This window comes from Kitasatospora sp. NPDC054795 (assembly GCF_053611565.1).
Genome location: NZ_JBSHAP010000046.1, coordinates 1 through 57,332, shown reverse-complemented (window position 1 = coordinate 57,332; position 57,332 = coordinate 1). Strand labels below are relative to the sequence as shown.

The 57,332-nt window shown below is 72.0% G+C and carries 48 protein-coding genes, 1 tRNA gene and 2 pseudogenes (1 of these 51 running past the window's edge); 19 read left to right on the top strand and 32 right to left on the bottom strand.

Going from position 1 to position 57,332, the window contains the following annotated elements:
- A protein-coding gene (locus ACWGJO_RS18560; RefSeq protein WP_452185015.1) for a sensor histidine kinase crosses the window boundary here: on the top strand, window positions 1-257 show its end. The gene continues 988 nt to the left of window position 1, outside the view; the window shows 257 of its 1,245 coding nt (coding positions 989-1,245); the start codon falls outside the window, past its left edge; the stop codon is at window positions 255-257.
- A gap of 36 nt (window positions 258-293) precedes the next feature.
- Here the strand turns inward: ACWGJO_RS18560 and coaE are convergent, their stop codons facing one another.
- Both coaE and ACWGJO_RS18550 read right to left on the bottom strand, forming a co-directional pair.
- Complete coding sequence (gene coaE, locus ACWGJO_RS18555; RefSeq protein WP_452185013.1) at window positions 294-893, bottom strand: dephospho-CoA kinase; 600 nt, start codon at window positions 891-893, stop codon at window positions 294-296.
- Between the two features lie 104 nt (window positions 894-997).
- Entirely contained in the window at window positions 998-1,639 is a 642-nt protein-coding gene (locus tag ACWGJO_RS18550; protein WP_452185012.1) for an MBL fold metallo-hydrolase, read from the bottom strand.
- 62 nt (window positions 1,640-1,701) lie between these two features.
- On the opposite strand from ACWGJO_RS18550, the gene ACWGJO_RS18545 reads away from it, so the two are divergent.
- A complete protein-coding gene (locus ACWGJO_RS18545; RefSeq protein ID WP_452185010.1) occupies window positions 1,702-2,133 on the top strand; it encodes a MarR family winged helix-turn-helix transcriptional regulator in 432 nt (143 codons plus the stop codon).
- Here ACWGJO_RS18545 and ACWGJO_RS18540 read toward each other — a convergent pair.
- On the bottom strand, window positions 2,116-4,473 hold the full coding sequence (locus ACWGJO_RS18540) for an MMPL family transporter (RefSeq protein WP_452185008.1): 2,358 nt from the start codon (window positions 4,471-4,473) through the stop codon (window positions 2,116-2,118). The genes ACWGJO_RS18545 and ACWGJO_RS18540 overlap by 18 nt on opposite strands.
- A gap of 209 nt (window positions 4,474-4,682) precedes the next feature.
- On the bottom strand, window positions 4,683-6,173 hold the full coding sequence (rpsA, locus tag ACWGJO_RS18535) for a 30S ribosomal protein S1 (RefSeq protein ID WP_316520647.1): 1,491 nt from the start codon (window positions 6,171-6,173) through the stop codon (window positions 4,683-4,685).
- A gap of 413 nt (window positions 6,174-6,586) precedes the next feature.
- Here rpsA and ACWGJO_RS18530 point away from each other — a divergent pair, with 413 nt between their 5' ends.
- From ACWGJO_RS18530 to ACWGJO_RS18520, 3 genes and pseudogenes are all read left to right on the top strand, one after another.
- Complete coding sequence (locus ACWGJO_RS18530) at window positions 6,587-7,465, top strand: class I SAM-dependent methyltransferase (protein WP_452185006.1); 879 nt, start codon at window positions 6,587-6,589, stop codon at window positions 7,463-7,465.
- An 8-nt stretch (window positions 7,466-7,473) separates the two neighbouring features.
- Entirely contained in the window at window positions 7,474-10,002 is a 2,529-nt protein-coding gene (gene hrpB / locus ACWGJO_RS18525) for an ATP-dependent helicase HrpB (RefSeq protein WP_452185004.1), read from the top strand.
- Window positions 10,003-10,093: 91 nt separating this feature from the next.
- Window positions 10,094-10,326: pseudogene (locus ACWGJO_RS18520) on the top strand (IS630 family transposase); the annotation flags it as partial.
- A gap of 94 nt (window positions 10,327-10,420) precedes the next feature.
- On the opposite strand, the gene ACWGJO_RS18515 reads toward ACWGJO_RS18520, so the two are convergent.
- Entirely contained in the window at window positions 10,421-10,798 is a 378-nt protein-coding gene (locus ACWGJO_RS18515) for a nuclear transport factor 2 family protein (RefSeq protein WP_224280924.1), read from the bottom strand.
- A 54-nt stretch (window positions 10,799-10,852) separates the two neighbouring features.
- Window positions 10,853-11,056, bottom strand: a complete 204-nt coding sequence (locus tag ACWGJO_RS18510) for a hypothetical protein (RefSeq protein WP_452185002.1) — start codon at window positions 11,054-11,056, stop codon at window positions 10,853-10,855.
- A gap of 306 nt (window positions 11,057-11,362) precedes the next feature.
- Between ACWGJO_RS18510 and ACWGJO_RS18505 the strand changes: the two genes are divergently transcribed.
- The gene (locus tag ACWGJO_RS18505; RefSeq protein WP_452185000.1) at window positions 11,363-12,445 is read left to right on the top strand and encodes a HEAT repeat domain-containing protein; all 1,083 of its coding nucleotides are present in this window, start codon (window positions 11,363-11,365) and stop codon (window positions 12,443-12,445) included.
- Window positions 12,446-12,556: 111 nt separating this feature from the next.
- On the opposite strand, the pseudogene ACWGJO_RS18500 reads toward ACWGJO_RS18505, so the two are convergent.
- The 4 genes and pseudogenes from ACWGJO_RS18500 to polA all read right to left on the bottom strand — a co-directional run.
- A pseudogene (locus ACWGJO_RS18500) lies at window positions 12,557-12,937 on the bottom strand (transposase); the annotation flags it as partial.
- A gap of 559 nt (window positions 12,938-13,496) precedes the next feature.
- Entirely contained in the window at window positions 13,497-14,162 is a 666-nt protein-coding gene (locus tag ACWGJO_RS18495; protein ID WP_452184998.1) for a hypothetical protein, read from the bottom strand.
- Window positions 14,163-14,775: 613 nt separating this feature from the next.
- Window positions 14,776-15,549, bottom strand: a complete 774-nt coding sequence (locus ACWGJO_RS18490; protein WP_452184996.1) for a GNAT family N-acetyltransferase — start codon at window positions 15,547-15,549, stop codon at window positions 14,776-14,778.
- A gap of 532 nt (window positions 15,550-16,081) precedes the next feature.
- Window positions 16,082-18,769 (bottom strand): DNA polymerase I, encoded by a 2,688-nt coding sequence (gene polA, locus ACWGJO_RS18485; RefSeq protein ID WP_452185031.1) that lies wholly within the window; start codon window positions 18,767-18,769, stop codon window positions 16,082-16,084.
- A 234-nt stretch (window positions 18,770-19,003) separates the two neighbouring features.
- On the opposite strand from polA, the gene ACWGJO_RS18480 reads away from it, so the two are divergent.
- The 6 genes from ACWGJO_RS18480 (at window position 19,004) to ACWGJO_RS18455 (ending at window position 25,884) form a co-directional block, all read left to right on the top strand.
- Entirely contained in the window at window positions 19,004-19,504 is a 501-nt protein-coding gene (locus ACWGJO_RS18480) for a PaaI family thioesterase (RefSeq protein WP_452184994.1), read from the top strand.
- Between the two features lie 612 nt (window positions 19,505-20,116).
- Window positions 20,117-21,343, top strand: coding sequence for a branched-chain amino acid ABC transporter substrate-binding protein (locus ACWGJO_RS18475; protein WP_452184992.1), 1,227 nt, complete (start codon window positions 20,117-20,119; stop codon window positions 21,341-21,343).
- A 131-nt stretch (window positions 21,344-21,474) separates the two neighbouring features.
- A complete protein-coding gene (locus ACWGJO_RS18470) occupies window positions 21,475-22,404 on the top strand; it encodes a branched-chain amino acid ABC transporter permease (RefSeq protein ID WP_359819021.1) in 930 nt (309 codons plus the stop codon).
- Between the two features lie 5 nt (window positions 22,405-22,409).
- Window positions 22,410-24,341: a branched-chain amino acid ABC transporter permease gene (locus ACWGJO_RS18465; protein ID WP_452185029.1), complete on the top strand. Its 1,932-nt coding sequence runs from the start codon at window positions 22,410-22,412 to the stop codon at window positions 24,339-24,341.
- An 8-nt stretch (window positions 24,342-24,349) separates the two neighbouring features.
- Window positions 24,350-25,171 (top strand): ABC transporter ATP-binding protein, encoded by an 822-nt coding sequence (locus ACWGJO_RS18460; RefSeq protein WP_452185028.1) that lies wholly within the window; start codon window positions 24,350-24,352, stop codon window positions 25,169-25,171.
- The gene (locus ACWGJO_RS18455; RefSeq protein ID WP_359914214.1) at window positions 25,168-25,884 is read left to right on the top strand and encodes an ABC transporter ATP-binding protein; all 717 of its coding nucleotides are present in this window, start codon (window positions 25,168-25,170) and stop codon (window positions 25,882-25,884) included. The genes ACWGJO_RS18460 and ACWGJO_RS18455 overlap by 4 nt, the downstream gene beginning before the upstream one ends.
- Window positions 25,885-25,943: 59 nt before the next feature.
- On the opposite strand, the gene ACWGJO_RS18450 is transcribed toward ACWGJO_RS18455, so the two are convergent.
- Window positions 25,944-26,558, bottom strand: coding sequence for an ANTAR domain-containing response regulator (locus tag ACWGJO_RS18450; protein ID WP_359914233.1), 615 nt, complete (start codon window positions 26,556-26,558; stop codon window positions 25,944-25,946).
- A gap of 142 nt (window positions 26,559-26,700) precedes the next feature.
- Here ACWGJO_RS18450 and ACWGJO_RS18445 point away from each other — a divergent pair.
- Both ACWGJO_RS18445 and ACWGJO_RS18440 read left to right on the top strand, forming a co-directional pair.
- Window positions 26,701-26,773 (top strand) — tRNA-Leu (locus tag ACWGJO_RS18445).
- A 119-nt stretch (window positions 26,774-26,892) separates the two neighbouring features.
- A complete protein-coding gene (locus ACWGJO_RS18440) occupies window positions 26,893-27,666 on the top strand; it encodes a transcriptional regulator (protein ID WP_452184990.1) in 774 nt (257 codons plus the stop codon).
- A 44-nt stretch (window positions 27,667-27,710) separates the two neighbouring features.
- On the opposite strand, the gene pyk is transcribed toward ACWGJO_RS18440, so the two are convergent.
- Entirely contained in the window at window positions 27,711-29,141 is a 1,431-nt protein-coding gene (gene pyk, locus ACWGJO_RS18435; RefSeq protein ID WP_452184988.1) for a pyruvate kinase, read from the bottom strand.
- 333 nt (window positions 29,142-29,474) lie between these two features.
- On the opposite strand from pyk, the gene ACWGJO_RS18430 reads away from it, so the two are divergent.
- The 5 genes from ACWGJO_RS18430 to ACWGJO_RS18410 all read left to right on the top strand — a co-directional run bounded on the left by ACWGJO_RS18430 (window position 29,475) and on the right by ACWGJO_RS18410 (window position 35,649).
- Entirely contained in the window at window positions 29,475-30,569 is a 1,095-nt protein-coding gene (locus tag ACWGJO_RS18430) for a hypothetical protein (RefSeq protein ID WP_452184986.1), read from the top strand.
- A gap of 8 nt (window positions 30,570-30,577) precedes the next feature.
- Complete coding sequence (locus ACWGJO_RS18425; protein WP_452185026.1) at window positions 30,578-32,224, top strand: VWA domain-containing protein; 1,647 nt, start codon at window positions 30,578-30,580, stop codon at window positions 32,222-32,224.
- Window positions 32,211-32,906, top strand: coding sequence for a hypothetical protein (locus tag ACWGJO_RS18420; RefSeq protein ID WP_452184984.1), 696 nt, complete (start codon window positions 32,211-32,213; stop codon window positions 32,904-32,906). The genes ACWGJO_RS18425 and ACWGJO_RS18420 overlap by 14 nt, the downstream gene beginning before the upstream one ends.
- A 264-nt stretch (window positions 32,907-33,170) precedes the next feature.
- On the top strand, window positions 33,171-35,006 hold the full coding sequence (locus ACWGJO_RS18415; RefSeq protein WP_452184982.1) for a bifunctional metallophosphatase/5'-nucleotidase: 1,836 nt from the start codon (window positions 33,171-33,173) through the stop codon (window positions 35,004-35,006).
- 73 nt (window positions 35,007-35,079) lie between these two features.
- A complete protein-coding gene (locus ACWGJO_RS18410; RefSeq protein WP_452184980.1) occupies window positions 35,080-35,649 on the top strand; it encodes a Uma2 family endonuclease in 570 nt (189 codons plus the stop codon).
- 58 nt (window positions 35,650-35,707) lie between these two features.
- On the opposite strand, the gene ACWGJO_RS18405 is transcribed toward ACWGJO_RS18410, so the two are convergent.
- The 20 genes from ACWGJO_RS18405 to ACWGJO_RS18310 all read right to left on the bottom strand — a co-directional run bounded on the left by ACWGJO_RS18405 (window position 35,708) and on the right by ACWGJO_RS18310 (window position 57,140).
- Window positions 35,708-37,165: an aldehyde dehydrogenase family protein gene (locus ACWGJO_RS18405; RefSeq protein WP_359910239.1), complete on the bottom strand. Its 1,458-nt coding sequence runs from the start codon at window positions 37,163-37,165 to the stop codon at window positions 35,708-35,710.
- 49 nt (window positions 37,166-37,214) lie between these two features.
- Window positions 37,215-38,081 carry a helix-turn-helix domain-containing protein gene (locus ACWGJO_RS18400; protein ID WP_359910170.1) on the bottom strand — a complete coding sequence of 289 codons (867 nt, stop codon included), beginning with the start codon at window positions 38,079-38,081 and terminating at the stop codon, window positions 37,215-37,217.
- Window positions 38,082-38,452: 371 nt separating this feature from the next.
- Window positions 38,453-39,913, bottom strand: coding sequence for a glutamate synthase subunit beta (locus ACWGJO_RS18395; protein WP_452184978.1), 1,461 nt, complete (start codon window positions 39,911-39,913; stop codon window positions 38,453-38,455).
- Entirely contained in the window at window positions 39,906-44,507 is a 4,602-nt protein-coding gene (gltB, locus tag ACWGJO_RS18390; RefSeq protein ID WP_452185024.1) for a glutamate synthase large subunit, read from the bottom strand. The genes ACWGJO_RS18395 and gltB overlap by 8 nt, the downstream gene beginning before the upstream one ends.
- Window positions 44,508-44,924: 417 nt before the next feature.
- A complete protein-coding gene (locus tag ACWGJO_RS18385) occupies window positions 44,925-45,647 on the bottom strand; it encodes a VIT1/CCC1 transporter family protein (protein ID WP_452185022.1) in 723 nt (240 codons plus the stop codon).
- A 162-nt stretch (window positions 45,648-45,809) separates the two neighbouring features.
- On the bottom strand, window positions 45,810-46,838 hold the full coding sequence (gene lgt / locus ACWGJO_RS18380) for a prolipoprotein diacylglyceryl transferase (protein ID WP_452184976.1): 1,029 nt from the start codon (window positions 46,836-46,838) through the stop codon (window positions 45,810-45,812).
- 119 nt (window positions 46,839-46,957) lie between these two features.
- Window positions 46,958-47,821 (bottom strand): DsbA family protein, encoded by an 864-nt coding sequence (locus ACWGJO_RS18375; protein WP_452184974.1) that lies wholly within the window; start codon window positions 47,819-47,821, stop codon window positions 46,958-46,960.
- A gap of 81 nt (window positions 47,822-47,902) precedes the next feature.
- Complete coding sequence (locus ACWGJO_RS18370; protein WP_452184972.1) at window positions 47,903-48,412, bottom strand: MauE/DoxX family redox-associated membrane protein; 510 nt, start codon at window positions 48,410-48,412, stop codon at window positions 47,903-47,905.
- Between the two features lie 128 nt (window positions 48,413-48,540).
- Complete coding sequence (locus ACWGJO_RS18365; RefSeq protein WP_452184970.1) at window positions 48,541-48,744, bottom strand: hypothetical protein; 204 nt, start codon at window positions 48,742-48,744, stop codon at window positions 48,541-48,543.
- A gap of 229 nt (window positions 48,745-48,973) precedes the next feature.
- Window positions 48,974-49,798 carry a tryptophan synthase subunit alpha gene (gene trpA, locus ACWGJO_RS18360; protein ID WP_452178436.1) on the bottom strand — a complete coding sequence of 275 codons (825 nt, stop codon included), beginning with the start codon at window positions 49,796-49,798 and terminating at the stop codon, window positions 48,974-48,976.
- Window positions 49,799-49,800: 2 nt separating this feature from the next.
- Window positions 49,801-51,063 (bottom strand): tryptophan synthase subunit beta, encoded by a 1,263-nt coding sequence (trpB, locus tag ACWGJO_RS18355; RefSeq protein WP_380546877.1) that lies wholly within the window; start codon window positions 51,061-51,063, stop codon window positions 49,801-49,803.
- 68 nt (window positions 51,064-51,131) lie between these two features.
- On the bottom strand, window positions 51,132-51,281 hold the full coding sequence (gene trpM / locus ACWGJO_RS18350) for a tryptophan biosynthesis modulator TrpM (protein ID WP_188296911.1): 150 nt from the start codon (window positions 51,279-51,281) through the stop codon (window positions 51,132-51,134).
- A 10-nt stretch (window positions 51,282-51,291) separates the two neighbouring features.
- A complete protein-coding gene (gene trpC, locus ACWGJO_RS18345) occupies window positions 51,292-52,098 on the bottom strand; it encodes an indole-3-glycerol phosphate synthase TrpC (protein WP_359910194.1) in 807 nt (268 codons plus the stop codon).
- A 329-nt stretch (window positions 52,099-52,427) separates the two neighbouring features.
- Complete coding sequence (locus ACWGJO_RS18340; protein ID WP_452184968.1) at window positions 52,428-52,868, bottom strand: DUF2752 domain-containing protein; 441 nt, start codon at window positions 52,866-52,868, stop codon at window positions 52,428-52,430.
- A gap of 102 nt (window positions 52,869-52,970) precedes the next feature.
- Complete coding sequence (locus ACWGJO_RS18335; RefSeq protein ID WP_380546879.1) at window positions 52,971-53,234, bottom strand: HGxxPAAW family protein; 264 nt, start codon at window positions 53,232-53,234, stop codon at window positions 52,971-52,973.
- Between the two features lie 136 nt (window positions 53,235-53,370).
- A complete protein-coding gene (locus ACWGJO_RS18330; protein ID WP_452184966.1) occupies window positions 53,371-53,955 on the bottom strand; it encodes a TIGR02234 family membrane protein in 585 nt (194 codons plus the stop codon).
- Window positions 53,956-54,037: 82 nt separating this feature from the next.
- Entirely contained in the window at window positions 54,038-54,577 is a 540-nt protein-coding gene (locus tag ACWGJO_RS18325; protein ID WP_452184964.1) for a Uma2 family endonuclease, read from the bottom strand.
- Window positions 54,578-54,597: 20 nt separating this feature from the next.
- Complete coding sequence (locus ACWGJO_RS18320; RefSeq protein ID WP_452184962.1) at window positions 54,598-56,121, bottom strand: anthranilate synthase component I; 1,524 nt, start codon at window positions 56,119-56,121, stop codon at window positions 54,598-54,600.
- A 38-nt stretch (window positions 56,122-56,159) separates the two neighbouring features.
- Window positions 56,160-56,531 (bottom strand): phosphoribosyl-AMP cyclohydrolase, encoded by a 372-nt coding sequence (gene hisI, locus ACWGJO_RS18315; protein ID WP_387730629.1) that lies wholly within the window; start codon window positions 56,529-56,531, stop codon window positions 56,160-56,162.
- Between the two features lie 39 nt (window positions 56,532-56,570).
- The gene (locus tag ACWGJO_RS18310; protein ID WP_452184960.1) at window positions 56,571-57,140 is read right to left on the bottom strand and encodes a hypothetical protein; all 570 of its coding nucleotides are present in this window, start codon (window positions 57,138-57,140) and stop codon (window positions 56,571-56,573) included.
- Window positions 57,141-57,332 lie beyond the last annotated feature (192 nt).

Sequence of the window (57,332 nt, the reverse complement as noted above, 5' to 3'; positions counted from 1 at the left end):
AGGTGGCCGTCACCGTCGAGGTCGCACCGGACGGGCTGCGCCTGACGGTGGTCAACTCCCCCGCCTCCGACGGGGACGCCGACAGGGACGCCGAAGCCGCCGGCGGGCGGACCGATCACCCGGAACTGCCCTCCGGCGGCCACGGACTGCGCAGCATGCACACCCGGGCCGGCGACCTCGGCGGCACCCTGCAGGCCGGGCCGACGCCCGAGGGCGGCTTCGCCGTCCGGGCCCGGCTGCCGCTCGGCGCCGCCTGAACGGAGCGGCGCCGTCCGAACCGGGCCTGCCCGGTGTCAGGCCGTCGCGCGCCCCGCCAGCTCCGCCCAGACCTCGTCCACCCGCGCCGCCAGCTCCGCCAGGCCGCCGCCGTTGTCGACCACCAGGTCCGCGATCGCCAGCCGGTCCTCCCGCGAGGCCTGCGCGGCCATCCGGGCCCGGGCCTCCTCCTCGGCCATCCCGCGCAACCGCACCAGCCGGTCCAGCCGCACCTCGTCCGCCGCGTCCACCACCACGACCAGGTCGTACAGTGGCGCCAGGCCGTTCTCGGCCAGCAGCGGCACGTCGTGCACCACGACGGCGTCCGGCGCGGCCGCCGCCTCCAGCTCGGCGGAGCGGGCCCGCACCAGCGGGTGGACGATCGCGTTCAGCGCCCTCAGCCGCTCCGGGTCGGCGAACACGACCGCCCCGAGCGCCGGACGGTCCAGCGCGCCGTCCTCCCGCAGCACCTGCGGTCCGAACTCGGCGACCACGGCCGCCAGACCGTCCGTTCCGGGGGCGACCACCTCGCGGGCGATCACGTCCGAGTCCACGATCACCGCGCCGCGCGCGGCGAACAGCCGGGACACCTCGCTCTTGCCCGCGCCGATGCCACCCGTCAGTCCGATCTTCAGCATGGCGTCAGGCTACCGGCGCGGCACCGGGCCCGTCAGTACGGGTCCACGGACGAGGAGCACCGTCGGCACGGGTCGTCGGCACGGGCCACCGACGGGCGACGCCGTCAGCCCAGCTCCAGGCTCTCGCCCTCCCCCAGCACCGTCAGCTCCGCGCCCGTGCCCGGCCCCTGCGGCCCGACCAGCCGGGTCTGCACCGCGAACCCGATCGGGCTGAGCACCGCCTCGTGCACCGGCACCGCCTGGCGCGGCCCGGCCTCCCGGACGTAGTCGATCACCTCGGAGGCCTTGCTCCAGGGCGCCGCGAGCGGCAGCAGCAGGGTGTCCACGGCGTGCGGCGGCACGGTGAACGCGTCACCGGGGTGGAACAGCCGGCCCTCGAAGAGGAAGCCGATGTTCTGCACCCGCGGGATGTCCGGGTGGATCTCCGCGTGCCACTCGCCGTGCACCGAGACGCCCAGCCCGCCGATCTCGAAGGCGTCGCCCTCGCCGACCGCCTCGATCCGCTGCGCCACGCCGTCCAGCTGGGCGGCGACGGCCCGGTTGGTCCACACCCGCAGGGCCGGATCGGCCTCCAGCGCGGCGCGCAGCCGGGACTCCTCGAAGTGGTCCATGTGCTCGTGGGTGATCAGGACGGCGTCCGCCCCGGCCAGTGCGGCGGGGTCGGTGAAGGATCCCGGATCGACGACGACGGTGGTGCCGCCGTGCTCGACGCGTACGCAGGCGTGTCCGAACTTGGTGATTCGCATGACAAAAACCATACAGCAATGCTGTACAGCCTTGCTGTATGAATTGCCGATAGACTTCTCCCATGCCCAGCGAAGCCCCCCACCCGGACACCCTGGAACTCGCCGCCGACCTGCGCGCCGCCCTCGGCACCCTGGTTCGCTCCCTGCGCACCGACGACGAACTGCCGCAGAACCAGGCCGCGGTCCTCGGCCTGCTGGTCCGCGACGAGCTCTCCTGTACCGTCGCCGAACTCGCCGCGCTCCAGCGGGTCCGCCATCAGTCGATGGCCCGCACCGTCGCGCTGATGACCGACGCCGGGCTGGTCACCCAGCAGCCCCACCCCACCGACGGCCGCAAACTGCTGGTCGCCGCCACCGACGCCGGCCGCGACGCGCTGCTCGACCAGCGCGCGCGCCGCGAGCACCTGATCGCCACCGCCATCGAGTCCCGCCTCGACCCCGCCGAACAGGACCGGCTCCGCTCGGCGGTCGACCTGCTACGCCGGCTGGGCTGAACCCACCAGGCCCTTGGCCGCACCGCCCCCGGCCGCGCCGCCCCCGGACCCGACAACCTCGGATCCGGCACCCTCCGACCCGGCCCCGACCCCGACGTCCTCCGACCCGACGCCCTCCGACCCGGTCCCGGCACGCGGCACCGGGAGCACCGCCGGCTCGATCTCCGGCAGGTCGACGTGCTCGCTCAGCCCGAACCGCCGGTGCAGCCGCCGCAGCGGGCCGGGCGCCCACCAGTTGAACTCGCCGAACAGGCTCATCGCGGCGGGCACCAGCAGGCAGCGCACCAGGGTGGCGTCCACCGCGACGGCGACGGCCAGCGCGATGCCCATCTGCTTGACCATCAGCATGTCCCCGAGCGCGAACCCGGCGAAGACGATCACCATCAGCAACGCCGCCGAGGTGATGATCCGACCGCTGCGCTGCACGCCCAGCTCCACCGCCCGGACGCAGTCGTGCCCGCGCAGGGTCAGCTCCCTGATCCGGGCGAGCAGGAACACCTCGTAGTCCATCGACAGCCCGAAGGCGAAGGCGAAGACCAGGACCGGGATGAAGGTCTCCAGCCCGCCGGTCGGGCTGAACCCGAGCAGCCCGCTGAACCAGCCGTCCTGGAACACCAGGGTGAGCGCGCCGAGCGAGGCACCCAGCGAGAGCAGGTTCATCAGCAGCGCCTTGACCGGCATCACCACCGAGCCGGTCATCAGGAAGAGCAGCACCATGGTCCCGACCGCGACCAGCCCGAGCGCCCACGGTCCGCGCGAGAGCAGCTCGTCCTGGAAGTCCACCACCGAGGCCGCGCCGCCGGTGACGTAGGTGGTCAGCCCGCCGCGGTCGGCCCGCAGCTCCTCCACCACCTGCTTGGCCTGCCCGCCCTGCGGGTCCCCGTGCACCAGCACGTCGATCGTGGAGACCGCGTCGCCCACCGGCGACACCGCCCGCACCCCGCTCACCCCGGGCAGCTTGGCGACCACGTCGTCCGCGTACGCCTGCGCCACCGACGCCCCGCCCTCGACCACCACGGTGATCGGCGCGGCCGAGGCCTGCGGGAAGCGCTGGTCGATCGTCTCGGCGACCTGCCGCCCGGCCGAGGAGGCGGGCAGCACCGCGGCGCCGGAGCTGCGCATGTCGGCGTGGAGGAACGGCGCGCCGGCCGCCATCAGCAGCGCCACCGAGGCGAGGGTGACCGCCACCGCCCGCTTGCGCACCCGGCGGACGGTCCGGCTGAAGAACCCCTCGTCCGCCACGGGCGCGACGGGTGTCTTGATCCGCGCGCCGGCGAAGCCGAGCAGCGCGGGGATCAGGGTCAGCGCGGCGGCGACGGCGATCACCACCACGCTCACCCCGGCGGCCGCCACCGCGCCGAGCACCGGGCTGGTGAAGACGAACAGCCCGGAGAGCGCGACGGCGACGGTCAGCCCGGAGAAGGCCACGGTGCGTCCGGCGGTCGCCGCGGTCCGTTCGACGGCGGCGGCGATGTCCGCGCCGTGGCCGCGTTCCTCGCGGAAACGATTCACCATGAGCAGCGCGTAGTCGATCGAGAGCCCGAGCCCCAGCACCGTGGCGATCGGCAGCACGCTGGTGTCGATGTCCATGATCCGGCTGAAACCGAACATGGCCAGCAGCGCGCCGCCCACCGAGGCGACCGCCCCGATCACCGGCAGCGAGGCCGCCGCCAGCCCGCCGAAGACCAGCACCATGACGATCAGCGTGAGCGGCAGCGTCACTATCTCGCCGAACCGGGTGTCCTTCTCGGTCTGCTGCTTGACCTCCTGCTGGAGCACCAGGTCCCCGCCGACCGTGACGTGGGCGCCGCCCGCCCCGTTCAGCGCGCCGAGCCGCTCGGTGACGGCGTCGGTCTGGGCGGTGCTCGCGGTGTCGGCCATCCGCACGGTGACCAGGCTCGCCGTCCCGTCGGCGGAGCGCAGCGCGGCGGGCGCCGGGCCGGAGCCGTACGCGTCGAGCGCGGAGGAGACCCCGGGCAGGGCGGCGATCTCGGCGGTGGCCTTCTCGACGGCGGCCTTCACCGCCGGATCGTCCACCGGCCTGCCGTCCACCACGGCGGTCACGGTGCCCTTGGCCGGGTCGGCAGCGGCGACCACCGCACTGCCCCGGTCGGCCTCGGCGCTGGCGGAGGAGGCCCCGGCCACCGAGCCCTCGAAGACGCGTCCCCCGATCAGGACCCCGACCACCAGGACGACGGCCCACAGGCCGAGCACCCAGCGACGGTGGCGGAAGCAGAACCGGCCGAGGGCCGCGAGCCGGCCGCCGACCACGGCGGTGGGGGCGGAGGCAGAGGCGGGGGTGGGGGCGGGGGCGGGGGCGGCGAAAAAGGGGTTTCGCATGAAGGAGCCTTTCGGGCAGCTCCCCTCAATCTAGGTGCAACCCGAACTCCGGCCTATAGATGGGCAATGAGCCTCATCTCACACTTTCCTTCACATAAAACACACATAAGTCAAAGCGTGATAAGTCATGGCGAAAAACGAAATGGGCCCCACCCGGAAATCCGGGTGGGGCCCACCGTCTAGCTATCGGCTAGCGGGAAGCGAGAGCCTCAGCTCTGGCCACCGGCCAGCTTCTCGCGCAGAGCGGCCAGGGCCTCGTCGGAGGCCAGGGCGCCCGAGCCCTCGTCGCTGCTGGACGAGTAGGAACCACCGGCGGCAGCGGCGACGGCGTCGCCACCCTCCTCGGCGGCCTGGGCATCGGCCTCGCGGCTCTTGATGACCTGGGCCTGGTGCTGCTCGAAGCGGGTCTGCGCCTCGGCGTACTGGCGCTCCCACTCCTCGCGCTGCTTCTCGAAGCCGGGCAGCCAGTCGTTCGCCTCGGGGTCGAAGCCCTCCGGGTAGATGTAGTTGCCCTGGTCGTCGTACGAGGCGGCCATGCCGTACAGGGTCGGGTCGAACTCGACCTCGGCCGGGTTGGCACCCAGGGCCTCGTTGGCCTGCTTCAGCGACAGGCTGATGCGGCGACGCTCGAGGTCGATGTCGATGACCTTGACGAAGATCTCGTCGCCGACCTGGACGACCTGCTCCGGGATCTCGACGTGGCGCTCGGCCAGCTCGGAGATGTGGACCAGACCCTCGATGCCCTCGTCCACGCGGACGAACGCACCGAACGGAACCAGCTTGGTGACCTTACCCGGGACGACCTGACCGATCTGGTGGGTCCGGGCGAACTGCTGCCACGGGTCCTCCTGGGTCGCCTTCAGCGACAGGGAGACGCGCTCGCGGTCCATGTCAACGTCGAGAACCTCGACGGTGACCTCCTGGCCGACCTCGACAACCTCGGACGGGTGGTCGATGTGCTTCCAGGACAGCTCGGAGACGTGCACCAGGCCGTCGACGCCACCCAGGTCCACGAAGGCACCGAAGTTGACGATCGAGGAGACGACGCCGGAGCGCACCTGGCCCTTCTGCAGGGTGGTGAGGAAGGTCTGGCGGACCTCGCTCTGGGTCTGCTCCAGCCAGGCACGGCGGGACAGGACCACGTTGTTGCGGTTCTTGTCCAGCTCGATGATCTTGGCCTCGAGCTCCTTGCCCACGTAGGGCTGGAGGTCGCGGACGCGACGCATCTCGACCAGCGAGGCGGGGAGGAAGCCCCGGAGGCCGATGTCGAGGATGAGACCACCCTTGACGACCTCGATGACGGTACCGGTGACGATGCCGTCCTCTTCCTTGATCTTCTCGATCGTGCCCCAGGCACGCTCGTACTGAGCGCGCTTCTTGGACAGGATGAGACGACCCTCCTTGTCCTCCTTCTGGAGAACCAGGGCCTCGATGTTGTCACCGACGGCGACGACCTCGTGCGGGTCAACGTCGTGCTTGATCGAGAGCTCGCGGGACGGGATGACGCCCTCGGTCTTGTAACCGATGTCGAGGAGAACCTCGTCACGGTCGACCTTCACGATGACGCCCTCGACGATGTCGCCATCGTTGAAGTACTTGATGGTCTCGTCGATGGCGGCGAGGAAGGCCTCCGCGTCGCCGATGTCGTTGACCGCGACCTGCGGGGTGGTGCTGAGGGAGGAGTCGGTGGGGCTCGTCATTAGGAAAAGGGCTCCGGTACGGACATGAAAGTCGTAGGTAATGCCACGCGGAGGGCCCGTATCGCTCCCACCGAAAGCCGGACAGCCAAGAACACGGCACACCGGGATTCCCGTACAACGAGAACCGGCGTCCGTCTTGCGACCGTGGGGTCTTCGACAGATGCGAGCGCGACCTGCTCCGTCCGAGGCGCGCAGGCCCGCAGCGCAACTTGTAGCATACGGGGACGGCCGGGCACGGTCAATGCCGAAGGACGGCAAGACGGTGGAGCCCGGTACGGATCAGGCCATATCCTCCGAATGCGCGCCTTGCGGCGACACCCGAAGGGGCCACGTCCCCGGATGCCACCGCCAGGATCCGGACCCTGACGGGCCGGTTCGCGGCAGCGGCGCTTCCGCATTCCATACCCTACGCGATGGGCATTGTCACCGTGGCCACCACCCCCCAGTCGGACCTGCACGATCTTGACACCTCCCCCGCGCGGGCCGAGGAGGAGGACGGCGACGACGCGATCCGCCGCGAGGCCGGCACCGGGGAGAGCAGCCGCGCCAGCCGGCACTGGTGGGACCGCAACGCCGACGAGTACCAGGACGAACACGGCGAGTTCCTCGGCGACGACCGCTTCACCTGGTGCCCCGAGGGCCTGGACGAGGCCGACGCCCGCCTGCTCGGCGAGGTGGCCGGCCGGGACGTCCTGGAGATCGGCGCCGGCGCCGCCCAGTGCTCCCGCTGGCTCGCCGCCCGGGGCGCCCGGCCGGTCGCCCTGGACATCTCCTACCGCCAGCTCCAGCACTCCCGCCGGATCGACCTCGGCCGCGGCACCGACCCCGTCGCCGTCGTCCAGGCCGACGCCGCCGTCCTGCCCTTCGCCGACGCCTCCTTCGACCTCGCCTGCTCCGCCTACGGCGCCGTCCCGTTCAGCGCCGACACCACCGCGCTGATGCGCGAGGTCCACCGGGTGCTGCGGCCCGGCGGGCGCTGGGTGTTCTCGGTGACCCACCCGATCCGCTGGGCCTTCCCGGACGAGCCCGGCGTCGAGGGCCTCACCGCGGCGTCCTCCTACTTCGACCGCACCCCCTACGTCGAGCAGGACGAACAGGGCCGCGCCACCTACGTCGAACACCACCGCACCCTCGGCGACCGGGTCCGCGAACTCGTCACCGCCGGCTTCCGACTGGTGGACCTGGTCGAGCCCGAGTGGCCGGCCGGACTGGAACAGGAGTGGGGCGGCTGGTCCCCGCTGCGCGGACGGCTGATCCCCGGCACGGCGATCTTCGTCACCGAGCGGGGCTGAGCCTCTCCATGAACCCGGCCTGGCGCGAACTGCCCGTCCGCACCGCCCTGCCCGCCCTGCACCGCGCGTTGGACGAACACGGCACCGCCGTCCTCGCCGCACCGCCCGGCACCGGCAAGACCACCCTGGTGCCGCTCGCCCTGGCCGGACTGCTCGATCCGGGCGGTCCGGGCGATCCGGGCGGTACGGTGCGCCGGGTGCTGGTCGCCGAACCCCGCAGGCTCGCGGTACGGGCGGCCGCCCGGCGGATGGCCTGGCTGCTCGGCGAACCGGTCGGCGGCCGGATCGGCCACACCGTGCGCGGCGAACGCACGGCGGGCCCGGACACCGTGGTCGAGGTGGTCACCACCGGCGTGCTGCTGCAACGGCTCCAGCGCGACCAGGAACTGCCCGGCGTGGACGTGGTGGTGCTCGACGAATGCCACGAACGGCACCTGGACGCCGACACCGCGCTCGCCTTCCTGCTCGACGTCCGGGCGGCGCTGCGGCCCGAACTGCGGCTGGTCTGCGCCTCGGCCACCTCCGACACCGAGGCCTGGGCCGAACTGCTCGGCGGCGCGCCCGTGGTGGAGGCACACGGGACGTCCCACCCGGTCGAGGTGGTCTGGTCGCCGCCGCCGCGCGCCGTCCGGCCCGCCCACGGCACCCGGGTGGACCCGGCCCTGCTCGACCACGTCGCCTCGACCGTCCGGCGGGCCCTGCACGAGCGCGACGGCGACGTGCTCTGCTTCCTGCCCGGCGTCGGCGAGATCGCCCGGGTCGCCGGGCAACTGGGCGGCGTCACCGCCGAGGTGCTGCAACTGCACGGCCGCGCCCCGCAGGCCGTACAGGACGCCGCCCTCACCCCGTCCCCCTCACGGCGGGTCGTCCTCACCACCGCCGTCGCCGAGTCCAGCCTCACCGTGCCGGGCGTACGGGTCGTGGTGGACGCCGGACTGGCCCGCGAACCCCGCACCGACCACGCCCGCGGCCTGGCCGGACTGGTCACCGTCCGGGCCTCCCTCGCCGCCGCCCGCCAGCGCGCCGGCCGCGCCGGACGCGAGGCCCCCGGCACCGTCTACCGCTGCTGGAACGAGGCCGAGGACGCCCTCGCCGCCCGCTTCCCCACCCCCGAGATCGCGCTCGCCGACCTCACCCCCTTCGCCCTCCAGGCCGCCTGCTGGGGCGACCCGGACGCCACCGGCCTCGCCCTGCCCGACGCCCCGCCCGCCGGGGCGATGGCCGCCGCCCGACAGACCCTCCAGGCCCTCGGCGCCGTCTCCTCGGACGGGCGGGCCACGGCCCGCGGCGTCCGCCTCGCCCGCACCGGACTGCACCCCCGGCTCGGCCGCGCCCTGGTCGACGGCGCGGCGGCGGTCGGTGCGCGGCGGGCCGCCGAGGTGGTCGCGCTGCTCTCCGAGGAACCGCCACGCGCGCTCGGCGACGACCTCGGCGCGGTCTGGCGCACCGTCCGGTCCTCCCGGGACCCCTACGCGGGCCGCTGGCGCGACGAGGTCCGCCGCCTCCTGCGCGGTACCGGCTCCGAGCCCGCCACCCAGCTCTCCGACGGCGCCGCCGCCGGCCTCGTCGTCGCCCTCGCCTTCCCCGAACGCATCGCCCGCGCCCGGGTCGACAAGCCCGCCCCCGGCGAGCGCAGCCCGTACCTGATGGCCTCCGGCACGGCCGCCGAACTCGCCCCCGGCACCACGCTCGGCGCCGTGCCCTGGCTCGCCGTCGCGGTCGCCGACCGCCCGGCAGGCTCCCACTCCGCCCGGGTGCTGCACGCCGCGACGCTGGACGAGGACACTGCCCTGGTCGCGGGTGCGGCGCTGCTGACCGCTCGTGAGGAGGTCCACTGGGACATCCGGCGCGGTGAGGTGGTCTCCCGCCGGGTCGAGTCGCTGGGCGCCATCGAGCTCGCGGAGAAGCCCCTCAACCGCCCCGACTCTTCACTCGTCCGGTCAGCCCTCCTCGAAGGCCTCACGCGCGAGGGCATCAGCACCCTGCTGAGCTTCCCGTCCAACCTCCGCGAGCGCTTGGCGTTCCTCCACACCGCCATCGGAGACCCTTGGCCCGACGTCAGCGACGAGGCGCTGCTGGAACGCGCGGAGGAGTGGCTGGAGCCCGAACTCTCCCGCGCCCGCCGCCGCTCCGACCTCGCGAGGATCGACACCACCGCGGCCCTGCAACGCCTACTCCCCTGGGCCACCGGCGAGGCCGGCCGCCTCGACGAACTCGCCCCCGAACGCATCACCGTGCCGTCCGGCTCGAAGATACGAGTCGACTACACCACCGAACGCCCGGTGCTGGCAGTCAAGTTGCAGGAACTCTTCGGCTGGACAGCGGCCCCCGCCCTGGCCGGCGGCCGCATACCGTTGACCATCCACCTGCTCTCCCCCGCCGGCCGCCCCGCCGCCGTCACCGGTGATCTGGAGAGCTTCTGGCGCGAGGGCTACCGCGCCGTCCGCGCCGACCTCAGGGGCCGCTACCCCCGCCACCCCTGGCCCGAGGACCCGACCACGGCCGAACCCACCCGCCGCCTCAACGCCCGGAAGTAGCATCGAGCAAGACCTCGACCCACGGACCCCGAACACCTGCCGACGCCCGAGCACCTCCCGATCCACGGGGAGCCTCCCTGGGTACCGGTGATCGCCCGGCTACGCATCCTGGGACAACCCGATCGAGGCCCACTTCGGCCCGCTGCGGCAGTTCACCCCCGCCAACTCCCACCACCGCAGCCACCCCACGCAAACCGGGCACTGCACCGCTACTCGCACTGGCGCAACGCCAACGCCAACGCCCGCCACCCCGACGTGCTTGCCGCCCAACGCAAGGAACGCGCCCGCATCCACAGCGAGAAGGGCATCCGCTGGGGCGGACGCCCCCTCAACGCCGCAGCCCCACCGACCGCGAACCCGCAGCCCCGCAGTGCCGAAAGGGCCACGTTCACGAGACGGACAGCGGCAGAAGGACGACTCAGGAGGCGGACGGCTCGATCTCCCCCGCAAAGACGATGACCTGGTCGATGAGGCTCCGCCGCAGATGGACGACGTCCGTTCCCGCCAGGCGGGGGCCTCCGTCCGGCGTGGTGAAGACCCACTGGTACCGGGCCCACTCGCCAGGCATGTCCACCGCTGAGCAGCGCGCCATCGTGCCGGTCCCCGCCGGGTGGCGCCGGATGTCCAGCACGAACCGCTCGACCGCCGCGATTCCTTCGCTGCGACCCAACGGCCCCCAGAAGACCACGTCCGAGGTCAGGGCCTGGGAGAGCAGGGCAGTCACATAGCTGTCGTCCGAGGCGTTGAACGCGGAGATGAACGTGTCGATCGCGGAGCGTGCCGTCTCTTCCTGCATACCCCAGTAATACCAGCCGTTGCGCGAGCGCTCGTCCCGCGAGCCGCCTTCCGATCACGGTGGACCATCCCGGTCACCGCACTGCCGCACCACGGGGATCGCGCCGGAGCGCCAGTCGGCCAGCCGCTTGCGGATGTTCGCCACCATCGGCGGCCCGTCCGATTCGGCCGGGGTGAACCAGGCCTCCTCGTGGGACTCGTCGGACACCCGCAGCTCCCCGCCGAGCGGGCGTCCGAGGAGGCAGATGGAGAACTGCACACACACGTGAGCTTGGACGAGGTCATGTCGGCACGGGCCATTGCGTCACGGAGTGGGCTGTTCACCGACTGGCCTTCCACGAGTTCGTGATCCGGCCCGCAGGCGAGCGCCGGCACCGGATCCTGACTGCCCCAGCAGTACCGGGCGCAGCGAAGAAGCTGTGCTCGATCCCCGTTGCTCGATGGCACGTTGGGGTCTCGGCCGGGTCCGGTCGCGTCCCGGGTTGTCGACGCGCGTGTGGACCGGAGGCGCGGTCGGGCCGACAATTCCCGTGTGCACTCGCGGTTCGTGCACCAGAATGCCCGCATGGAAACGGACACCGTGGCGGAGCTGGTCACGCGGGCACTGGTGGCGGCGCGCGCCATCGCCGCTTCGGACGACCCGGACGACCACGACGGCTGGGCCGACTACGTATCGCTGCTGTGGCGGGCGGCCTCCGCCGACGGGGCGGCGGCGCTGCCGCTCGGCGTGGAGCTGATCGCTTCGGCCGATCCGATCGAGCGCGGGGCGGGCTGCGACCTGTTGCGCGACACCAGCTATCACCACGAGGCGGTCCGCGTCGGGACGGCCACCGCGCTGGTCGCCCTCGCTCAGCGGGAGACCGAAGCCGGCGTGCTGCGGTCCCTGGCGCGCGCGATCGAGAAGACGTACGACCCGCGCGCCGTCCCCGTCCTCGTCACCCTCGCCGAACATCCCGACGCCGAGGTCCGCGAGGAGGTGGCCCGCTCGTTCGCGGAGGTCCTCACCGGCCTGCCGGACGGACCGGACATCCGCGCCCTCGTCGGGCTGAGTCAGGACCCGGACCCGGAGGTCCGCAACTGGGCGACGTTCACCCTCGGCGTCCAGGCCGAGGTGGACAGCCCCGCGATCCGGGCCGCGCTCTGGGAGCGGACGGCCGACGAGCACACCGACACCCGCACGGAGGCGATCCGCGGACTGGCCTGCCGGCACGACCCCCGCGCCGTCCCGCTCCTGGCCGAACTGCTCGACAACCCCGAGGGCGCCCACCTCCTCACGTTCAGCGCGGCCCCGATCACGGATGCCCTCGAACCGCTGCCGGCCCTCCCGGAGTACGAACCCGGCGACGACTGGGTCACCGACGCGGTGAACGCCTGCAACCCGGCTCGGCGGGCCCGCCTGGACGCCTTCGCCTGGGAGCTGGTCTGCACGCTCGACCGGCTCCGCCCCGACCTGGGCGCCGCCGTCTCCATGGAACGCTTCGGCTGGGGCCGCTTCCTCGGCGTCGGCGCCGCCTCCGGGTCATCGGGCTACGACATCGAGGCGCTGCTCGCCCGCGCGGACGGCGACCCCGCACGCGCTGCCGAGCTGGTCACGGCCGACCTGCCGAGGACCCTGCCCGATTCCCCTCCCGGTCCTCGGTCCCCGTGAGCGAACGCGATCGGTGACGAGTGATTCCGACGATCCGCACCGGTCGGTGGCCTCGGTGGCGCACGCAGGAAGTCGGCCCGTCGACTCTGCTGGCAAAGTGTGTGATCTGGGTCAGGCTGCGGTTGTGATCCCGTGTTGGGTGCAGAGTGTGTGGATGCGGGTGGGGTGGCGGTTCGGCCGGGTGGTGGTGTCGTAGTGGGTGCCGAGTCGGCGGATGTTGATGGCGATGCCGGTGAGGACGTTTTGCAGGTGGGTTTTGGTGAGGCCTCGGTAGCGGGATCGTCGTAGGCCGGGGCCTCGGACCGCTTGGGAGATGGTGCCCTCGATGCCGGCGCGGGCGCGGTATGCCCGGCGCCATTGGGGGGTGTCCTGTTCGGTCTGCATCCGTGTGCGGGCGGTGTGGACGGGTTCGGGGTGGATCTGCAGGGTGCGGCTCACGTGGGGGGCGGAGGTGGTGCACCGGGCACGGATGGGGCAGGGCCGGCAGTCGGCGCGGGAGAAGTCTGCGCAGCAGTGGAGTTGCCGAAATGACCCCGGCGGTCCGCCTCGATCCCGCTGGACGTCACGGCCGTCCGCTCCGTCCGGGTTCGCGGGCCCTCGCCCTACGAGGGGCCTGCCGACCTCGGCGGCGAGGACCGCCGGTTCGCCGCCGCGCGAACCTTCTGGGGGGCGGGTGGCATCCCGGCGTCGCTGCCGGGGAACGCCACGTCAACCATCTCTGGGACAACCGGGCGGCAGAGTACAGGCCGGCCCGCCTCGCCACCGCCCAGCGCTACGGATTCCGGGCACCCCACACGCTGATCGCCGACGACGAACACGAGGCTCGGGAGTTCACCGCCGAGCACGCCGCCGGCACGGTCGACAAGCCGGTCGCCGAGGCGACCGCCCGCTACCTCTCCGACGTCCGACTGACCTTCGGTACCTTCGGCTTCGCCGTCACCGCGGACGGCATGTGGCACTCCCGGAGTGCAACCCGAACGGGCAGTGGTCCTGGCAGCCGGCCGAGATCACCGACGAGATCGCGATCGCGACAAGGGTTGCGCGGAGCGGTTCAGCAGCCGCCCGAGTTCGCCGAGCCCGAGCCTCCGGAGATCCACGGCGAGTAGGACGCCGGCGAGGGCTTGGGCCGCACGCTGCGCTTGGTGATCAGTTCGACCTCGACGCCGGCGGGGCCGAGCAGCACGGTCAGGGCCTCCCTCAGGCGCTCCGCGTCGGTGCCGGCGGGCGGTTTCCACACCACCTGCCCGCCGGTGAAGTCCAGCCGCCCGACGAGCGCCTCCTCGACCGGCGCGCGATCGCCCTCGTAGGGCTCCATGATGCTGTGCACCAGCCAGACGGCGGGCAGTTCGGTCAGCGGCCGCCAGTCGTCGGGGCGCCCGCCCCGGACCAGCCGGTAACGCTCCGCCGCCTCGGGCGGGGCGAACTCGATCCGGTGGACGGTGGTCACTTCCATCCGGGCGATCACCGGGACGGCAAGCAGGTACTCGACCCCCGCGATCACCCCGACCACCGCGGCGACGGTGCCCCCGGTCGCGCCGAGGAGCCACAGGACGAACGCCACCATGAACGTCGGCGCGAAGAGCACCAGCGGCGCCTTCAGCGCGCTCCCGATGGCCGTCAGACAGTACAGCAGCGCACTGCGCCGGGTGCCGCCGCCCTCGCGCAGGACGATGTCGGTCGAGGCGGGGCCGGTGCGCAGGACGTCATCCAGAGCCATGCCAGGAGCGTAGGACTGCCGAACAGGACCGGCCAGGGTCCTGACACGGCCAGTGCACCTGATACCCAGCGCAACTGACGTGGCATCAGTTCGAGGGTGCCGGGCCGGGGCAGCCTCACTCCGGCCCGGGCGCGCGTGCGGGCGCACCGGCCCGGCAGAACAGCAACTCCCGCCCCACCGGCACGATGTGCGTCCACTCCGGTACGAGCCTTCCGGCGGCCGGCTCGCCGCAGACCACACCCGGCGCCGTCCCGGACCGCAACCGTTCCCGGGCTACCTCCACGAGGACGGAAGCCGAACCGCCGTCCACCACGCAACCCGCCCCTTCGCGGTCCCGCCCCGATCGGTCTTCCGCTCCGGACGGCGACGCCCCACGGAACCCCACGGAACCCCGCGGTGCCCGCCTCCCGCCGCCGTACGTTCGCCACGCGCCTCGACTCGGCACCGGAGCCACCCGAGCCACCACCCCGGGCTGCGCGGGGTGGTGGCGGGGCCGACTTCCCGCGCAGCCCGGGGCCGGCTGGCGCGTCCGGATGAGGAGATCGCCCTGCCGGACCCGACCGTCCGTCCACAGGGCCGGGGCCCTGAACCGGCAGGCCGGCGGGTTTCGGCGCTATACCGTCCCGGAGGGCGAGACCCACCAGGTCGAGGGTGTCGCGGTGACATAGCCCAGCGACTCGTACAGCGGTCTGCCCAGCTTCGAAGCGGTGAGCGTGGCCGGCAGGTCCGCCAGGTGGGCGAGGGCGCCGAGCATGACGGCCCGGCCCACGCCACGCGACCGGAACACCGACGACGTACCGACCCAGTAGTGGCTGCCGACGCCGTCGGCCACGACGCTGACGCAGGCTCCCGCGGCCACGCCGTCGAGCGTGGCGACGAACACGTCCACGCCGGACTGTTCGATCAACGCCGTCGGGAACAGCTCGCCGGGACGGTGGGGCTCGAACCCGTCCAGCTCGAAGCCCTCGATCACGACCCGCTCGGCCGCCTGGAGGTCCTCGGACTGCCGTACCCGGATCACGTCCAGCGCCGGTTCTCCGACGGGCCCGGGCTGGCGCAGCATGATCGGCATCTGCCAGTTGCGCATGCCGAGGTGGTTCAGGTCGGTCGAGCTGAACGGATCCTCGACGTTCACGGGGCCCGCGGCCCGGCGCGTCAGCTCGCTCACCTCGGCCAGTTCGCCCGGGTCGAGGTCGGGCTCCTGGATCAGGATCCGCAGTCCTGCACGCGCGTCGCCGTCGACCGCGACGAATCCGCGACGCCGGATCACCTCGTGTCCCCGGCAGAGGCCGGTGAGGGTCCAGAAGGCGGCGGAGTTCCGGGCTTGACGCATCGGCGCCTCGGCCAGGGACACGGGCTGGTCGGTCGACGTGGGTCCTGTTGTCATTGTGCCTACGGTAGTGGGGAATTGACCCATCCTGCCGGACCAATTCCCCGCGGGCCGACTGGGCCACCCTTCGAGCCCGGCCACCCGGCGAGCCCGAGCGTCCCGGGGCCCGCGCTCGTCGGACGGCCCGACCTGCGGTTTTCCCGGTGCACGCCGCCCACCCGCGGGTGAACCAGCGGGGACACCGTGGTGCGGGAGGTCCCGGCCGGCACGATCGCGGCGACGATGCCGAGCGGCACCGCCGGCGGCCCCGCCGCGACGGCGAGCAGGATCGCGGGCAGGCGGAGGACGCCGAGCGGCCCCGGAAGGACGAGGGTCGGGAGGGCCTGATCGAGCGCCGGGTGCCTGCGCCCGCGACGCGAGTCGCCGTCCTCTGGCAGGACGGGGTCGGTGATGGAGGGGGTGGTCCGCAGGATGCCTTCCAGGGCCACGGCCCGAAGCTCGGGACCGCCGACCGCTTCCGGTCAGGGTGCCGGGGTGGCGGAACGGGCCCGGACGCTCGCGTGCCCGGGCCCGTGCGACAGCGGTGCCGTCAGTGCGCGGCGGCCTCCCAGTTGGGGCCGACGCCGACCGAGACGTCCAGCGGGGCGCGCAGCGGGTAGGCGCCCGCCATCTGCTCGCGGACGACGGCCTCGACCTGCTCGCGCTCGCCCGGGGCCAGCTCCAGCACGATTTCGTCGTGCACCTGGAGCAGCATCCGGGAGGTGAGGCCGGCCGCGCGCAGCGCTTCGTCCACCCGGAGCATGGCGATCTTGACGATGTCGGCGGCCGAGCCCTGGATCGGGGCGTTGAGGGCCATCCGCTCGGCCATCTCGCGGCGCTGGCGGTTGTCGCTGTTGAGGTCCGGCAGGTAGCGGCGGCGGCCGAGCAGGGTCTCGGTGTAGCCCGTCGCCCGGGCCTCGTCGACGACCCGGCGCAGGTAGTCCCGCACGCCGCCGAAGCGCTCGAAGTAGGTGTCCATCAGGCCCTGGGCCTCGGCGGGCTTGATGCCGAGCTGCTGCGAGAGCCCGTACGCGGAGAGTCCGTACGCCAGGCCGTAGGACATCGCCTTGATCTTGCGGCGCATCTCGGCGTCCACCGCGGCGCGCGGCACCTCGAAGACCTGGGAGGCGACGGTGTTGTGCAGGTCCTCGCCGGAGGCGAAGGCCTGCAGCAGCGCCTCGTCCTCGGACAGGTGGGCCATGATCCGCAGTTCGATCTGGGAGTAGTCGGCGGTGAGCAGCGACTCGTAGCCCTCGCCGACGACGAAGGCGCGGCGGATCGCCCGGCCCTCCTCGGTGCGGACCGGGATGTTCTGCAGGTTCGGGTCCTGCGAGGAGAGCCGGCCGGTGGCGGCGACCATCTGGTTGAAGGTGGTGTGGATCCGGCCCTTGGGCGAGACGGTCTTGAGCAGGCCCTCGACGGTGGTGCGCAGCTTGGCCTGGTCGCGGTGGCGCAGCAGGACGACCGGCAGTTCGTTGTCGGTCTGGGTGGCCAGCCAGGTGAGCGCGTCGGCGTCGGTGGTGTAGCCGGTCTTGATCTTCTTGGTCTTGGGGAGCGCGAGCTCGCCGAAGAGGATCTCCTGGAGCTGCTTGGGCGAGCCGAGGTTGAACTCGTGCCCGGCGGCGGCGTGCGCCTCCTCCACCACGCGCTGGATCTCGGCGGTGAACTGGGCCTCCAGGCCGGTGAGCCACTCGCGGTCGGCGGCGATGCCGTAGCGCTCCATCCGGGCCAGCAGGGCGGCGATGGGCAGTTCCATGTCGTGCATCAGCTCGGCGGCGCCGACCTCGCCGAGGCGGGTGTCGAAGAGCGCGGCGAGGTCGAGCACGGCGCGGGCCTGGAGCATCAGCGACCTGGCGGCGGCCGTCTCGTCCTCCTCCGGTGCGTCGAAGGACAGTTGGCCGCTCTCGGTGGCGGGGGCCGGGGTGAGCGAGCGGGCCAGGTACTCCTCGGCGAGCACCTCCAGGGTGAAGGTGCGGCGGCCGGGCTTCTCCAGGTAGGCGGCGAGCGCGGTGTCGGCGACGACGCCCTCGATGGTCCAGCCGCGCTCGGCGAAGGCGCGCATGACCTGCTTGGCGATGTGCAGGGCCTTGGGGGCGCCGGCGTCGGCGAGCCAGGCGGCGAAGGCCCGCTCGTCCTCCTCGGCGAGCAGCGCCGGGTCGAACCAGGCGGCCGTCTCCCCGGCGGCGAGCGCCACTTCGGTGACCTCGCCGGCGCCGAGCGCCCACTGGTAGACGGCGGCGAGCGCGACGGTGGTCTTGCCGTCGGAGGCGTGCTCGGCGAGCCAGGCGGCCAGGGTGCCGGGGTCGGTGAGGAGTTCGCCGTCCACCTCGACGCCGGGGGCGAGCTCGGCTTCGGCGGTGTCCGAGCCGGTGGTCGGGTCGATGCCGAAGACGCGGTCGCGGAAGTTGGCGTTGCGGAACTCCAGCGACTCCATCAGGGAGCCGACGGCGTCCTTGTCGAACGGCTTGCGGTCCAGGTCGGTGACGCCGAGCGGGAGTTCGACGTCGCGGACCAGCTCGGTGAGCACCCGGTTGCGCTTGACCGAGTCGAGGTGGTCGCGCAGCTTCTCGCCGATCTTGCCCTTGACCTCGTCGGCGCGGGCGACGAGTTCGTCGAAGGAGCCGAACTGGTTGACCCACTTGGCGGCGGTCTTCTCGCCGACGCCGGGGATGCCGGGGAGGTTGTCGGACGGGTCGCCGCGCAGCGCGGCGAGGTCCGGGTACTGGCGCGGGGTGACGCCGTACTTCTCGGCGACCTTCTCCGGGGTGTAGCGGGTGAGCTCGGAGACGCCCTTGGTCGGGTAGAGCACGGTGACGTGGTCGGTGACCAGCTGGAGCGAGTCGCGGTCGCCGGTGACGATGTCGACGTCGTAGCCGGCCGCCTCGGCGGCGGTGGCCAGGGTGGCGATGATGTCGTCGGCCTCGAAGCCCTCGGCCGTCAGCCGGGGGACGTGCATGGCGTCGAGCAGTTCGCCGATCAGGCCGACCTGGCTGCGGAACTCGTCCGGCGTCTTGGCGCGGTTGGCCTTGTAGTCGGGGAACTCGGCGGAGCGGAAGGTCTGCCGGGAGAGGTCGAAGGCGACGGCGAGGTGGGTGGGCTGCTCGTCCCGGACGGTGTTGGCGAGCATCGAGGCGAAGCCGTAGACCGCGTTGGTGGGTTGGCCGGTGGAGGTGTTGAAGTTCTCCACGGGCAGGGCGTAGAAGGCCCGGTAGGCCATCGAGTGCCCGTCGAGCAGCATCAGCCGGGGCCGCGGGCCGGCCCCGCCGCCACCCGTCGCGCCCTTGTCCGTACTCTGCGTAGCCACGTCAACGTCCGTTCCTGCCGATTCCACTACCGGCCACCGATCCTATGGCCCGGCACCGACAAAAAGGACGCCGCGCCGGTTCGGCCACAGCTGCTACCTATGAGTAGGACGGTCGTACGATCACAGGCGGCACATCCCCCAGCAGATCCCACCGGCAGGAGTTCCCCCATGACCGATGCGGCCCCCGGCACCGCACCCCTCGACGCCCCCGGCAGCACGCCCGACACCGCCCCCGTCCTGAACGTCCCGCAGGACGTGCTGGACCACTTCGCCAAGCTCGGCGTGAACCCGGAGACCTTCTCGGGCGGCCACCTCGGCGACAAGCTCGGCATCCGGATCGTCGAGGCCTCCGGCGACCGCGTGGTCGGCACCATGCCGGTGGAGGGCAACCAGCAGCCGTACGGGCTGCTGCACGGCGGCGCGTCGGCGGCGCTGGCCGAGACGCTGGGCTCGATCGGGGCGATGCTGCACGCCGGTCCCGGCCGGTACGCGGTCGGTGTGGACCTCAATGCGACCCACCACCGCTCGGCCACCTCCGGACTGGTGACCGGGGTGGCGACGGCCGTGTTCAAGGGCCGCACCGCGGCCACCTACGAGATCGCGATCACCGACGACACCGGCCGGCGGATCACCAGCTGCCGGCTGACCTGCATGCTGCGCGACCTCTGACGGCGGCTCCGACCGCGCCATCCCGCCCGACAACGTCCGCACGGGACCGGCGAGTTCACTCCGGACAACATCAAGTCCCTTTTCCGCCCCCTTGTTTGACCTTCCGCCACCCTGGGCAGGCGTTGGTCTGGACAAGGGGGCCTTCACATGTCCGGGCGCGGTCGGCGCAAACCCGCCCCTGTAACGCTGCGTAACAAGTAGGAAATCCGATCAATTGCCGGTTCCGAGGCCCGCGGGCGCCCCGGGATCATCCGGTCGCGCCCTCCTTGTCCGAAATCCGGACGCTCAAGGCCGAAAGCAGGGCATCGGACACAGGTGTCCGATTATCGGCGCTGCCAGCTGCAACCCCCATTTCTGGGCCTTACATCGCCCTACCAGCGCGTAAACGCCCGGCATCGCGGGATCGATCGAGCCAGAACGACCACATCGTGAGACAAATGCTCCGTGTGCTCATAACAAGAGAATCACAGCCTGCCCCCAGCACTGCCCGAGCCGCCCAACGGCATCTAGAGTCACGGCCAGTCACCGCGCCATTCGATTGGGCCAGGCCCTCCGCGCACTCCGGCTCCCGCCATTCAGGCGCGGGCGCCTCCTGAACCGAAGGGGACCCTCGTGCGTCATCGTTCAGCAGTTGTCGTGAGCATTGCCGTGATCGGCGCCCTCAGCCTCAGCGCCTGCGGCTCCCGCGGAGAGAAGAAGGCCGACGGCGGCACCTCCAACTCCGGCTCCACCACCGTCGTCATCGGCGTCGACGCCCCGCTCACCGGCGACCTCTCCGCCCTCGGCCTCGGCATCCGCAACTCCGTCGACCTCGCGATCAAGAAGGCCAACGAGGCCAACGAGGTCCCCGGCGTCAAGTTCGAGATCAAGGCCCTGGACGACACCGGCAAGCCCGCCCCCGGCCAGCAGAACGCCACCCAGCTGGTCGGCGACTCCAAGGTCCTCGGCGTCGTCGGCCCGCTCAACTCCAGCGTGGCCCAGTCGATGCAGCAGATCTTCGACGACGCCTCCCTGGTCGAGGTCTCCCCCGCCAACACCGGCGTCGCCCTCAGCCAGGGCGAGAAGTGGGCCAGCGGCGAGAAGAAGCGCCCGTTCACGTCCTACTTCCGCACCGCCACCACCGACGCCGTCCAGGGCCCCTTCGCCGCCCAGTTCCTCTACACCGACGCCAAGAAGACCAAGGTCTTCCTGATCGACGACCAGAAGACCTACGGCGCGGGCCTGGCCGGCACCTTCAAGGGCGAGTTCACCAAGCTCGGCGGCCAGCTGGTCGGCGAGGAGCACGTCAACCCCGACGACCGCGACTTCGCCGCCATCGTCACCAAGGTCAAGAGCTCCGGCGCCGAAGCCGTCTACTACGGCGGCGAGTACCCCGCGGCCGGCCCGCTCTCCCTCCAGCTCAAGGAGGCCAACGTCAACATCCCGCTGATGGGCGGCGACGGCATCCAGAGCGGCGACTTCATCAAGCTCAACCCCAAGAGCCAGGGCGACTACGCCACCGCCGTCGGCCTCCCCGTCGAATCCCTCGACACCGCCAAGAAGTTCATCGCCGACTACAAGACCGCCGGCTACAAGGACGCCTACGAGACCTACGGCGGCTACTCCTACGACAGCGCCTGGGCCATCATCCAGGGCGTCAAGCAGGCCGTGAAGGACAACAACGGCAAGGTCCCCGACCGCAAGGCCGTCCGCGACGCCGTCCAGAAGGTCAGCTTCGACGGCGTGACCGGCAAGGTCTCCTTCGACGAGTTCGGCGACACCACCAACAAGCAGCTCACCGTCTACACCGTCAAGGACGGCAAGTGGGCCGTGGAGAAGTCCGGCACCTTCAAGGGCTGACGCTCAGTCACCACCCGCACCAACAGCGCCACTTCACCACCACCGCGCGCGGGGGCGCCACGAGTGCCCCCGCGCGCACCCACATCCACCACCCACGCGGACACCCCCGAACGCACTACGGAGGCCCAGCGGTGCACGACCTACCGCAGCAGCTGGCCAACGGCCTGATCCTCGGCGCCCTCTACGGACTCGTCGCGATCGGCTACACGATGGTCTACGGCATCGTCCAGCTCATCAACTTCGCCCACGGCGAGATCGTCATGGTCGGCGGCTTCGGCGCCCTGACCGCCTACCTCGCCCTCCCCGGCGGCACCACCCTGTGGCTGGCCCTGCCGCTCATGCTGATCGCCGGCATCCTGGTCTCCACCCTCACCGCCGTCGCCGCCGAGCGCTTCGCCTACCGCCCCCTGCGCAACGCCCCCCGACTGGCCCCACTGATCACCGCGATCGGGCTGTCCATCTTCCTCCAGCAACTCGTCTTCTCCTTCTACCCGGACGCCAAGAAGGCCCGGGTCTTCCCCAAGCTCCCCGGCGACCCGTTCAGCCTCGGCTCCGTCACCATCCAGCGCAGCGACCTCTTCCTGATCATCGCCGCCCCGCTGTGCATGCTCGCCCTCGGCTGGTTCGTCACCCGCACCCGCTCCGGACGCGCCATGCAGGCCACCAGCCAGGACCCGGACACCGCCAAGCTGATGGGCATCGACACCGACCGCATCATCGTCATGGCCTTCGCCATCGGCGCCGCGTTCGCCGCCGTCGCCGCCGTCGCCTACGGGCTGCGCAGCGGCCAGGTCGACTTCCGGATGGGCTTCATCCTCGGCCTCAAGGCCTTCACCGCCGCCGTCCTAGGCGGCATCGGCAACATCTACGGCGCCATGCTCGGCGGCCTCGCCCTCGGCCTCGCCGAAGCCCTCGCCACCGGCTACATCCAGCACCTGCCCGGCATGCACCTCTTCGGAGGCGGCGCCTGGAAGGACGTCTGGGCGTTCGTACTCCTCATCCTCGTACTCCTGATCCGGCCCCAGGGCCTGCTCGGCGAGCGCGTCGCGGACAGGGCGTGACCACCATGACCACCACCCGCACCGAAACGACCCCGGTCATCCCGCTGCCGGCCCGCGCCGCCGCCGCCGTCACCGCACTCGGCGCCCTCGCCACCGCCGCCTCCGCCGCCATGTCCTGGACCTGGACCTCCGACTTCCCCGGCGACCTCACGTACTACGGCTCCCCGGCCGGCCTCCAATGGCTCGCCCTCGCCGCCGGACTGCTCACCCTCGTCCTGCTGCTCGCCGCCCAGGGCGTCCCCGGACTGCGCTGGGCCGCCCCCACCCGCAGCAACAACGCCGTCCTGTTCGCCGCCACCGGCGCCCTCGCCGTCGCCGTCTACGCGGTCGCCGCCGTCTCCGCCGAACTCGGCGGCCTCGCCAACCTCGAACCCGGCGGCTGGGTGCTCGCCGCGGGCGGCCTGCTCGCCGTCCTCGGCGCCCTCGCCCTGCCGCTCGACCGCCGCACCGCCGTCCCCCTGCGGATCCTCGACAAGCGGCTCTTCCTGCTCGTCCCGGTCGCCCCCACCGCCTGGTTCGGCGCCCACGCCGTCCCCTCGGACAAGCCGGTCGCCCCGGTCCTGACCGCCCTCGCCGGCGGCCTCGCCATCGCCGCCGGCGCCGTCCTGCTGCTCCAGCTCGGCCACCTCGCCAACAGCGCACTGCGGCTGGGCCGGATCGACCGCCCGCTGGACGCAGCGCGGGCGCTCCCCTCCTGGGTCGAGGTGCTGCTGATCGTCCTCGCCTTCGGCACCGGACTGCTCGCGATCACCTTCGGCATCGACACCGAGTACGGCGAACTCTTCACCGGCTACCTGCTGTTCGTCGCCCTCGCCGTCCCCGCCCTGGCCAAGTCCGGCCTGCTCGCCCGACTGCGCGCGCTGACCGTCAAGCACCGCCCGGTCACCACCGGCGCCGCCTTCGCCGCCGCCGCCGGCTTCCCGTTCACCCAGACCAGCGACCAGTACACCTCGGTCGCCACCAACATCCTGATCTTCGCAACCGTCGCCCTCGGCCTCAACATCGTCGTCGGCCTGGCCGGCCTGCTCGACCTCGGGTACGTCGCCTTCCTCGGCGTCGGCGCCTACGCCGCCGCCCTGGTCTCCGGCTCCCCCGCCTCGCCCATCCACGTCCAGTTCCCGTTCTGGGCCGCGATGCTCACCGGCGCCGTCGTCTCGATGGTCTTCGGCGTCCTGATCGGCGCCCCCACCCTGCGGCTGCGCGGCGACTACCTCGCCATCGTCACCCTCGGGTTCGGCGAGATCTTCCGCATCACCATGCTCAACCTCAACGGCACCACCGGCCCCAAGATCACCAACGGCTCCAACGGCATCCCCCGCATCCCCGACCTGGAGATCCTCGGCTTCGACCTCGGCAAGCCGCACACCGTCCTCGGCGTCGAACTCGGCCGCTTCTCCAACTACTACCTGCTGATGCTGCTCGTCACCGCCGTGGTCGTGCTGGTCTTCGCCCGGGTCGGCAACTCCCGCATCGGCCGCGCCTGGGTCGCCATCCGCGAGGACGAGACCGCCGCCGAGGCCATGGGCATCAACGGCTTCCGGCTCAAGCTGCTCGCCTTCGCCCTCGGCGCCCTGCTGGCCGGCCTGGCCGGCACCGTCCAGGCCCACGTCAGCTACACCGTCACCCCCGACCAGTACACCTTCGCCGAAGCCCTCCCGCCGAACTCCGCCTTCCTGCTCGCCGCGGTCATCCTCGGCGGCATGGGCACCATCAGCGGCCCGCTGGCCGGCGCCACCCTGCTCTTCCTCATCCCCAAGAAGCTCGAATTCCTCGCCGACTACCAGCTCCTCGCCTTCGGCGCCGCCCTCATCGTCCTGATGCGGGTGCGCCCCGAAGGCCTCATCCCCAACCGGCGCCGGCAGCTGGAGTTCCACGAGGCCGCCCTCCCGGCCCAGGCCACCGGCGAGCCGACCGCACTCACCAAGGCAGGGGCGTGACCGACCCGATGACCACCACCGCCGCACCCCTGCTCGAAGTCACCGGCGTCACCATGCGCTTCGGCGGCCTCACCGCCGTCAACGACGTCTCCCTGACCGTCGGCGAAGGCGAGATCATCGGTCTCATCGGCCCCAACGGCGCCGGCAAGACCACCTTCTTCAACTGCCTCACCGGCCTGTACGTCCCCACCGAGGGCGCCGTCCGCTTCCGCGACACCCTGCTGCCGCCCAAGCCCCACCTGGTCACCCAGGCCGGCATCGCCCGCACCTTCCAGAACATCCGGCTGTTCGCCAACATGACCGTCCTGGAGAACGTCCTGGTCGGCCGGCACACCCGCACCAGGGAAGGCATCTTCTCCGCCATCCTGCGCGGCCCCGGCTACCACCGCGCCGAAGCGCAGAGCCGCGAGAAGGCCATGGAACTCCTGGAGTTCACCGGCCTCGCCGAGAAGGCCGACCACCTCGCCCGCAACCTGCCCTACGGCGAGCAGCGCAAGCTGGAGATCGCCCGCGCCCTCGCCTCCGAACCCGGCCTGCTGCTGCTCGACGAACCCACCGCCGGCATGAACCCCCAGGAGACCCGGGCCGCCGAGGAACTCGTCTTCGCGATCCGCGACAAGGGCGTCTCCGTCCTCGTCATCGAGCACGACATGCGCTTCATCTTCAACCTCTGCGACCGCACCGCGGTGCTCGTCCAGGGCCAGAAGATCGTCGAGGGCGACCGCGAGACCGTCCAGAACGACGAACGCGTCATCACCGCCTACCTGGGCGCCCCGCTCGAAGGCACCACCCCGGCTGTTCCGGAGAACGTTACGGAGACCGACCAGTGACCGCACTCCTCGAGGTCGAGGACCTCCGCGTCGCCTACGGCAAGATCGAGGCCGTCAAGGGCATCGGCTTCACCGTCGAACAGGGCGAGGTCACCACCCTCATCGGCACCAACGGCGCGGGCAAGACCACCACCCTGCGCACCCTGTCCGGCCTGCTCAAGCCCACCGCCGGGCGGATCACCTTCGACGGCCAGGACCTCTCGACCGTCCCCGCGCACAAGATCGTCGCCCTCGGCCTCGCCCACTCCCCCGAGGGACGGCACATCTTCCCCCGGATGACCATCGAGGAGAACCTCCTCCTCGGCGCCTTCCTGCGCACCGACGCCGCCGGCATAACCGCCGACGTCGAACGGGCCTACGGCCTGTTCCCGATCCTCGGCGAACGCCGGCGCCAGGCCGCCGGCACGCTCTCCGGCGGCGAACAGCAGATGCTCGCGATGGGACGGGCGCTGATGTCCCGGCCCAAGCTGCTGATGCTGGACGAACCCTCGATGGGGCTCTCGCCGCTGATGATGCAGAAGATCATGTCCACCATCGTGGAGCTGAAGTCCTCCGGTACGACCATCCTCCTGGTCGAGCAGAACGCCCAGGCAGCGCTCTCGCTCTCCGACCGGGGGTACGTCATGGAGACCGGCCGCATCGTCCTCTCCGGCACCGGGCCCGACCTCCTGCACGACGAGTCCGTCCGCAAGGCCTACCTCGGCGAGGACTGAGCCCGTACACACGTCGAAGGGCCCGGCAGAAACGTTCTGCCGGGCCCTTCCCGTACCACTTACTCGCCCTTGGCCTCGTCCGCCTTCTTGCGGTCCTGGGCCTCGCCCTCCTCGATGACCGCCTCGGCCACCGCGGCCATCGTCATCCGGCGGTCCATCGAGGTCTTCTGGATCCACCGGAAGGCGGCCGGCTCGTTCAGCCCGAACTTGGTCTGCAGCACACCCTTCGCCCGGTCCACCAGCTTCCGGGTCTCCAGCCGCTGGCTGAGATCCCCGATCTCCTTCTCCAGCGCCCGCATCTCGGCGTACCGGGAGACCGCCATCTCGATCGCCGGCACCAGGTCCGACTTCGAGAACGGCTTGACGATGTACGCCATCGCCCCGGCGTCCCGCGCCCGGTCCACCAGCTCCCGCTGCGAGAAAGCCGTCAGCATCAGGACCGGCGCCAGGTGCTTGTCGTGGATCTGCTCGGCCGCGGAGAGCCCGTCCAGCACCGGCATCTTCACATCGAAGATCGCCAGATCCGGCTTCAGCTCCTCCACCAGCCGCACCGCCGTCTCCCCGTCACCGGCCTCACCGACGACGGTGTACCCCTCCTCCTCGAGCATCTCCTTGAGGTCGAGGCGGATCAGCGCCTCGTCCTCGGCGATCACAATCCGGGTGATCTGGGGCATATCGGTCTCAAGCGGCTGCGCCTGCTCGTCGGCGGTGCTCACGGGGCTCCTAGTTCCGGCGGGGTACTGCATGCACGAGGGTACCCAGACACGGTATGTTTGAGACCAGCGGGTCCGAGGTTCAACCTTCGAATCCACGGGCGCCCCGGTAGCCCAGCGGGAGAGGCGATGGTCTCAAACACCATACAGCGTGGGTTCGAATCCCACTCGGGGCACTTTTCCTTCGATCCTTAAGCCACTTAGGGCAACCTAATGGTTGGCGATCTTCATCAATCTGGATGAAAATCGCGGCACTCCCCGGACCCGTCCGTGCGATTCGCACACGCTCGGCCGCATGTACGACATGGCCGCACGCCGACGAGCGCTCGATCTGCACGCCTCCGGACTGACCTTCAGTCAGGTCAGCCGCGCGGCCGGCATCACCCGATTCGCCATCCGCCAGTGGGCGTCCGACGCCGTCCCCAGCCCGCGCATGACCGCCGAATGCCCGCTCCACGACGGCCGGCTCACCCCCTCTCGCCCGCACCCGGACTACGCCTACCTGCTCGGCCTCTACCTCGGCGACGGCTGCATCAGTGAGGGCCGCCGCAGTGTCTACGCCCTCCGCATCGCCTGCTGCGACACCTGGCCCGGCCTCATCGAGGAGTGCGTGCGGGCGGTCTCCGCCGTCATGCCGCACAACAAGGTCAACCGTGTCCACGCGCCGGGCTGTACGAGCGTCGTCAGCACCAGCAAGCGCTGGCCCTGCCTCTTCCCCCAGCACGGCCCCGGCCCGAAGCACCTGCGGCCGATCCTTCTCGCACCCTGGCAGCAGGAGATCGTGGACGCCCACCCCTGGGAGTTCCTGCGCGGCCTGATCCACTCCGACGGCTGCCGCATCACCAACCGGGCGACCAGTACGGTCGGCGGCGCCACGAAGCGCTACGAGTACCCCCGGTACTTCTTCACCAACACGTCCACCGACATCATCGACCTCTTCACCGCCACCCTCGACGCCGTCGGCGTCCGCTGGAAGGCCGCTGCGCGCGCCACCGGCGCGACGAACATCTCCGTCGCCCGCAAGGACTCCGTCGCCCTCATGGACGCCCACATCGGGCCCAAGTACTGACAGCGGCGCGGCCCGTCCGAGGAAGGGCCGCGCCGCCGGGAGCCTCAGGCGTCCAACGTCCCCACGTGGTGGACGCGGACGAGGTTGGTGGAGCCGGCCAGGCCGGGGGGCGAACCCGCCGTGATGACGACGATGTCGCCCTTCTGGCAGCGGCCGAGCGACAGGAGTGCCGCGTCGACCTGTTCGACCATCTGGTCGGTGGTCGGGGCGAACGGGCCGAGGAAGGTCTCCACGCCCCAGGTGAGGGCGAGTTGGCTGCGCACGGCCGGTTCGTAGGTGAAGGCGAGCACCGGGATGGGAGAGCGGTAGCGGGTGAGCCGGCGGGCGGTGTCGCCGGACTGGGTGAAGGCGATCAGGTACTTGGCGTGCAGGAAGTCGCCGATCTCGGCGGCCGCGCGGGCGACGGCGCCGCCCTGGGTCCGCGGCTTGCTGCCGGTGATGAGCGGCGGGAGGCCCGCGGCCAGGATGTCGCTCTCGGCGGCCTCGACGATCCGGGCCATGGTCTTGACGGTCTCGACCGGGTACTTGCCGACCGAGGTCTCCCCGGAGAGCATCACCGCGTCCGTCCCGTCCAGGACGGCGTTGGCGACGTCGGAGGCCTCGGCGCGGGTCGGCCGGGAGGTGTTGATCATCGAGTCGAGCATCTGGGTCGCGACGATGACCGGCTTGGCGTTGCGGCGGGCGAGCTTGATGGCGCGCTTCTGGACCAGCGGGACCTGTTCGAGGGGCATCTCCACGCCCAGGTCGCCGCGGGCCACCATGATCCCGTCGAAGGCGTCGACGACGGACTCCAGGTTCTCCACCGCCTGCGGCTTCTCGATCTTGGCGATGACCGGGACCCGGCGGTCCTCCTCCGCCATGATCCGGTGGACCTCCTCGGCGTCCCGCCCGCTGCGGACGAAGGAGAGCGCGATGAGGTCGGCCCCGGTGCGCAGCGCCCACCGCAGGTCGGCGACGTCCTTGTCGCTGAGTGCGGGGACGGAGACGGAGACGCCGGGGAGGTTGAGGCCCTTGTGGTCGGAGACCAGGCCGCCTTCGATGACCAGGCAGCGCACGTGCGGCCCGTCGACGGCGACGACCTCCAGGGTGACCCGGCCGTCGTCGACCAGGATGCGCTCGCCGCGGCTGACGTCTCCGGCGAGCCCGGAGTAGGTGGTTCCGCAGCGGTCCTTGTCCCCCACGACGCCGTTGTCGGTGGAGATGGTGAACTCGTCGCCGCGTTCGAGAAGTACGGGTCCATGGGCGAAGGTGTCGAGCCGGATCTTCGGGCCTTGAAGGTCGACGAGGATGCCGACGCTGCGGCCGGTCTCGTCGGCGGCCTTGCGGACGCGGCGGTAGCGTTCCTCGTGCTCGGTGTGCGAGCCGTGACTGAGGTTCAGTCGGGCGATGTCCATCCCGGCGTCGACCAGGGACTTGATCTGGTCGTACGAGTCGGTGGCGGGCCCGAGGGTACAGACGATTTTTGCTCGGCGCATAGTGCTGAGACTAGGCATTACCGGCGCGTAACCACGACGCGGGTCCGGACTGCGGGATGACCTTTGCGGTAAGGCGAGTTGAACAATCTGACACATCCTCGGACCGCTGTGCGAGCGCCCCGCTCCACGTCGCTGCCGCGCGCCGCCCGTACGCCTCCCGCGCCTCCCGCGCCACCTGCCGATGCGATTCCGTGAAGGGGTGTTCACCCCTGGTTCACCGCTGCTTCCGCCACCGCTCCCCGCCCGGCGGGACGCTCGTCACCCCCGGGTGGATGCCGGGGCGCTCCGGGTCACCACCCGGACGATGGAGCGGACGAGGGGGAGGCGTTCGGCATGCGACGCGCACTGGGGGTGGTTGCGGCCCTGGCCCTGCTGGGCGGGGTCGCCTTCGCGCTGATCCCCGACGACCCGAAGAAGGACACCACCGAAACGGTCACCGTCACCGGCCTGATCGGCTCGGAGAAGCGCGCCTTCTTCGAGAACGACGACGTCAAGGCCGAGTTGGCGAAGCAGGGCCTGGTGGTCCGGACGGACTCCACCGGCTCCTGGACGATGAGCGACCAGGCGGGCAGGACCCCGGGGCTGGACTTCGCCTTCCCGGCGAGCTCGGCGCCGGCGCGGGAGATCCAGCGCATCTGGAAGCTGCAGGACTCCCCGATGGTCCCGTTCTACTCGCCGCTGGTGATCGTGGCGCACGAGCCGGTGGCCAAGGTCCTGAAGGAGAACAAGCTGGCCGACCTGGACACCGCCACCGGTGTCTGGACGTTCCGGATGGACGAGTACGTCAACGCACTGAAGGGCAACCGCCGTTGGGAGGACCTGACCGGTGCGGGCGCCCATCCCGAGCTGTCCGGCCAGCTCTTCGTGACCACCACCGACCCGGAGAGTTCGTCCTCGGGCGCGATGTACCTCGCGCTGCTCTCCTACATCGCCAACAACCACCAGGTGGTGTCGGACGACGCCGGCGTCGCCGCCGTCAAGGACGTCCTGTACAAGGCGAACGCGCTGCAGGGCATCCAGAAGAGCAGCAGCGACGAGCCGTTCCGGGACTTCGGCGCGGGGATCGGCAGCCCGCTGATCTTCGCGTACGAGTCGCAGGCCGCCGCCCTGTCGCTGCAGGGCAAGCCCACCGGGGACATGGTGGTGCTGTACCCGGACACCACGGTCTACTCGGACCACACCGTCGTGGCCCACACCGACAACGGCCGCAAGCTCGCCGACGCCCTCCAGAACGACGAGGTGCTCCGCGGCCTGGAGGCCCGGTTCGGGCTCCGGCCGCAGGCCGCACCGGAGGCCTTCGCGAACCTGATGCGGGAGAAGAAGCCGACTTTCGCACCCGATCTGACCGCGGCCAAGGTCAAGCAGGCGACCCTGCCCTCGCTGGACAACCTGCTGAAGCTGACCACCGCGGCGAAGGGGACCAAGTGACCATTCCGATGAAGCACCGCGGCTGGCTCACGGCCGCGCTGGCCGCCGTGCTGGCCGCGGCCACCGCCTGCACCTCCTCCGGTGGCGGCGACAACCCCGCCCCGAAGCCCACCGATCCGCCCGCCGAGACCGCCCGCCCCGGCGTGCTGCGTGTCCTGGCGGGCAGTGAACTCCAGGACCTGGCACCGGTCCTGGAGGATGCCCGGAAGGCCACCGGGGTGACCGTGCAGTTCTCCTGGACGGGCACCCTGGACGGCGCCGACGCCGTCTCCTCGGGCCGGGCCGACGGCAAGTACGACGCCGTGTGGTTCCCGTCGAACCAGTACCTGCGGCTCGATCCGGCCGGCAGGTCCAAGGTGGTCTCCGAGACCCCGGTGATGGTGTCGCCGGTGGCGATCGGGGTGCGTTCCTCGGCGCTCGGCGACCTCGGCTGGGGCGACGGTTCCAAGGTCACCTGGGCGCAGGTCGGCGCGGCGGCGGCGGCCGGGAAGCTGCCGTACGGGATGGCCGACCCGTCCCGCTCCAACTCGGGCTTCTCCACCCTCGTCTCGGTGGCCTCGGCCTTCTCCGGCGCGGGCGCGGCGCTGACCGACGCGGACGTGCAGAAGGCGGGTCCGCAGCTGAAGGAGTTCTTCAAGGGCCAGAAGCTGACCTCGGGCTCCTCCGGCTGGCTGGCGCAGGCATACGCCCGGGCCGAGTCGGGCACGGTGAGCGCGCTGGTGAACTACGAGTCGGTGCTGCTGTCGCTGAACCGGACGCTGCCGCCGCAGCAGCAGCTGACGGTGGTGCGGCCGGCGGACGGCGTGGTGTCGGCGGACTACCCGCTGTCGCTGATGTCCTCCGCCGCGCAGGAGCAGCGGGACTCCTTCCAGCGGCTGTCCGCGTACCTGCTCAAGGAGGACGTGCAGAAACGGATCTCCGAGACGACGCTGCGCCGACCGGTGACGGCGGGCGCGGCCCCGGCCGCCGGGCTGCCCGCGGACCGCCGCCGGGAGCTGCCGTTCCCGGGCACCCGGGCGGTCGCGGACGGCCTGCTGGCCTCGTACCAGAACGAGCTGCGCCGCCCGTCCAGGACGGTCTACGTGCTGGACACCTCGGGCTCGATGGAGGGCCCGCGGATCGCCGCGCTGAAGAGCGCGCTGGGCCGGTTGACCGGGGCGGACGACACCCGCGGGACGCGCCGTTTCCGGGACCGCGAGGAGATCACTCTGCTCTCCTTCGCCTCCGCGGTGAAGTGGACCAAGACCCACGTGGTGCCGGCCACCGGCGGTCAGCCGGGCCCGGAGACGGAGCTGGCGTCGATCGACGCGGACGTGCAGTCGCTGGCCGCCTCGGGCGGGACGGCGGTGTACTCCTCGCTGGAGGAGGCGTACCGGGTGATCGAGCGTCAGCAGGCGGCGGCCGGCGACGACCGGTTCACCTCGATCGTGCTGATGACGGACGGGGAGAGCAACGCCGGTGCGACGGACGGCGACTTCAAGCGCTTCCACGACGCGCTGCCGGCCGGGGAGAAGTCGATCCCGGTGTTCCCGATCAAGTTCGGGGAGGCGGCGGTGGGCCAGCTCCAGGGGATCGCGGACCTGAGCGGCGGAAAGCTGTTCGACGGTACGGGCTCGCTGGACGGGGTGTTCGAGGAGATCCGTGGCTACCAGTGACGGGTTCGGCCCCCGGGTGCTGCGCTACCTGGAGTCGGCCCGGAACCTGGTCGGCTGCGCCGGCGGCGCGGTCGGTCTGGGGCTGCACTTCGCCGGACTGGGCGGGGTCTGGTGGCCGGGGGTCGTGGTCGGGCTGTACGGGGTGGGCGCGCTGCTGACGCCCGCCCCGGGGCCCCGCGAGGGGGCCGGGATCGGACCGGGGCCCGGGGCGGGCGCGGGGATCGGCACCGGAACGGGCACGGGGACGGCCCTCGGCGGCGCCGAGGCCTCCGGGGCACACGCGCCGGAGGGGGCACACGCGCCGGAAAGGGCGCACCCGCCGGAAAGGGCGCACCCGCCGGAAGGGGCGCCCGCGCATGGGCGCGGGGAGCCGGAGCACGGGGAGCCGAGGCCCCCGGCGCCCGAGCGGCCCCCCGCGCCCGATCCGGAGCTGGTGGCGCTGGCCGCCTACCTGGACAGCGTGCCGCTGCCGCCCTCCGCCGGGGTGGACGGCCTGCTGGCGGCGCTGCGGGCGGCCGGCCCGGGCCCGGTGGCGGAGCTGATCGTCCGGCACCGGCTGCCGGTCGCGGTGGCCGGTTACCTGCGGGCGCGGACCTGGCAGCCGTGGGCGGGGCCGGACGATCCGGACCCGGCGCTCCGGCTGGGCCACGAGGTCGACCGGCTCATGGGCGAATTGTCCTGACCCACCGTCCGCCGGCCGGCCTCCGTCCTCCGTCTTCCCACCTCCACCGGCCGGCCCTACCACCCAGGACCTCCCCCGTTCCCGTCACGAACGAGTCGCCAAGATCTCACCTCTTGGACAGGTCCGGGGGCTATCCACCACCCCGGGCCGCACGGCACACTTCTACGCGCGTCCTTCTACGCGCGTCGACGCGTACTCGCGCACTTGCCAACGAATGCCAGTTGACGGTCCATCCGCCGTCGTTCCCACTCGGGAGAGTCGTCCATGCCCCTGAACCGCCGTGACTTCGTCACCCGGTCCGCCGCCACCGCCGCCGGCGCCGCCCTGGCCGGTGGCGCCACCCTGGCCGCCGCTCCCTCCGCCGCGGCCGCCCAGCCGGACACGGCGGCCGCCAAGGGCCAGCAGCGCCAGCCGAACAAGCAGGCCTTCACCGTCATGGGCACCACCGATCTGCACGGCCGGGTGCTCAACTGGGACTACTTCACCGACGCCGAGTACAGCGACAAGGCCCACAACGCGGTCGGCCTCGCCAAGATCTCCACGCTGGCCAACCAGGTGCGCGAGGAGAAGGGCTGGAACCGCTGCCTGCTGATCGACTCGGGCGACACCATCCAGGGCACCCAGCTGTCCTACTACTACGCCCGGATCGAGTCGATCGACACCGAGGCCGACACCGTGCCGGACCACCCGATGGCCGTCGCCATGAACCTCATGGAGTACGACGCCGCCGCGCTCGGCAACCACGAGTTCAACTACGGCATCCCGCTCCTGAAGGCCTACCAGGACCAGCTGGAGTTCCCGCTGCTCGGCGCCAACGCGCTGAACGCGAAGAACGAGAAGCCGGCCTTCAAGCCGTACGTGATCAAGGAGCTGCGGCTGGGCGGCGGCCGCCCGGTGAAGGTCGGCATCCTCGGCCTCACCAACCCGGGCATCGCGATCTGGGACAAGGCCAACGTCAGCGGCAAGATGGTCTTCCCGGGCATCGTCGAGACCGCCGCCGCCTGGGTGCCGAAGATGAAGGCGGCCGGCGCGGACGTCATCGTGGTCTCCTCGCACTCCGGCTGCGACGAGGCGACCACCTGGGGCGACCAGCTGCCCTGGGCCGAGAACGCCTCGGTGGCCCTGGCGGAGACCGTCCCCGACATCGACGCGGTGCTGGTGGGCCACGCCCACAAGGAGATCGCGCAGCGCCTGGTCGTCAACAAGAAGACCGGCCGGACGGTCGTGCTCTCCGAGCCGCTCTGCTACGGTCAGCGGCTGACCTGCTTCGACTTCGAGGTCGAGTTCGCGGCCGGCGCCTGGAAGGTCTCCTCGGTCTCCGCGCGGCTGCTGAACTCCAACACCGTGCCGGAGAACCCGGAGATCACCAACGCGATCGCCGGGCAGCACAAGAAGGTCGTCGCGTACGTCAACCAGAACATCGGCACCAGCAAGATCGAGCTGTCGATCGCCGACGCCCGCTTCAAGGCCACCCCGATCATCGACCTGATCGGCAAGGTCCAGGCCGACGCCGTCAAGGCCGCGCTGGCGGGCGGGCAGTACGCCAAGCTCCCGGTGCTGGCCCAGGCCGCCCCGTTCAACCGCACCGCGCTGATCCCGTCCGGCCAGGTCAAGCTGCGCGACGCCGCGGGCCTCTACATCTACGAGAACACCCTGGAGGCCCGCGTCCTGACGGGCGCCCAGCTCAAGGACTATCTGGAGTACTCGGTCAAGTACTACAACCAGCTCGCCCCGGGCGCCCCGGTCGACAAGGAGGCCCTGACCGGCGCCGAGGCCACCCCGGACTACAACTACGACTCGGTCTACGGCCTGAGCTACGACATCGACATCGCCCAGCCGAAGGGCTCGCGGATCGTCAACCTGTCCTTCCAGGGCAAGCCGATCGACCCGGCCGCCGAGTTCGTCCTCGCCGTCAACAACTACCGGGCCAACGGCGGCGGCAACTTCCCGCACGTCGCCAAGGCCAAGATGGTCTGGTCGAACTCCGACGAGATCCGCAACACCATGATCGCCTGGGTGAAGGCCAAGGGCACCATCGACCCCGCCGAGTTCTTCACCGACTCCTGGCGCCTCGTCCGCGCCGGCCAGCCGGTCTTCTGACCGACGCCCCCGCCGAAAGGCCGTCGCCCCGCCGGCGACGGCCTTTCGGCCTGCCCGGTGGAAGAATGGCGCCATGAGCGAGTTCCAGATCCCAGACCGCCACGCCCGGCTGCTGGCCTACGCGCAGAGTCTGACGCCTCCCAACGGGTGGAAGATCGAGATCTCCGGCGACGAGATCATCATGATGGCCGGCCCCTCGGTGATCCACCAGCGCAACCTGCTGCTCATCCGCAGGCAGTTCGAGGCCCACGAACCCGCCGACCTGATGCCGAGCGAGAACACCGACCTCGCCTCCCCGAACGTCGGCAAGTTGCGCAACCCCGACCTGACCTACATCCCCCTCTCGGCACTGGAGGAGGGCGGCAACCAGGTCCCCGCCGAGCAGGCGGCCATCGCCGTGGAGATCGTCTCCCCGTCGAACCCGGAGAACGACCTGGTCGGCAAGGTCCGCGACTACCCGCTGATGGCCATCCCGCTGTACCTGGTGATCGATCCGCGCGAGGGCGACCTGACGCTCTACTCCGAGCCCTCCGGCAGCGGCTACCACCAGCGGTGGAACGGCAAGTTCGGTGACCGCGTCCCGCTCCCGGCCCCCTTCGGCTTCGAGCTCGCCACCGACGCCCTGCTCCGCTACCCCGCCTGAGACCACGGGCCTCCCGGCGGCTGCCGCCGGGAGGCCCTCCGCGTCTCGGAACCCCCGGTCAGAACGGGAAGACCGCGCGCTCGTGCTGGACGGAGATCCACTTCAGCGTGGTGAAGGCGTCCACCGTGGACTCGCCGTTGAGGCGGCCGACGCCGGAGTTCTTCTCGCCGCCGAAGGGCACGCCCGGCTCGTCGGCGATGGTGCCGCCGTTGACGTGGATCATGCCGGTCTCGATCCGCTGGGCGAGCTTCACGCCGCGCTCGACGTTCGCGGTGTGCACCGCGCCGCTGAGTCCGAACGGCGTGTTGTTGGCGAGCCGCACGGCCTCGTCCTCGCCGTCGAAGGGCACCAGCAGCACGACCGGGCCGAAGAGTTCGTTCCGCAGGATCGGCGCGTCCTCGGCGAGGCCGGTGAGCACGGTCGGCGCCATCAGGCTGCCGACCGTGGTGCCGCGCAGCAGCGCGGTGGCGCCGGCCGCGAGCGCCTGGTCGACCTGGGCGTCGAGGGCGCCGGCCTGGACGGGGTTGATCAGCGGGCCGATGTGGGTGGCCGGGTCCCTCGGGTCGCCGACGGTGAGCGAGGCGACCTTGGCGACGAACTTCTCGGTGAACTCGGCCTCGACGCGGCGGTCCACCAGCACCCGGTTGGCGGCCATGCAGACCTGTCCCTGGTGGACGAAGCGGCTGAACACCGCGGCGTCCACGGCGTGGTCCACGTCGGCGTCGTCGAGCACGATCAGCGCGCTGTTGCCGCCGAGCTCCAGGACCGTCCGCTTGAAGTGCGCGGCGGCGACGGTGGCGACGTGCCGGCCGATCTTGTCGGAGCCGGTGAAGGAGATCACCTTGGGCACCGGGTGCTCCAGGAAGCTGTCGCCGATCTCGGCGATGTCGGTGATCACCACGTTCAGCAGCCCGGGCGGCAGCCCCGCGTCCTCGAAGAGCTTCGCGATCAGTCCGCCGCCGACGACCGGGGTCTCCTGGTGCGGCTTGAGGACGACGCCGTTGCCGAGCGCGAGGGCCGGGGCGACGGCCTTGAGCGCCAGGAACAGCGGGAAGTTGAAGGGGCTGATCACGCCCACGACGCCGACCGGCAGCCGGTAGAGCCGGTTCTCCCGGCCCGGGGCGGGCGAGGCCAGCAGCCGGCCCTCGGAGGCCACCGACAGGTGCAGGCACTCCCGCAGCACGTCCTTGACGAGCGACAGCTCGAAGCCCGCCTTCAGCGCGGTGCCGCCGAGCTCCGCCATGATCGCCGGGACGATCTCCGGCTCGCGCTCCTCCAGCAGCCGCAGCGCGCGCTCGAAGACCAGCCGCCGCTGGTACGGGTTGGCGGCGGCCCATGCCTTCTGGGCGCGCTCGGCGGCGCGGTAGGCCCGGTCGACCTCGGCGCCGGTGGCGACGGTGATGGTGGCGAGCTTGTCGCCGGTGTAGGGGTCGACGTCGACGATGTCCCAGGAGCCGCTGCCGCTGCACCACTCGCCGTCGATGTACTGCAGCGCCAACTCGGAGAAGTACGACATCTGTTCCCTCTCATACACCGACCTGATGGGAACTCATCGTACTGACGGATTACAACTCCTGGCGCATCGCGTACAGCAGGTTCCGGGTCGGTTCCGGGCTCAGGCTGTCCGCGACCAGGTCGTCCATAGCGTGCCGGTACTCGGCCACCTCCGCGGGCTTGTCGAGGTAGAGCGCGGTGGTGAACTGCTCCAGGTACACCACGTCGGCCAGCTCGGCCTCGGCGAAGCCCAGGACGGTGAAGGCGCCGCTCTCCGCACTCAGCCCGGCGTTGCCCAGCGGCAGCACCTGGAGCCGGACGTTGGGCAGCTCGCCGAGCTCCAGCAGCCGGTCCAGCTGGCCGCGCATCAGCTCCGGCCCGCCCCAGGGCCGGCGCAGCGCGGCCTCGTCCAGGACGGCGACCAGCTGCGGCGCCCGCTCGGCGGTCAGCACCGCCTGCCGCTTGAGCCGTACGTCGACCCGGCGCTCGATCTCCTCCGGTCCGTGGACGTGGCCGCCGGCGGTGACCACGGCCCGGGCGTAGTCGGCGGTCTGGAGCAGCCCGTGGACGAACTGGACCTCGTAGCTGCGGATCTCGGCCGCAGCCTCCTCCAGCCCCAGGTAGTTCTGGAACCAGCCGGGCAGCACGTCCCCGTACTCGTGCCACCAGGAGCTGACGTTGGCGTCGCGCAGCAGTCCGAGGACGGTGGCCCGCTCCTGATCGGCCTCGACCCCGTACAGGGTCAGCAGGTCGGCCACGTCGCGTTCCTTGAAGCCGACCCGGCCGAGCTCCATCCGGCTGATCTTGGACTCGGAGGCGCGGATCGAGTACCCGGCCTCCTCCCGACTGACGCCTCTGGCCTCGCGGAGCTTGCGCAGCTGGGTGCCGAGCAGCAGACGCCGTACGGTGGCGCCCCCGCCTGCCTGAGTCGTGCCCATCGAAGTCGTCCTCCGCACTCGCCCAGCCCCCCGGCCGTCGGCCGCAGTCTGCCACTTGGCACCGACGAACAACAGCCCACTGTGCGGGATCCCGCCGGGCGGATCACGGCTCCGGACGTTTGTCCGGGAGTCGCCGCGGCCCCGGGCGGTGTCCGGGTCGTCCCCGGCCCGGAGCCCCGGGCCCCGAGCCGCTGCTCCCGGCGCCGGACGGCCGTCGGGGAACGCGACGGCGCCCGCCCTCCAACTGGTCGGGGAAGAGGGCAGGCGCCAGGAGACCGCGTTGGCCCGGCGACGCTGGCGGGGGCAGCGGGTTGAGCTCCCGGCGATGCGGCGCCGGGCGTTCGGTGGAGGCCGGTCGGACCGTCCGTCCGTCAGACCACCAGGGGGCGGTCCGTGGGCCGGATCGGGGCGGGAAGCGGGGTCTTGCCGCCCAGGTACCTGTCCACCGCGGCGGCGGCCGAACGGCCTTCCGCGATGGCCCAGACGATCAGCGACTGGCCACGGCCGGCGTCTCCGCAGACGTACACGCCATCGACATTGGTGGCGAACCGGCCATCGCGGGCAATGTTACCGCGCGCGTCGAGGTCCGCTCCCAGCTGCTCGACCAGCCCGTTCCGCACGTCCGTCCCGGTGAAGCCCATGGCCAGGGTGACCAGCTGCGCGGGGACGGCCCGCTCGGTGCCGGGCACCGGCTCGAACCGGCCGTCCTTGAACTCCACCTCGACGAGGTGCAGTTCCTGGACGTTGCCGTCCTCGTCGCCGGTGAAGCGGGTGGTGTTGACGGAATAGATCCGCTCGCCGCCCTCCTCGTGCGCGGAGGTGACCTTGTAGGTCATCGGCATGGTCGGCCACGGCTGGTGCCCGGGCCGCTCCTCGCCGGGCCGCGGCATGATCTCCAGCTGGGTGACGGAGGCCGCCCCCTGCCGGTGCGCGGTGCCCACGCAGTCCGCGCCGGTGTCGCCGCCGCCGATCACGACCACGTGCTTGCCCTTGGCGCTGATCGGGGACTCGACGAAGTCGCCCTCCTGCACCTTGTTGGCCAGCGGCAGGTACTCCATGGCCTGGTGGACGCCCTTGAGCTCGCGTCCGGGCACCGGCAGGTCGCGGGCGGTGGTGGCGCCGGCCGCGACGACCACGGCGTCGAAGCGCTCGCGCAGCTGCTGGCCGGTGATGTCCTCGCCGACGTGCACGCCGGTGCGGAACCGGGTGCCCTCCGCCCGCATCTGCTCGATGCGGCGGTTGATGTGGCGCTTCTCCATCTTGAACTCGGGGATGCCGTAGCGCAGCAGTCCGCCGATCCGGTCGGCCCGCTCGTACACCACGACGGTGTGCCCGGCCCGGGTGAGCTGCTGGGCGGCGGCGAGGCCGGCCGGGCCGGAGCCCACCACGGCGACGGTCTTGCCGGAGAGGCGCTCGGGCACCTGCGGGGTGACCCCGCCCCGGTCCCAGGCCTTGTCGATGATGGTGACCTCGACGTTCTTGATGGTCACCGCGTCCTGGTTGATGCCGAGGACGCACGCGGACTCGCACGGAGCCGGGCAGAGCCGGCCGGTGAACTCGGGGAAGTTGTTGGTGGCGTGCAGCCGCTCGATCGCGCCGACGAAGTCGTCCCGGTAGGCCAGGTCGTTCCACTCGGGGATGAGGTTCCCGAGCGGGCAGCCGTTGTGGCAGAACGGGATGCCGCAGTCCATGCAGCGGCCGGCCTGCTCGGTGACGATCGGCAGGAGGCTGCGCTCGACGTAGACCTCGTTCCAGTCCTTGAGGCGGACGTCGACCGGGCGGCGCTCGGCCAGCTGCTTGGGCGTGGTCAGGAAGCCCTTGGGGTCAGCCATTAGCCGCCTCCATCATCTTCGCGGTGGTCTCGGCCTCGGAGAGGCCATCGCGCTCAGCGGCGTCCTTGGCGGCGAGCACTGCCTTGTAGTCGGTCGGCATGATCTTGGAGAAGCGGGAGACCCCGCTGCCCCAGTCCGCCAGGAGTTCGGCGGCGACGGTGGAGCCGGTCTCCTCGTAGTGCTGCTGCACGGTGTCGCGCAGCCAGTCGCGGTCGGCGGCGGTGGGGGCCTCGATGCCCACCATGCCGTCGTTGACGTTGGCGGGGCGCAGGTCCAGGACGTACGCGATGCCGCCGGACATGCCCGCCGCGAGGTTGCGTCCGGTCTCGCCGAGGACGACGACCCGGCCGCCGGTCATGTACTCCAGGCCGTGGTCGCCCACGCCCTCGACCACCAGGGTGGCCCCGGAGTTGCGGACGGCGAAGCGCTCGCCGGCCTTGCCGCGCAGGTGGACGCGGCCCGAGGTGGCGCCGTAGCCGATGGTGTTGCCGGCGATGACGTGGTTCTGGGCGTCGTTGCCGATGGCCGCCGCCTCGCGGGCCGGGCGGACGACGACGACGCCGCCCGAGAGGCCCTTGCCGACGTAGTCGTTGGCGTCGCCCTCCAGGCGCAGGGTCACGCCGCGCGGCAGGAACGCGCCGAAGGACTGCCCGGCGGAGCCGGTGAAGGTGACGTCGATGGTCCCCTCCGGCAGGCCCTCGCCCCGGTACCGCTTGGTCACCTCGTGGCCGAGCATGGTGCCGACGGTGCGGTTGACGTTGCGGATCGGCAGCTGGATGCGGACGGCGTCGCCGCGTTCCAGCGCGTCCTCGGCGAGCGTGATCAGCTGGTTGTCCAGGGCCTTGTCGAGCGCGTGGTCCTGGGTGGTGGTGCGGTGCCGGGCGGCCCCTTCGGGCAGCGCGGGCACGTGGAACAGCGGGGCGAGGTCCAGGCCGGCGGCCTTCCAGTGGTCGATCGCGGCCCGGGTGTCGATGTGCTCGGCGTGGCCGACGGCCTCCTCGATCGAGCGCAGGCCCAGCGAGGCCAGGATCTCCCGGACCTCCTCGGCGATGAACTCGAAGAAGTTGACCACGAATTCGGGCTTGCCGGAGAACCGCTCGCGCAGCACCGGATTCTGGGTGGCGACGCCGACCGGGCAGGTGTCCAGGTGGCAGACACGCATCATGATGCAGCCGGAGACCACCAGCGGGGCGGTCGCGAAGCCGAACTCCTCGGCGCCGAGCAGCGCGGCGATCACCACGTCGCGGCCGGTCTTCAGCTGGCCGTCGGTCTGGACGACGATGCGCTCGCGCAGCCCGTTGAGCAGCAGCGTCTGCTGGGTCTCGGCGAGTCCGAGCTCCCAGGGCCCGCCGGCGTGCTTCAGCGAGGTGAGCGGCGAGGCGCCCGTCCCGCCGTCGTGCCCGGACACCAGCACGACGTCCGCGTGCGCCTTGGACACGCCCGCGGCGACCGTCCCGACGCCGACCTCGGAGACCAGCTTCACGTGGATGCGGGCCGCCGGGTTGGCGTTCTTGAGGTCGTGGATCAGCTGCGCCAGGTCCTCGATCGAGTAGATGTCGTGGTGCGGCGGCGGCGAGATCAGGCCGACACCCGGGGTGGAGTGCCGGGTCCTGGCGACCCAGGGGTACACCTTGTGGCCGGGCAGCTGGCCGCCCTCGCCGGGCTTGGCGCCCTGGGCCATCTTGATCTGGATGTCGTCGGCGTTGACCAGGTACTCGGAGGTGACGCCGAACCGGCCGGAGGCGACCTGCTTGATCGCCGAGCGGCGCTCCGGGTCGTACAGCCGGTCCGGGTCCTCGCCGCCCTCGCCGGTGTTGGACTTGCCGCCGAGGCGGTTCATCGCGATGGCCAGGGTCTCGTGCGCCTCGCGCGAGATCGAGCCGTACGACATGGCGCCGGTGGAGAAGCGCTTGACGATCTCGGAGACCGGCTCGACCTCCTCGACCGGGATCGGCTCCCGGCCGAGGCCGTCCAGCTGGAACAGGCCTCGCAGCGTCATGAGCCGCTCGGACTGCTCGTTCACCCGGTCCGTGTACTGCTTGAAGATGTCGTAGCGGCGGTTGCGGGTGGCGTGCTGGAGCCGGAAGACGGTGTCCGGGTCGAACAGGTGCGGCTCGCCCTCGCGGCGCCACTGGTACTCGCCGCCGATCTCCAGGGCGCGGTGCGCGGCCGGGATGCCGGAGGCCGGGTACGCCTTGGCGTGCCGGGCGGCCGTCTCGCGGGCGATCTCCTCCAGGCCGATGCCGCCGAGCTTGGTGGTGGTGCCGGCGAAGTAGCCGTCGACCAGGTCGTGGGAGAGCCCGATGGCCTCGAAGACCTGGGCGCCGCGGTAGGAGGCCACGGTCGAGATGCCCATCTTGGACATGACCTTGAGCACGCCCTTGCCGAGCGCCTTGATCAGGTTCCTGATGGCCTTCTCGGGTTCGACGCCCGCGATGAACACACCCTGGGCGACCAGGTCCTCGACCGACTCCATCGCCAGGTACGGGTTGACCGCCCCGGCGCCGTAGCCGATCAGCAGCGCGACGTGGTGCACCTCGCGGACGTCGCCCGCCTCGACCAGCAGCGACACCTGGGTGCGCTGCTTGGTGCGGATCAGGTGGTGGTGGACGGCCGAGGTGAGCAGCAGCGAGGGGATCGGCGCGTGCTCGGCGTCGGAGTGCCGGTCGGAGAGCACGATGATCCGGGCGCCGTCGGCGATCGCCGCGTCGGCCTCGGCGGCGATCTCGGCGAGCCGGGAGGCCAGGCCCTGGCCGCCGGTGGCGACCTTGTAGAGGCCGGAGAGCGTGACGGCCTTGAGGCCGGGCTGGTCGCCGTCGGCGTTGATGTGGACGAGCTTGGCCAGCTCGTCGTTGTCGATCACCGGGAAGGTGATGCCGACCGAGCGGCAGGCGGCGGCCTCGGCGGCCAGCAGGTTGCCCTCGGGGCCGAGGTTGGACAGCAGCGAGGTGACGAGCTCCTCGCGGATGGCGTCCAGCGGCGGGTTGGTGACCTGCGCGAAGAGCTGCACGAAGTAGTCGAACAGCAGGCGGGGCTTCTCGCTCAGTGCGGCGATCGGCGAGTCGGTGCCCATCGAGCCGAGCGCCTCGGCGCCGGTGCGCGCCATCGGCGCGAGGACGACCCGCAGCTCCTCCTCGGTGTAGCCGAAGGTCTGCTGGCGGCGGGTGACGGAGGCGTGGGTGTGGGCGATGTGCTCGCGCTCGGGCAGCTTGGCGAGCTGGATCTGCCCGCCGTCGACCCACTCCTCGTAGGGGTGCTCGGCGGCGAGGGCGGACTTGACCTCCTCGTCCGGGACGATCCGGCCCTCGGCGGTGTCCACCAGGAACATCCGGCCGGGCTGGAGGCGGCCCTTCCTGGTGACCTTCTCCTGGTCGATGTCGAGCACGCCGACCTCGGAGGAGAGGACGACCAGGCCGTCCTCGGTGATCCAGTACCGGGCCGGGCGCAGGCCGTTGCGGTCGAGCACGGCGCCGATCTGGTTGCCGTCGGTGAAGGTGACGCAGGCCGGGCCGTCCCAGGGCTCCATCAGGTTGGAGTGGTACTGGTAGAAGGCACGGCGGGCGGGGCTCATGGTGGCGTGGTTCTCCCACGCCTCCGGGATCATCATCAGCACCGAGTGCGGCAGCGAGCGGCCGCCGAGGTGGAGCAGCTCCAGGACCTCGTCGAAGGAGGCCGAGTCGGAGTGGTCCGGGGTGCAGATCGGGAAGATCCGCTCCAGGCCCTGCCCGTTGCTGTTGGCGGGGATGAGGTCGGTGGCGAGCTGCGACTCCCGGGCGTGCATCCAGTTGCGGTTGCCCTTGACCGTGTTGATCTCGCCGTTGTGGGCGACGAAGCGGTACGGGTGGGCGAGCGGCCAGCTCGGGAAGGTGTTGGTGGAGAACCGCGAGTGCACCAGGCCGATCGCGGACGCGTAGCTGCGGTCCGACAGGTCGGGGAAGAAGGGCTCCAGCTGGCCGGTGGTCAGCATGCCCTTGTAGACGATGGTGCGCGCGGACAGCGACGGGAAGTACACCCCGGCCTCGCGCTCGGCCCGCTTGCGGACCACGAAGGCGATCCGGTCCAGCTCGATGCCGACCCGGTCGGCGCCTGCCAGGAAGACCTGCCGGAAGCGCGGCATCACGCTGCGGGCGGCGGCGCCGAGCAGGTCGGGGGTGACCGGGACGTCGCGCCAGCCGAGGACGGTCAGGCCCTCCTCGGCGGCGATGCCCTCGATCCGGGCGACGGCCGCGGCGTCCTTCTCGTCGTCCTCCGGCAGGAAGGCGATGCCGACGGCGTAGGAGCCGGCCGCCGGGAGCTCGAAGGAGACCCTCCCGCGCAGGAAGGCGTCGGGGATCTGGGTCAGGATGCCCGCGCCGTCGCCGGAGTCGGGGTCGGCGCCGGTGGCGCCGCGGTGCTCCAGGTTGCGCAGGACGTTCAGCGCCTGCTCGACGATGGTGTGGTCGGCGATGCCGGTCAGCGTGGCGACGAAACCGACGCCACAGGCGTCGTGCTCGTTCCGCGGGTCGTACAGGCCCTGAGCAGCAGGTCGCGCATCCGGCACGAGCGCGTACGGCTGGCGGGCGGCGCCGGCCTGGGGCTCGTTGGCGGAGTGCATGGATGCAGACAGCATCGGCTCTCCCGTCGTCGTCTTTCGGCAAGTTGGTGCAAGTAGGGACGACGTTGGCCCTGATGCGATGGTGCGGTGTCGTGCAAGTTACATGATGCCCACGATCCCGAGAAGCGGAATATCCCGTCCACATGGCGGGACGACACGCAGGTCAGGGGGTGTATGGGAGGACGCGCCACAGTGCACGTCCTGACGATTGTGCCCAACCGTCCACCGCCCGAAACAGGGGCGAACCCGGACCGCCACAGAAGCCGATCATGAACGCCTGCGATTCCATCCCGGGAGCCCGTCCGCGGATGCGAATCCGCGGCTCGGGGGCCCGAATAGTGAGACAGTGCCAGGCGTCGCCGGGTGCCCATGTGTGAAACGTCACGCACTGCTCAGCATAGTCATGCACGACTCCGGTCAGCCCACATGGCCGCCGATCAGCCACCCGAGCAGGTAGGTCACCCCGGCCGCCGCACCGCCCAGCACCAGCTGCCGCAGCCCGCTGAACCACCAGCTGCGCGCCGTCACCCGGGCCACCACCGCGCCGCACAGGAACAGTCCGGCCCCGGCCAGCAGCATCGCCGGCAGCAGCGCGGTCGCCCCCAGCAGGTACGGCAGCAGCGGCAGCAGCGCGCCGAGCGCGAAGCACAGGAACGACGAGCCGGCCGCCACCAGCGGCGAGGGCAGATCGGTCGGGTCGACGCCCAGCTCCTCGCGGGCGTGCACCTCCAGGGCCAGCTCCGGGTCGGCGGACAGCTGCCGGGCCACCTCGTGGGCCAGGTCCGGGTCCACCCCGCGCGACACGTACAGCTGGGCCAGCTCGGCCAGCTCCCCGTGCGGATTACGGCTCAGCTCCAGCCGCTCGGCCTCGATCTCGGCCTGCACCAGCTCCCGCTGCGAGGCCACCGAGGTGTACTCCCCCGCCGCCATCGAGCAGGCGCCGGCCGCCAGGCCCGCCAGCCCGGTCAGGATCACCGTCCCGTTGGACGCCGCGCCGCCGACCACGCCGGTCATCAGCGCGAAGTTGGACACCAGCCCGTCCACCGCGCCGAACACGGCCGGCCGCAGCCAGCCCCCGTTGACGTCCCGGTGGTGGTCGGCCGCGGGTATCCGGGGCTGGTGTCCGGCGTCTGCCTCCATGGTGATCGTGCTCATCGTCGTTCCCCTCCGTCGTGGTTCGTCAGCCCTGAACGTAGCCCGCCTGACCTGGGCATTTCCAGCAAAGTAAGGCTGTCCGAACACCACTGAGGCCACCCTTCGCAAACCTCGCGAAGGGTGGCCTCGTCCGGGGGAAGCCCCAGGTCAGATGGGGTTCTTGACGTCCTCGCCGACCGTCTCGGCGGCCGCCCCGTCGGCCACGGGCCCAGCCGGCTCGCGCAGCACCGGCTTCCCGTCGGCCTTCTCCGGGGCCTTCCCGTCGGCCTTCTCCTCGGCCTTCTTCCCGCTCTTCTCGCTCGTGCCGCTCTTCTCGCTGGACTCGGCGTCCTCCGCCGCCAGGTGCGCGGCCGGATCGATGCTCGCCGGGTCCTCCCGCCCGGGCCGCGTCCTGCCCACGATCACGAAGTACGCCACCGCGGCGACGAACACCCCGATGGACACCCAGTCGTTCAGCCGCAGGCCGAAGTAGACGTGCGCCTCGTCGATCCGCAGCCACTCGGTCCAGAACCGACCCACCGTGTACGCGGCCACGTACAGCGCGAACGCCCGGCCGTGGCCCAGCGTGAACCGGCGGTCCGCCCAGATCACCAGCACCGCGACGCCGACGCACCACAGCGACTCGTACAGGAAGGTCGGGTGGTAGACGCCCTTCACGACCTCGCCGTTGGCCAGCGTCTTGTCGATCTCCAGGCCCCACGGCAGGGTGGTCGACCGGCCGTACAGCTCCTGGTTGAAGTAGTTGCCCCAGCGGCCCAGCGCCTGCGCGAGCGCGATGCCCGGTGCGATGGCGTCGGCGTACGCGGGCAGCGGCACGCCCCGGCGGCGGGCACCGATCCAGGCCCCGACCGCGCCCAGCGCGACGGCGCCCCAGATGCCGAGACCGCCCTCCCAGATCTTGAGGGCGTCCCAGGGGTTCTTCCCCTCGGCGAAGTACAGCCGGCCACCGTCGGTGATCACGTGGTAGAGACGACCGCCGACCAGGCCGAACGGCACGGCCCACACGGCGATGTCGCCGACGGTGTGCTTGGCACCGCCCCGGGCGACCCAGCGCTTGCTGCCGAGCCAGACGGCAACGACGACACCGAGGATGATGCAGAAGGCGTAGGCGCGCAGCGGGATCGGTCCCAGGTACAGGACGCCCCGCGACGGGCTGGGAATGTAGGCGATATCCATGGCAGTTCCGACGCTACAGGGTCCGACGGCCCGTTCGGGGCCCCTTGTGGTCACAGAAACCGAACAACGGGCGGCGCCGCCCCCTCCGGACGGGGAGGGAGCGGCGCGGCGGAGCGGGCTCAGCCGGCCGTCGGCGACGGGTTGTTGGCCTCCGAGGCGGTGCTGGTCGGCGCCGGGGTCTGCCCGTGCGAACCCGCCGTACCCAGCTGCTTGCCCTGGTTCGCGGCGTCCACCCAGGCCACCAGGTTGGCCGGGGTGATCTCCTCGCTGCCGTTCTTCGGGTAGATCGGCTGGCCGTTGAGCAGCACCGTCGGGGTGGACTTGAAGCTGGACTTGTCGAAGTCCTGCTGCACCGCCGACACCCACCCGCCGAACTTGTTGTCGTTGACGCAGGACTGGAACTCGGGCGTGTCCAGGCCGTTGACCTGCTTGGCCAGGCTGAGCAGCACGGCCTTGTCGCCGAAGGCGTCGTTGGTCTCGTCCGGCTGGTTGCGGTACAGCACGTCGTGGAAGTCCCGGAAGTGCCCGGCGTCCTGGGCGCAGCCCAGGGCGTTGGCGGCGGTCTTGGAGCCCTTGCCCCCCACGGCCCGGTCGATGAACGACACGATGTGGTAGTTCGTGTAGATCTTCCCGGCGTCCTCCAGCTGGTCGATGGTGGAGGAGAACTCGCGCTCGAAGGTGCCGCAGGCGGGGCAGCGCGGGTCCTCGTAGACCGTGAGGACGGAGGGCGCGTTGCCCGCGCCGACCGGGATGACCAGGTTCTTGTCGCCGATCGTCCCGGCCGGGGCGGCGGTCGGCGTCTCCGGCTTGGAGCGCTGGTTCTGCACCACGACGCCGACGATCACCGCGGCGGCGATCACCGCGAGCACGGAACCGCCCACGATCAGCTTCTTCTTGCGCCGGGAGGAGACCTCCTCGGCCGCCCGCTGTTCCAGCATCCGCTCGCGGGCGGTGCGCTTGCCTTCTCGGTTCTTCTCGCTCATTGCCTTGACATCCACGGTCGGGGGCCTTCGTCGGGTGCAGGGGTGTGGGGGTCAGCTCGCCGGTGCGGGGGTGCGGGGGGGTCAGTTCGCCAGCCAGGCGTCCACCGACAGCCGGATGCGGGGCCGCCACAGCAGCCACCCGGCCAGCAGCAGGAACCCGGTGTCGCGCAGGATCTCCTGGAGGTACTCGGTCCGGGTCTCGTCGACGTGCCCGCCACCGCCGAAGCAGCCGCAGTCGATCGAGATGCCGCGTGCCCAGGCGGAGGCGATCCCGGCGATGAAGACCAGCAGCAGCACCGCGGAGACCCCGGCCACCAGCCGGACGCCGAGGCCCACCACCAGCAGCACGGCCAGGGCCAGCTCCAGGAACGGCAGGCCGTAGCCGATCGGCTTGACCAGGGCCTCGGGCAGGATCTCGTAGGCCCGGACGGCCTGGGCGGCCTCCGCCGGGTCGGAGACCTTCGCCAGCCCGGCCCATCCCCAGACCACCGCGAGGCCGAGCCGCACGACCGTGCCGAGCCACTCGCTCCAGGCCGGCACCGGTCTCGCCGCCCGCGGCGTGGGCGCGGAGCCACCGGGCTGCGCGGTCATCAGGGAACCCCCGTCGGGAAACTCGTTCACTCCCTGAGGAACCGCGAGGAATGAGGCGTGGTTCCTCCGCATTCAGGAATGAAGCCGGACGGGTGACGTTCTGTCCGAATGGACCGAACACCTGCGCGTCAGCGGCACCCCGCCAACCATCCCGCTTCGAACAGATCGGGATGCCGGGCCGCCTCCGCGCACGCCACCGCCTCCCGCTCCGCGCGCTCGGCCCCGCGCCTGGCCAGCGCGTGCCCCACTTCCACGTGCACCCCGACCGCGGCGCCGAGCGCCAGCACGGCTGCCGCCGCCCGCAGCAGAACGGCCCGCTGGAAACCCTGCACCGGCTCACCCCTTCCGCTCGTCACCGCAACCGTTCGTGCACTCGTCCCTCCACTCAACGTCCGTCAACCCCGGCTGATGCGTGTCCCCACCCCTTGTTCACCCGTTCGGGCCCGCAGTCCGGCCGGAGCGCGCAGAGAAGCCGCGCGCCCGTGCCCACGCCCCGCGAAAAGCCGACGGCCCCCCACTCCCCGAGGAGTGGAGGGCCGTCGGCCGGATGTTCCTGCCGCGTCAGCTCCTGCGGACGCCCTGCGCCAGCTCTCCGGCGAGGGCCCGCACCGCGTCCAGCGCCGCCGCCTCGTCCTCGCCCGCGGCCAGGATCCGCTTCACGAACGCCGACCCGACGATCACGCCGTCCGCGAACCGGGCGACCTCGGCCGCCTGCACCGCGTCCGAGACCCCGAGCCCGACGCAGACCGGCAGGTCCGTCGTCGCCCGGGTCCGGGCGACCAGGTCCTCGGCCATCGACCCGACGGCCGACCGCGTCCCGGTCACGCCCATCACCGCGGCCGCGTACACGAACCCGCTCCCGGCCGCCGTGACCTCCGCCAGCCGCGCGTCCTTGCTGCTGGGGGCGACCACGAACACGGTGTCCAGCCCGTGCTCGTCCGCCGCCTTGCGCCACTCCTCGGACTCCTCCACCGGCAGGTCCGGCAGGATGCACCCGGCGCCGCCGGCGGCCGCCAGGTCCGCCGCGAACCGCGCCACGCCGTAGCGGTCGACCGGGTTCCAGTACGTCATCACGAGCACCGCGGCCTCGGGGTGCGCCGAGGCGACCTCCTGGACGGTCCGCAGCACGTCCTTGATCCGCACGCCGCCCCGCAGCGCGATGTCGTCGGCGGTCTGGATGACCGCGCCGTCCAGCACCGGGTCGGAGTGCGGCAACCCGACCTCGACCACGTCGCAGCCGCCCTCGATGAGCGCGTTGACCGCCCGGATGCCGCCGTCCACGGTCGGGAACCCGGCCGGCAGGTACCCGATCAGCGCGGCCCGGTCCTCGGCCTTGGCGGCCGCCAGGACACCGCTCAGCTTGCCGGCGCTCAGCTTGGAAGTCATGATCACTTACCCCCCTCGGCGGCGCCGTCGCCCGCGCCGCCGGCCTGCTCGTCGTACAGGCCGAAGTACTCGGCCGCGGTGTGCATGTCCTTGTCCCCGCGCCCCGACAGCGAGACCAGGATGGTCGCCTCCGGCCCGAGCTCGCGCCCCAGCTCCAGCGCCCCGGCGAGCGCGTGGGCGCTCTCGATGGCCGGGATGATCCCCTCGGTGCGGGACAGCAGCCGCAGCGCCTGCATCGCGGCGTCGTCCGTGACCGGCCGGTACTCCGCCCGCCCGGTGTCCTTCAGCCAGGCGTGCTCCGGCCCGACCCCCGGGTAGTCCAGCCCCGCCGAGATCGAGTGCGACTCGACGGTCTGCCCGTCCTCGTCCTGGAGGACGTACGTCCGGGAGCCGTGCAGCACCCCCGGGTCGCCCTTGGTGAGGGTGGCCGCGTGCCGGGGCGTCTCGGCGCCCTCGCCCGCCGCCTCGCAGCCGATCAGGCGCACCCCGGCGTCCGGGATGAACTCGTGGAAGATCCCCATCGCGTTGGAGCCGCCGCCGACGCAGGCCACGACCGCGTCCGGCAGCCGGCCGGTCCGGTCGAGCACCTGCTGCCGCGCCTCGACGCCGATGATCCGGTGGAAGTCCCGGACCATCATCGGGAACGGGTGCGGCCCGGCGACGGTGCCGAACAGGTAGTGGGTGGAGTCGACGTTGGCGACCCAGTCCCGGAACGCCTCGTTGATGGCGTCCTTGAGCGTGCGGCTGCCGGACTTGACGGCCACCACCTCGGCGCCGAGCATCCGCATCCGGGCGACGTTGAGTGCCTGGCGCTCGGTGTCGACCTCGCCCATGTAGATGGTGCAGTCGAAGCCGAACAGGGCGCAGGCCGTCGCGGTGGCCACGCCGTGCTGGCCGGCGCCGGTCTCGGCGATGATCCGGGTCTTGCCCATCCGCCTGGTGAGCAGCGCCTGGCCCAGCACATTGTTGATCTTGTGCGAGCCGGTGTGGTTGAGGTCCTCGCGCTTGAGCAGGACGCGCGCGCCGCCCGCCTCGGCGGAGAAGCGGTGCACGTCGGTCAGCGGGCTCGGGCGCCCGGTGTAGTCCTTGAGCAGCGCGTCGAGCTCGGCGGCGAAGGCCGGGTCGGCCTTGGCCTTCTCGTACTCCTCGGCGACCTGCTCGACCGCGGCGACCAGCGCCTCGGGGATGAAGCGGCCGCCGTACGCGCCGAAGTAGCCGCGCGCGTCCGGCACCTGGGCGCCGGGCAGGTAGTCCTTTTCGGACATGGTGGTTTCCCTTGAACGGAGATGGACGACGATGACGTCTTCCCGGCCGGAGGTCGGCCGGACCGGATTCAGCCGGACGTCACGCGCCATCGCCGCCCCGGCACCTGCCCGGGCTCGCACCCGATGACGTACCGCACCCGACGCCCCAGCACCCGGCGTGCGGGTGCGCGGCAGCCGCGCGGGCGGCAACCGGGGGCGAGTCGGGCGGCGATCTTCATGGGATGGGTGTCAGTCCTTGTGCCGGACGGCGGGGTGGGCCCCGGCGGCGACCAGGTCGGCGACCGCGGCACGCGGGTCCTTGCCGGTCACCAGGGTTTCGCCGACGAGTACCGCGTCGGCGCCGAGGTTGGCGTAGTTGATCACGTCCAGCGGGCCGCGCACGCCGGACTCGGCGATCTTGACGATACCGTCCGGGATGGCGTGGGCGACGTTCTCGAAGGTGTTGCGGTCCACTTCGAGCGTCTTGAGGTTGCGGGCGTTGACGCCGATGATCCGGGCGCCGGCGTCCACCGCGCGCTTGATCTCCTCCTCGTCGTGCACCTCGACCAGCGGGGTGAGGCCGATCGACTCGGCGCGCTCGATCAGCGACACCAGGGCCGGCTGGTCGAGGGCCGCGACGATCAGCAGCGCGAGGTCGGCGCCGTGCGCACGGGCCTCCCACAGCTGGTAGGCGGTGACGATGAAGTCCTTGCGCAGCAGCGGGGTCTCCACCGCGGCGCGGACGGCGTCCAGGTCGGCCAGCGACCCGCCGAAGCGGCGCTGCTCGGTCAGCACGCTGATCGCGGCCGCACCGCCGGCCGCGTAGTCGACCGCCAGGGCGGCCGGATCGGCGATCGAGGCCAGGGCGCCCTTGGACGGGCTGGAGCGCTTCACCTCGCAGATCACCCGGACCCCGTCGCCCCTGAGGGCGGCGACGCCGTCCTTGGCCTCCGGTGCCCTGGCGGCGAGCTCCTTGAGCTCGTCCAGGGAGACCCGGGCCTGTCGCTCGGCGAGGTCCTCGCGGACCCCTTCGATGATCGAGTCGAGCACACTCACTCAGGAGCCCCCATCTTTTCTGCCAGTTGGTCGGCGCGAGTCGGCGGGCGACGGCCCACCGGCACTTCGATGGTATCGGCACCCGGGGGCGGGGGGCGCATCGGTTCGAACCACGTCTCGCGGACCGGACGCCCGCAACGGCGGTCCCCAGCTGCGGCTTCACCGGCCCCACACCGGTTTTCGGACGGACTTCGCACCGGTTCAGGACGCTCTTCCGGCCGGAGCCGACCGGTGGCCGGGAAGCGGAGGCCGATGGCCGGGAACGGCGGTTGACGGCCGGGAACGGGCGGTCCACGGCCCGGCCCGGCAGAACGGCTCGACGGGCTCGATCACACCAGCGGCGGTGCCAGCCCGGCGCCGACCGGCGAGTTCCGCACCACGGTGAACACCAGTACCAGCAGCGCGATCAGCACCCAGCGCCGGGCCCCGACCGTGGTCCTGGGCGGCGGCCCGCCGGTCAGCGCGGCCCAGCCCCAGCGCAGCCAGAGCACCGCCAGCACCCCGAACAGCAGGACGGCGACGGCATTGTCGTGCAGGGCGCCGGTGAGGTCCCCGTGGGTCAGCGCGTGGACGCAGCGCAGCCCCCCGCAGCCGGGGCACCACCAGCCGGTGGCGGTCAGGAACGGGCAGTCGGGGTAGTGCCCGGGGAGGTTCGGGTCCACCACGGCGACGTAGGTGGTGGGGACGGCCACCGCCGCCAGCGCGGTCAGCGGCGGGCTCAGCCGGCGCAGCACGGGCGGCGGGGCGGAAGCGGTGGGGGCGGAGGTCACGCCCCGATTCTGCCCGGGTCGGGCCCGGACACGACGAAACGGCGGGCGTGGCGCGCCCGCCGTTCCGATGTACGACAAACGTGTGGTGCGACGAACCCGTCGTCAGGCGGCGACGGCGGCGCGGGCCTCGCGGGCCGCGACCTGCTCCTCGGCCGACTTGTAGACGTTGGTGCTGGCCTGCTGGCCCATGCCCGCGATGGACATGGCCTTGCCGACCACGCCGCCGGCCAGGACGACCGCCAGGCCGACCCAGACGAGCAGCACCGACGGCAGGATCATCGCGACGCCCGCGACGCCGAAGCCGACGAAGGAGATGACGACGCCGGTCCAGGCGGCGGGGGTGTGGCCGTGTGCTGCTGCTGCCATCTGAGTGGTGCTCCTTGGCTCTCGGGGCCCGGCCGGGCCTGCGGGGCCGCCGGCGGGTTGACGGGTTCCATTGTGCCGGGCCACACACCGGTGGCCCAAAGCGGGTGGCGGGTCTATCGCGTCACATGCGCGCAGCTCACACCGCGGTCGGGTCCTCGCCCCGGTCCAGGGCCTTCCACAGGTCCCCCGGCGTGTCGGTCTTCGCCGGGGCCTTGCGGGTCGGCGCCTCGTAGCGGCTGCCCATCGCGGGCCAGCCCCGGCCGTAGCGCAGGGTGAGCAGTCCGGCCAGGGCGAGCAGCAGCCCGCCGGCCAGCGCGACCCAGGGCCAGGCGGTGTGCGAGACCTCGGTGGCCGCCGAGCCGGTCAGCGCCAGCTTGCGGGCGGCCTCGGTGTCCAGCGCGGCGGTGTCGCCCGCCCCGGCCACCGAGGCGGCGGCCACGCCCAGCCCGGCCAGCAGCGTCAGCGCGCCGACCGCCAGCCGTCCGACGCCGCGCACCGCGAACACCGCGACGGCCGCGGCGAGGCCCACCAGGGCCAGCCCGCCGGGCAGTTCGGAGATCTTCCCGCCGCTGACGGACACGTCCAGGGTGCCGGCCCGGCCCTCGGCCCAGGTCCGCCCGACCGCGGTCAGCACCAGCACGGCGCTCAGCACGGTCAGCAGCAGCATCACGCCGAGGGTGCGGCGGCCGGACTTGGCGGGGGCGGGGGTCTGCTCAGTCACCCGTCCACTATCCCCCGGCCGACGCCCCGGTCCGTACCCGGGGTGGGGAACGGGGCGGGAAGGGGGCGGGGAACGGGGCGGGTCACGGCGTCGCGGACGGCGTGGGAAAGCCGTCCGTCCGCAGCACCACCGTCCGGCCGCCGAGCGGCAGGAACAGGTCGTTGCCGAACGGCACCCGCTCCGCCTCCCGGTACACCCCCTCGGGGGCCGGCGCGGTGTGCACGGTGCAGACCGCCGCCACCGGATCGACCACCACGTACAGCGGCACGCCGCTGCGCGCGTACGCCCTCGCCGCCTCCGCCAGGCCGGGCCGGGCCACCTCCAGCACCGCCTCGACCCCGGCCGCGGCGAACCGGCCCCGCCCGCCCCGCACCGCGTCCCGGGCGAGCACGGCCAGGTCCGGGGCGAGCACCGTGCCGGGGTCGGGCACGGGTACGGAACCCGACCCCGGATCAGGTGCGGGTGCGGGAGCGGATTCGGGCGCGGGAGCGCCGGGTGCCCCCGGGAAGTCGACCGCCACCCCGGAGAGCACCCGGCCGTGGCCCGCCGGCTGCTCGCCGAGTTGTCCGGCGGCGCCGAGCACGACCGCCCAGCGCAGCTCGTCGTACGGCACCTCGGGCATCCCGGCCGCCTCCTCGCACCTCAGGACAGTTCCGGCCTCCGCAGCGTATTGGCGGTGGCGACCGCCCGCAGCACGGCGGCCGCCTTGTTCCGGCACTCGGTGTCCTCGCCGTGCGGGTCGGAGTCGGCGACCACGCCCGCGCCGGCCTGCACGTACGCGGTACCGCCGCGCAGCACGGCGGTGCGGATCGCGATCGCGGTGTCCGAGTCCCCGGCGAAGTCCAGGTAGCCGACGCAGCCGCCGTACAGGCCGCGGCGGGTGGGCTCCAGCTCCTCGATGATCCGCATCGCCCGGGGCTTGGGCGCACCGGAGAGGGTGCCGGCCGGGAAGCAGGCGGTCAGCACGTCGAAGGCGGTGCGCCCCGGGGCGACCTTGCCGGTCACCGTCGAGACGATGTGCATCACGTGGCTGTAGCGCTCGATGTGCATGAAGTCGACCACCTCGACGCTGCCCGGCTCGCAGACCCGGCCGAGGTCGTTGCGGCCCAGGTCCACCAGCATCAGGTGCTCGGCCCGCTCCTTGGGGTCGGCGAGCAGCTCGGCGGCCAGCTCCGCGTCCTCGTGCGGGGTGGCGCCGCGGTGCCGGGTGCCGGCGATCGGGTGCAGCATCGCCTCGCCGTCGCTGACCTTGACCAGCGCCTCCGGGCTGGAGCCGACCACGTCGAAGCCGCCCTCGGTCCCGCCGTCCGGGCCGGGGAAGCGGAACAGGTACATGTACGGGCTGGGGTTGGTGGTGCGCAGCACCCGGTAGACGTCCAGCGCGGAGGCCGGGCAGGGTGCCTCGAAGCGCTGCGAGGGCACCACCTGGAAGGCCTCGCCGGCCCGGATCCGCTCCTTGATCTCCTCCACCGCGGCCCGGTACGGCTCGCCGCCGAACGGCGAGTGCACCTCGCCGGGGCCGGCCGGGGTGAAGGTGGCCAGGCCCGGGTCGACCGGCTTGAACAGCTCGGCCTCCATCGCGTCCAGCCGGGCCACCGCGTCCGCCCAGGCCTCGTCCACGCCGCTGTCCAGGTCGTTGTGGTTGACGGCGTTGGCGATCAGCAGCACCGTGCCGTCGACGTGGTCGAGCACCGCGAGGTCGGTGGCGAGCAGCATGGTCAGCTCGGGCAGCCCCAGGTCGTCCGGGTTGAGGTCGGGCAGCTTCTCCAGCCGGCGGACGATGTCGTAGCCGAGGTAGCCGACCAGGCCGCCGGTGAGCGGCGGCAGGCCGTCGTCCTGCCGGCGCGGGGTGTGCAGGGCCTGCAGGGTGGCGCGCAGCACCTCCAGCGGGTCGCCGGCGGTGGGGATGCCGACCGGCGGGCTGCCGAGCCAGCGCGCCCCGCCGTCCGGGCCGACGGTGAGCGCGGCGGCGCTGCGCACCCCCACGAAGGAGTAGCGCGACCAGCTGCGGCCCTGCTCGGCGGACTCCAGCAGGAAGGTGCCGGGGCGCTCCTCGGCGAGGCTGCGGTAGAGGCCGATCGGGGTGAGGCCGTCCGCGAGGAGCCTGCGGGTGACCGGGATGACCCGGGTGTCGACGGCGAGCTTGCGGAAGGCTTCGAGATCCATGACGGGCGGCACCTTCTGGAGTTGTGGACGGGGTGGGGTCAGGACAGCGGGAGCACGTCGGCGTCGAAGCAGGTGCGGTCGCCGGTGTGGCAGGCCGCACCGGTCTGGTCGACCTTCACCAGCAGGGTGTCGCCGTCGCAGTCCAGGGCCACCGACTTGACCGCCTGGGCGTGGCCCGAGGTGTCGCCCTTCACCCAGTACTCGCGGCGGCTGCGGCTCCAGTAGGTGCAGCGGCCCGTGGTGAGGGTGCGGTGCAGCGCCTCGTCGTCCATCCAGCCGAGCATCAGCACCTCGCCGGTGTCGTACTGCTGGGCGATGGCCGGGACCAGCCCGTCCTCGGAGCGCTTGAGCCGGGCGGCGATCTCGGGTGCGAGGGCGGTGCTGCCGGGGGCGGCGGGTGTGGTGGACATGAGCACCATTGTGTCAGCCCGCCCCACCGCCCCCGGCAGTCACGGGTGCAACTGCCCGGTGAGCTTGGGGCCGCCCTGCTTGTTGCTCGCGGTCAGGGTGCAGGTGTAGTCGCGCCAGCCCTGCTGGTAGTTGGCGGTCGCCGGGCCGAACTGGCGGCCGTAGTAGGTCCTCCCGTCGCCCTGCCGGGCCTTGGCGGCGGCCTCGGCCTCCTTGCAGCCGTCCCGCATGGCGAGCGCGAGCGGAATGTCGCCGGTGATGCCGTCCGCGAGCTTGAGGTCGGCGATCACCTCGCCGTCGTGGTCGCCGGCGCAGGGGCGCTCCTCCGGCTTGGTGATCACCGGGCTCAGCTGCGGGTGGTCGAAGCAGGCACCGACCGGGAAGAACGCGTACGGCGGCTGCGGCGTGGGCGTAGGGGTAGGTGTCGGCGTCTGGGTGGCCGTGGGAGTCGGCGTGGGTGGCGGCGGCGCGGCGGCCGGCTTCCCGTCGTCCGGCCACAGCACCGCGGTGGCCACCACCGCGAGCAGGACGACCAGCACGGCGGCGACGGTGAGGACCAGGCCGCGGGACGGGCGGGGCCCGCCTGCGGACGGCGACTGCTCGGAGGTCATGGCCACGAGGATGGCCCACCCGTCCCCTCCCCGGCAGGCAGTTCGCCGAACTCACCCCTCCGGGATGCCGTCCACACCTGCAGCGATGCCGTGGGACACGCCCTCAGGAGAACAAAAGCTATTTAGATGGACGGGATTCGGGTGTGGGGGGAAGGCCAGGCCCCAGCCCCCCCCCCCGAGGACCCCTGTGCG

Coding starts and splice junctions, on each gene's coding strand:
- coaE (WP_452185013.1), bottom strand. CDS start 893: ATGCTGAAGATCGGACTGACGGGTGGCATCGGCGCGGGCAAGAGCGAG.
- ACWGJO_RS18550 (WP_452185012.1), bottom strand. CDS start 1,639: ATGCGAATCACCAAGTTCGGACACGCCTGCGTACGCGTCGAGCACGGC.
- ACWGJO_RS18545 (WP_452185010.1), top strand. CDS start 1,702: ATGCCCAGCGAAGCCCCCCACCCGGACACCCTGGAACTCGCCGCCGAC.
- ACWGJO_RS18540 (WP_452185008.1), bottom strand. CDS start 4,473: ATGCGAAACCCCTTTTTCGCCGCCCCCGCCCCCGCCCCCACCCCCGCC.
- rpsA (WP_316520647.1), bottom strand. CDS start 6,173: ATGACGAGCCCCACCGACTCCTCCCTCAGCACCACCCCGCAGGTCGCG.
- ACWGJO_RS18530 (WP_452185006.1), top strand. CDS start 6,587: ATGGGCATTGTCACCGTGGCCACCACCCCCCAGTCGGACCTGCACGAT.
- hrpB (WP_452185004.1), top strand. CDS start 7,474: ATGAACCCGGCCTGGCGCGAACTGCCCGTCCGCACCGCCCTGCCCGCC.
- ACWGJO_RS18515 (WP_224280924.1), bottom strand. CDS start 10,798: ATGCAGGAAGAGACGGCACGCTCCGCGATCGACACGTTCATCTCCGCG.
- ACWGJO_RS18505 (WP_452185000.1), top strand. CDS start 11,363: ATGGAAACGGACACCGTGGCGGAGCTGGTCACGCGGGCACTGGTGGCG.
- ACWGJO_RS18495 (WP_452184998.1), bottom strand. CDS start 14,162: ATGGCTCTGGATGACGTCCTGCGCACCGGCCCCGCCTCGACCGACATC.
- ACWGJO_RS18490 (WP_452184996.1), bottom strand. CDS start 15,549: ATGACAACAGGACCCACGTCGACCGACCAGCCCGTGTCCCTGGCCGAG.
- polA (WP_452185031.1), bottom strand. CDS start 18,769: ATGCTGCTCGACGGGCACTCGATGGCCTACCGGGCCTTCTACGCCCTG.
- ACWGJO_RS18480 (WP_452184994.1), top strand. CDS start 19,004: ATGACCGATGCGGCCCCCGGCACCGCACCCCTCGACGCCCCCGGCAGC.
- ACWGJO_RS18465 (WP_452185029.1), top strand. CDS start 22,410: ATGACCACCACCCGCACCGAAACGACCCCGGTCATCCCGCTGCCGGCC.
- ACWGJO_RS18460 (WP_452185028.1), top strand. CDS start 24,350: ATGACCACCACCGCCGCACCCCTGCTCGAAGTCACCGGCGTCACCATG.
- ACWGJO_RS18450 (WP_359914233.1), bottom strand. CDS start 26,558: ATGCCCCAGATCACCCGGATTGTGATCGCCGAGGACGAGGCGCTGATC.
- ACWGJO_RS18440 (WP_452184990.1), top strand. CDS start 26,893: ATGTACGACATGGCCGCACGCCGACGAGCGCTCGATCTGCACGCCTCC.
- pyk (WP_452184988.1), bottom strand. CDS start 29,141: ATGCGCCGAGCAAAAATCGTCTGTACCCTCGGGCCCGCCACCGACTCG.
- ACWGJO_RS18430 (WP_452184986.1), top strand. CDS start 29,475: ATGCGACGCGCACTGGGGGTGGTTGCGGCCCTGGCCCTGCTGGGCGGG.
- ACWGJO_RS18425 (WP_452185026.1), top strand. CDS start 30,578: ATGAAGCACCGCGGCTGGCTCACGGCCGCGCTGGCCGCCGTGCTGGCC.
- ACWGJO_RS18415 (WP_452184982.1), top strand. CDS start 33,171: ATGCCCCTGAACCGCCGTGACTTCGTCACCCGGTCCGCCGCCACCGCC.
- ACWGJO_RS18410 (WP_452184980.1), top strand. CDS start 35,080: ATGAGCGAGTTCCAGATCCCAGACCGCCACGCCCGGCTGCTGGCCTAC.
- ACWGJO_RS18405 (WP_359910239.1), bottom strand. CDS start 37,165: ATGTCGTACTTCTCCGAGTTGGCGCTGCAGTACATCGACGGCGAGTGG.
- ACWGJO_RS18400 (WP_359910170.1), bottom strand. CDS start 38,081: ATGGGCACGACTCAGGCAGGCGGGGGCGCCACCGTACGGCGTCTGCTG.
- ACWGJO_RS18395 (WP_452184978.1), bottom strand. CDS start 39,913: ATGGCTGACCCCAAGGGCTTCCTGACCACGCCCAAGCAGCTGGCCGAG.
- gltB (WP_452185024.1), bottom strand. CDS start 44,507: ATGCACTCCGCCAACGAGCCCCAGGCCGGCGCCGCCCGCCAGCCGTAC.
- ACWGJO_RS18385 (WP_452185022.1), bottom strand. CDS start 45,647: ATGGAGGCAGACGCCGGACACCAGCCCCGGATACCCGCGGCCGACCAC.
- lgt (WP_452184976.1), bottom strand. CDS start 46,838: ATGGATATCGCCTACATTCCCAGCCCGTCGCGGGGCGTCCTGTACCTG.
- ACWGJO_RS18375 (WP_452184974.1), bottom strand. CDS start 47,821: ATGAGCGAGAAGAACCGAGAAGGCAAGCGCACCGCCCGCGAGCGGATG.
- ACWGJO_RS18370 (WP_452184972.1), bottom strand. CDS start 48,412: ATGACCGCGCAGCCCGGTGGCTCCGCGCCCACGCCGCGGGCGGCGAGA.
- trpA (WP_452178436.1), bottom strand. CDS start 49,798: ATGACTTCCAAGCTGAGCGCCGGCAAGCTGAGCGGTGTCCTGGCGGCC.
- trpB (WP_380546877.1), bottom strand. CDS start 51,063: ATGTCCGAAAAGGACTACCTGCCCGGCGCCCAGGTGCCGGACGCGCGC.
- trpM (WP_188296911.1), bottom strand. CDS start 51,281: ATGAAGATCGCCGCCCGACTCGCCCCCGGTTGCCGCCCGCGCGGCTGC.
- ACWGJO_RS18335 (WP_380546879.1), bottom strand. CDS start 53,234: ATGGCAGCAGCAGCACACGGCCACACCCCCGCCGCCTGGACCGGCGTC.
- ACWGJO_RS18325 (WP_452184964.1), bottom strand. CDS start 54,577: ATGCCCGAGGTGCCGTACGACGAGCTGCGCTGGGCGGTCGTGCTCGGC.
- ACWGJO_RS18320 (WP_452184962.1), bottom strand. CDS start 56,121: ATGGATCTCGAAGCCTTCCGCAAGCTCGCCGTCGACACCCGGGTCATC.
- hisI (WP_387730629.1), bottom strand. CDS start 56,531: ATGTCCACCACACCCGCCGCCCCCGGCAGCACCGCCCTCGCACCCGAG.
- ACWGJO_RS18310 (WP_452184960.1), bottom strand. CDS start 57,140: ATGACCTCCGAGCAGTCGCCGTCCGCAGGCGGGCCCCGCCCGTCCCGC.